61 protein-coding genes (1 of these 61 only partly in view) are annotated in these 53,967 nt (G+C 61.3%); 44 read left to right on the forward strand and 17 right to left on the reverse strand.

The annotated features are described in order from the left end of the window. The first annotated feature begins 135 nt into the window (after positions 1-135). Positions 136-1,677 carry a nitrogen regulation protein NR(I) gene (ntrC, locus tag B0B52_RS00800; RefSeq protein ID WP_077591708.1) on the forward strand — a complete coding sequence of 514 codons (1,542 nt, stop codon included), beginning with the start codon at positions 136-138 and terminating at the stop codon, positions 1,675-1,677. A 200-nt stretch (positions 1,678-1,877) separates the two neighbouring features. After that, positions 1,878-2,150 carry an HNH endonuclease gene (locus B0B52_RS00805; RefSeq protein ID WP_077591709.1) on the forward strand — a complete coding sequence of 91 codons (273 nt, stop codon included), beginning with the start codon at positions 1,878-1,880 and terminating at the stop codon, positions 2,148-2,150. 41 nt (positions 2,151-2,191) lie between these two features. Here the strand turns inward: B0B52_RS00805 and xth are convergent, their stop codons facing one another. The 4 genes from xth to B0B52_RS00825 all read right to left on the reverse strand — a co-directional run bounded on the left by xth (position 2,192) and on the right by B0B52_RS00825 (position 4,922). Continuing rightward, positions 2,192-2,974, reverse strand: coding sequence for an exodeoxyribonuclease III (xth, locus tag B0B52_RS00810; RefSeq protein ID WP_077591710.1), 783 nt, complete (start codon positions 2,972-2,974; stop codon positions 2,192-2,194). Further along, on the reverse strand, positions 2,971-3,468 hold the full coding sequence (locus tag B0B52_RS00815; RefSeq protein ID WP_077591711.1) for a dihydrofolate reductase: 498 nt from the start codon (positions 3,466-3,468) through the stop codon (positions 2,971-2,973). The genes xth and B0B52_RS00815 overlap by 4 nt, the downstream gene beginning before the upstream one ends. Beyond that, positions 3,465-3,869: a FosX/FosE/FosI family fosfomycin resistance hydrolase gene (fosX, locus tag B0B52_RS00820; protein ID WP_077591712.1), complete on the reverse strand. Its 405-nt coding sequence runs from the start codon at positions 3,867-3,869 to the stop codon at positions 3,465-3,467. The genes B0B52_RS00815 and fosX overlap by 4 nt, the downstream gene beginning before the upstream one ends. A gap of 222 nt (positions 3,870-4,091) precedes the next feature. Further along, positions 4,092-4,922, reverse strand: coding sequence for a thymidylate synthase (locus tag B0B52_RS00825; RefSeq protein WP_077591713.1), 831 nt, complete (start codon positions 4,920-4,922; stop codon positions 4,092-4,094). A gap of 327 nt (positions 4,923-5,249) precedes the next feature. On the opposite strand from B0B52_RS00825, the gene B0B52_RS00830 reads away from it, so the two are divergent. From B0B52_RS00830 to B0B52_RS00850, 5 genes are all read left to right on the forward strand, one after another. Further along, positions 5,250-5,717 carry a DUF3592 domain-containing protein gene (locus B0B52_RS00830; RefSeq protein ID WP_168173455.1) on the forward strand — a complete coding sequence of 156 codons (468 nt, stop codon included), beginning with the start codon at positions 5,250-5,252 and terminating at the stop codon, positions 5,715-5,717. A gap of 96 nt (positions 5,718-5,813) precedes the next feature. Beyond that, positions 5,814-6,203: a hypothetical protein gene (locus B0B52_RS00835; RefSeq protein ID WP_077591715.1), complete on the forward strand. Its 390-nt coding sequence runs from the start codon at positions 5,814-5,816 to the stop codon at positions 6,201-6,203. A 51-nt stretch (positions 6,204-6,254) separates the two neighbouring features. Then, positions 6,255-6,785, forward strand: coding sequence for a GNAT family N-acetyltransferase (locus B0B52_RS00840; protein WP_077591716.1), 531 nt, complete (start codon positions 6,255-6,257; stop codon positions 6,783-6,785). Between the two features lie 12 nt (positions 6,786-6,797). After that, a complete protein-coding gene (locus tag B0B52_RS00845) occupies positions 6,798-7,265 on the forward strand; it encodes a GNAT family N-acetyltransferase (protein WP_077591717.1) in 468 nt (155 codons plus the stop codon). 72 nt (positions 7,266-7,337) lie between these two features. Beyond that, complete coding sequence (locus B0B52_RS00850; RefSeq protein ID WP_077591718.1) at positions 7,338-8,075, forward strand: hypothetical protein; 738 nt, start codon at positions 7,338-7,340, stop codon at positions 8,073-8,075. A 42-nt stretch (positions 8,076-8,117) separates the two neighbouring features. Here B0B52_RS00850 and B0B52_RS00855 read toward each other — a convergent pair whose 3' ends face one another. Both B0B52_RS00855 and B0B52_RS00860 read right to left on the reverse strand, forming a co-directional pair. Continuing rightward, positions 8,118-9,530, reverse strand: coding sequence for an FAD-binding oxidoreductase (locus B0B52_RS00855; RefSeq protein WP_077591719.1), 1,413 nt, complete (start codon positions 9,528-9,530; stop codon positions 8,118-8,120). A gap of 5 nt (positions 9,531-9,535) precedes the next feature. After that, positions 9,536-9,904: a DUF2069 domain-containing protein gene (locus B0B52_RS00860; RefSeq protein WP_077591720.1), complete on the reverse strand. Its 369-nt coding sequence runs from the start codon at positions 9,902-9,904 to the stop codon at positions 9,536-9,538. Positions 9,905-9,931: 27 nt separating this feature from the next. On the opposite strand from B0B52_RS00860, the gene B0B52_RS00865 reads away from it, so the two are divergent. Beyond that, positions 9,932-11,146, forward strand: a complete 1,215-nt coding sequence (locus tag B0B52_RS00865; protein ID WP_077591721.1) for a YihY family inner membrane protein — start codon at positions 9,932-9,934, stop codon at positions 11,144-11,146. 7 nt (positions 11,147-11,153) lie between these two features. On the opposite strand, the gene B0B52_RS00870 is transcribed toward B0B52_RS00865, so the two are convergent. Further along, on the reverse strand, positions 11,154-12,092 hold the full coding sequence (locus B0B52_RS00870; RefSeq protein WP_077591722.1) for a LysR family transcriptional regulator: 939 nt from the start codon (positions 12,090-12,092) through the stop codon (positions 11,154-11,156). 225 nt (positions 12,093-12,317) lie between these two features. Between B0B52_RS00870 and B0B52_RS00875 the strand changes: the two genes are divergently transcribed. The 4 genes from B0B52_RS00875 to B0B52_RS00890 are packed head-to-tail and all read left to right on the forward strand — an operon-like array spanning position 12,318 to position 17,012. Then, positions 12,318-13,280: a porin gene (locus B0B52_RS00875; protein ID WP_254425594.1), complete on the forward strand. Its 963-nt coding sequence runs from the start codon at positions 12,318-12,320 to the stop codon at positions 13,278-13,280. Between the two features lie 13 nt (positions 13,281-13,293). Next, positions 13,294-14,250, forward strand: coding sequence for a tripartite tricarboxylate transporter substrate binding protein (locus B0B52_RS00880; protein WP_077591830.1), 957 nt, complete (start codon positions 13,294-13,296; stop codon positions 14,248-14,250). 19 nt (positions 14,251-14,269) lie between these two features. Further along, a complete protein-coding gene (locus B0B52_RS00885) occupies positions 14,270-16,135 on the forward strand; it encodes a CocE/NonD family hydrolase (protein WP_254425595.1) in 1,866 nt (621 codons plus the stop codon). 7 nt (positions 16,136-16,142) lie between these two features. Further along, complete coding sequence (locus B0B52_RS00890) at positions 16,143-17,012, forward strand: N-formylglutamate amidohydrolase (RefSeq protein ID WP_077591724.1); 870 nt, start codon at positions 16,143-16,145, stop codon at positions 17,010-17,012. 168 nt (positions 17,013-17,180) lie between these two features. On the opposite strand, the gene B0B52_RS00895 is transcribed toward B0B52_RS00890, so the two are convergent. Next, positions 17,181-17,522, reverse strand: a complete 342-nt coding sequence (locus B0B52_RS00895) for an Mpo1-like protein (RefSeq protein ID WP_077591725.1) — start codon at positions 17,520-17,522, stop codon at positions 17,181-17,183. 61 nt (positions 17,523-17,583) lie between these two features. On the opposite strand from B0B52_RS00895, the gene B0B52_RS00900 reads away from it, so the two are divergent. Next, positions 17,584-17,967, forward strand: coding sequence for a thioredoxin family protein (locus B0B52_RS00900; protein ID WP_077591831.1), 384 nt, complete (start codon positions 17,584-17,586; stop codon positions 17,965-17,967). Here the strand turns inward: B0B52_RS00900 and B0B52_RS00905 are convergent. Further along, positions 17,959-19,260: a cytochrome P450 gene (locus B0B52_RS00905; protein ID WP_077591726.1), complete on the reverse strand. Its 1,302-nt coding sequence runs from the start codon at positions 19,258-19,260 to the stop codon at positions 17,959-17,961. The genes B0B52_RS00900 and B0B52_RS00905 overlap by 9 nt on opposite strands. 127 nt (positions 19,261-19,387) lie before the next feature. Here B0B52_RS00905 and B0B52_RS21960 point away from each other — a divergent pair, with 127 nt between their 5' ends. After that, positions 19,388-19,972 (forward strand): hypothetical protein, encoded by a 585-nt coding sequence (locus B0B52_RS21960; RefSeq protein ID WP_139351770.1) that lies wholly within the window; start codon positions 19,388-19,390, stop codon positions 19,970-19,972. 32 nt (positions 19,973-20,004) lie between these two features. Next, the gene (locus tag B0B52_RS00910) at positions 20,005-20,508 is read left to right on the forward strand and encodes a hypothetical protein (protein ID WP_139351771.1); all 504 of its coding nucleotides are present in this window, start codon (positions 20,005-20,007) and stop codon (positions 20,506-20,508) included. A gap of 82 nt (positions 20,509-20,590) precedes the next feature. Here B0B52_RS00910 and B0B52_RS00915 read toward each other — a convergent pair whose 3' ends face one another. From B0B52_RS00915 to B0B52_RS00925, 3 genes are all read right to left on the reverse strand, one after another. Then, positions 20,591-20,917: a high-potential iron-sulfur protein gene (locus tag B0B52_RS00915; protein ID WP_077591728.1), complete on the reverse strand. Its 327-nt coding sequence runs from the start codon at positions 20,915-20,917 to the stop codon at positions 20,591-20,593. A gap of 135 nt (positions 20,918-21,052) precedes the next feature. Beyond that, positions 21,053-21,874: an alpha/beta fold hydrolase gene (locus B0B52_RS00920; protein WP_077591729.1), complete on the reverse strand. Its 822-nt coding sequence runs from the start codon at positions 21,872-21,874 to the stop codon at positions 21,053-21,055. 128 nt (positions 21,875-22,002) lie between these two features. Then, positions 22,003-23,298 carry an O-acetylhomoserine aminocarboxypropyltransferase gene (locus tag B0B52_RS00925; RefSeq protein WP_077591730.1) on the reverse strand — a complete coding sequence of 432 codons (1,296 nt, stop codon included), beginning with the start codon at positions 23,296-23,298 and terminating at the stop codon, positions 22,003-22,005. Between the two features lie 215 nt (positions 23,299-23,513). On the opposite strand from B0B52_RS00925, the gene B0B52_RS00930 reads away from it, so the two are divergent. Further along, entirely contained in the window at positions 23,514-23,978 is a 465-nt protein-coding gene (locus tag B0B52_RS00930) for a CBS domain-containing protein (protein ID WP_077591731.1), read from the forward strand. Positions 23,979-24,702: 724 nt separating this feature from the next. Here B0B52_RS00930 and B0B52_RS00940 read toward each other — a convergent pair. Next, the gene (locus tag B0B52_RS00940) at positions 24,703-25,923 is read right to left on the reverse strand and encodes a polyhydroxyalkanoate depolymerase (RefSeq protein WP_077591732.1); all 1,221 of its coding nucleotides are present in this window, start codon (positions 25,921-25,923) and stop codon (positions 24,703-24,705) included. A 137-nt stretch (positions 25,924-26,060) separates the two neighbouring features. On the opposite strand from B0B52_RS00940, the gene B0B52_RS00945 reads away from it, so the two are divergent. Further along, positions 26,061-26,717 carry a glutathione S-transferase gene (locus B0B52_RS00945; protein WP_077591733.1) on the forward strand — a complete coding sequence of 219 codons (657 nt, stop codon included), beginning with the start codon at positions 26,061-26,063 and terminating at the stop codon, positions 26,715-26,717. 132 nt (positions 26,718-26,849) lie between these two features. On the opposite strand, the gene B0B52_RS00950 is transcribed toward B0B52_RS00945, so the two are convergent. Continuing rightward, entirely contained in the window at positions 26,850-27,269 is a 420-nt protein-coding gene (locus B0B52_RS00950; RefSeq protein ID WP_077591734.1) for a cupin domain-containing protein, read from the reverse strand. 237 nt (positions 27,270-27,506) lie between these two features. Here B0B52_RS00950 and B0B52_RS00955 point away from each other — a divergent pair, with 237 nt between their 5' ends. The 6 genes from B0B52_RS00955 (at position 27,507) to B0B52_RS00975 (ending at position 31,895) form a co-directional block, all read left to right on the forward strand. Beyond that, a complete protein-coding gene (locus B0B52_RS00955) occupies positions 27,507-27,707 on the forward strand; it encodes a hypothetical protein (RefSeq protein ID WP_139351772.1) in 201 nt (66 codons plus the stop codon). 49 nt (positions 27,708-27,756) lie between these two features. Beyond that, complete coding sequence (locus B0B52_RS00960) at positions 27,757-28,170, forward strand: DUF1801 domain-containing protein (protein WP_077591736.1); 414 nt, start codon at positions 27,757-27,759, stop codon at positions 28,168-28,170. 129 nt (positions 28,171-28,299) lie between these two features. Next, on the forward strand, positions 28,300-29,046 hold the full coding sequence (locus B0B52_RS00965) for a hypothetical protein (RefSeq protein WP_077591737.1): 747 nt from the start codon (positions 28,300-28,302) through the stop codon (positions 29,044-29,046). Positions 29,047-29,061: 15 nt separating this feature from the next. Continuing rightward, the gene (locus tag B0B52_RS22390; protein ID WP_168173456.1) at positions 29,062-29,391 is read left to right on the forward strand and encodes a hypothetical protein; all 330 of its coding nucleotides are present in this window, start codon (positions 29,062-29,064) and stop codon (positions 29,389-29,391) included. A 183-nt stretch (positions 29,392-29,574) separates the two neighbouring features. Beyond that, the gene (gene aroC, locus B0B52_RS00970; RefSeq protein WP_077591738.1) at positions 29,575-30,669 is read left to right on the forward strand and encodes a chorismate synthase; all 1,095 of its coding nucleotides are present in this window, start codon (positions 29,575-29,577) and stop codon (positions 30,667-30,669) included. 14 nt (positions 30,670-30,683) lie between these two features. Continuing rightward, positions 30,684-31,895 (forward strand): MFS transporter, encoded by a 1,212-nt coding sequence (locus B0B52_RS00975; RefSeq protein WP_077591739.1) that lies wholly within the window; start codon positions 30,684-30,686, stop codon positions 31,893-31,895. An 80-nt stretch (positions 31,896-31,975) separates the two neighbouring features. On the opposite strand, the gene B0B52_RS00980 is transcribed toward B0B52_RS00975, so the two are convergent. After that, positions 31,976-32,857 carry a DMT family transporter gene (locus B0B52_RS00980; protein WP_077591740.1) on the reverse strand — a complete coding sequence of 294 codons (882 nt, stop codon included), beginning with the start codon at positions 32,855-32,857 and terminating at the stop codon, positions 31,976-31,978. Between the two features lie 75 nt (positions 32,858-32,932). Beyond that, positions 32,933-33,862, reverse strand: a complete 930-nt coding sequence (locus B0B52_RS00985) for a LysR family transcriptional regulator (protein ID WP_077591741.1) — start codon at positions 33,860-33,862, stop codon at positions 32,933-32,935. Between the two features lie 98 nt (positions 33,863-33,960). Between B0B52_RS00985 and B0B52_RS00990 the strand changes: the two genes are divergently transcribed. The 11 genes from B0B52_RS00990 (at position 33,961) to B0B52_RS01040 (ending at position 43,340) form a co-directional block, all read left to right on the forward strand. Then, the gene (locus B0B52_RS00990) at positions 33,961-34,887 is read left to right on the forward strand and encodes a ketopantoate reductase family protein (RefSeq protein WP_077591742.1); all 927 of its coding nucleotides are present in this window, start codon (positions 33,961-33,963) and stop codon (positions 34,885-34,887) included. A gap of 16 nt (positions 34,888-34,903) precedes the next feature. Next, positions 34,904-35,302, forward strand: a complete 399-nt coding sequence (locus B0B52_RS00995; protein ID WP_077591743.1) for a VOC family protein — start codon at positions 34,904-34,906, stop codon at positions 35,300-35,302. A gap of 28 nt (positions 35,303-35,330) precedes the next feature. Next, positions 35,331-35,804, forward strand: a complete 474-nt coding sequence (locus B0B52_RS01000; RefSeq protein WP_077591744.1) for a MaoC family dehydratase — start codon at positions 35,331-35,333, stop codon at positions 35,802-35,804. Next, on the forward strand, positions 35,801-37,030 hold the full coding sequence (locus B0B52_RS01005) for a CaiB/BaiF CoA-transferase family protein (RefSeq protein WP_077591745.1): 1,230 nt from the start codon (positions 35,801-35,803) through the stop codon (positions 37,028-37,030). Before B0B52_RS01000 ends, B0B52_RS01005 begins: the two co-directional genes overlap by 4 nt. Then, the gene (gene aroE / locus B0B52_RS01010) at positions 37,027-38,022 is read left to right on the forward strand and encodes a shikimate dehydrogenase (RefSeq protein ID WP_256387510.1); all 996 of its coding nucleotides are present in this window, start codon (positions 37,027-37,029) and stop codon (positions 38,020-38,022) included. Before B0B52_RS01005 ends, aroE begins: the two co-directional genes overlap by 4 nt. A 75-nt stretch (positions 38,023-38,097) precedes the next feature. After that, positions 38,098-38,784 carry a TetR/AcrR family transcriptional regulator gene (locus tag B0B52_RS01015; RefSeq protein WP_077591746.1) on the forward strand — a complete coding sequence of 229 codons (687 nt, stop codon included), beginning with the start codon at positions 38,098-38,100 and terminating at the stop codon, positions 38,782-38,784. Positions 38,785-38,921: 137 nt separating this feature from the next. Beyond that, a complete protein-coding gene (locus B0B52_RS01020) occupies positions 38,922-39,461 on the forward strand; it encodes a TRAP transporter small permease (protein WP_174575458.1) in 540 nt (179 codons plus the stop codon). 18 nt (positions 39,462-39,479) lie between these two features. Further along, entirely contained in the window at positions 39,480-40,760 is a 1,281-nt protein-coding gene (locus B0B52_RS01025; RefSeq protein WP_077591747.1) for a TRAP transporter large permease subunit, read from the forward strand. 141 nt (positions 40,761-40,901) lie between these two features. After that, positions 40,902-41,909, forward strand: a complete 1,008-nt coding sequence (locus B0B52_RS01030) for a TRAP transporter substrate-binding protein (protein ID WP_077591748.1) — start codon at positions 40,902-40,904, stop codon at positions 41,907-41,909. Positions 41,910-42,063: 154 nt separating this feature from the next. Continuing rightward, complete coding sequence (aroQ, locus tag B0B52_RS01035) at positions 42,064-42,510, forward strand: type II 3-dehydroquinate dehydratase (RefSeq protein ID WP_077591749.1); 447 nt, start codon at positions 42,064-42,066, stop codon at positions 42,508-42,510. Continuing rightward, positions 42,507-43,340 (forward strand): shikimate dehydrogenase, encoded by an 834-nt coding sequence (locus B0B52_RS01040; RefSeq protein ID WP_077591750.1) that lies wholly within the window; start codon positions 42,507-42,509, stop codon positions 43,338-43,340. The genes aroQ and B0B52_RS01040 overlap by 4 nt, the downstream gene beginning before the upstream one ends. A gap of 71 nt (positions 43,341-43,411) precedes the next feature. Here B0B52_RS01040 and B0B52_RS01045 read toward each other — a convergent pair whose 3' ends face one another. Beyond that, on the reverse strand, positions 43,412-44,203 hold the full coding sequence (locus B0B52_RS01045) for an IclR family transcriptional regulator C-terminal domain-containing protein (RefSeq protein ID WP_077591751.1): 792 nt from the start codon (positions 44,201-44,203) through the stop codon (positions 43,412-43,414). A 193-nt stretch (positions 44,204-44,396) separates the two neighbouring features. Here B0B52_RS01045 and B0B52_RS01050 point away from each other — a divergent pair, with 193 nt between their 5' ends. The 10 genes from B0B52_RS01050 to B0B52_RS01095 all read left to right on the forward strand — a co-directional run. Further along, complete coding sequence (locus B0B52_RS01050; RefSeq protein WP_077591752.1) at positions 44,397-45,350, forward strand: shikimate dehydrogenase; 954 nt, start codon at positions 44,397-44,399, stop codon at positions 45,348-45,350. Between the two features lie 26 nt (positions 45,351-45,376). Continuing rightward, entirely contained in the window at positions 45,377-46,597 is a 1,221-nt protein-coding gene (locus tag B0B52_RS01055; RefSeq protein ID WP_077591753.1) for an ABC transporter substrate-binding protein, read from the forward strand. 100 nt (positions 46,598-46,697) lie between these two features. Next, positions 46,698-47,573: a branched-chain amino acid ABC transporter permease gene (locus B0B52_RS01060; protein WP_077591754.1), complete on the forward strand. Its 876-nt coding sequence runs from the start codon at positions 46,698-46,700 to the stop codon at positions 47,571-47,573. After that, a complete protein-coding gene (locus tag B0B52_RS01065; RefSeq protein WP_077591755.1) occupies positions 47,570-48,577 on the forward strand; it encodes a branched-chain amino acid ABC transporter permease in 1,008 nt (335 codons plus the stop codon). The genes B0B52_RS01060 and B0B52_RS01065 overlap by 4 nt, the downstream gene beginning before the upstream one ends. Then, complete coding sequence (locus B0B52_RS01070) at positions 48,574-49,320, forward strand: ABC transporter ATP-binding protein (RefSeq protein ID WP_174575459.1); 747 nt, start codon at positions 48,574-48,576, stop codon at positions 49,318-49,320. Before B0B52_RS01065 ends, B0B52_RS01070 begins: the two co-directional genes overlap by 4 nt. 1 nt (position 49,321) lies before the next feature. Further along, a complete protein-coding gene (locus B0B52_RS01075) occupies positions 49,322-50,086 on the forward strand; it encodes an ABC transporter ATP-binding protein (protein ID WP_077591756.1) in 765 nt (254 codons plus the stop codon). Between the two features lie 24 nt (positions 50,087-50,110). Next, complete coding sequence (locus B0B52_RS01080) at positions 50,111-51,022, forward strand: 4-hydroxyphenylpyruvate dioxygenase (RefSeq protein ID WP_077591757.1); 912 nt, start codon at positions 50,111-50,113, stop codon at positions 51,020-51,022. A 5-nt stretch (positions 51,023-51,027) separates the two neighbouring features. Then, positions 51,028-51,921 carry a sugar phosphate isomerase/epimerase gene (locus tag B0B52_RS01085; RefSeq protein WP_077591758.1) on the forward strand — a complete coding sequence of 298 codons (894 nt, stop codon included), beginning with the start codon at positions 51,028-51,030 and terminating at the stop codon, positions 51,919-51,921. Between the two features lie 110 nt (positions 51,922-52,031). Further along, complete coding sequence (locus B0B52_RS01090; RefSeq protein WP_077591759.1) at positions 52,032-53,243, forward strand: lyase family protein; 1,212 nt, start codon at positions 52,032-52,034, stop codon at positions 53,241-53,243. Positions 53,244-53,286: 43 nt separating this feature from the next. Further along, a protein-coding gene (locus B0B52_RS01095; protein ID WP_077591760.1) for a Gfo/Idh/MocA family protein crosses the window boundary here: on the forward strand, positions 53,287-53,967 show its 5' portion. It continues 408 nt past the right edge of the window; the window shows 681 of its 1,089 coding nt (coding positions 1-681); the start codon lies at positions 53,287-53,289; its stop codon lies off the right edge, out of view.

Raw genomic sequence — 53,967 nt, forward strand, 5'->3', positions numbered from 1 at the left:
GCGCAAACCTTTGTTCAGCAGCACCATGGCTTGATTGAGTGCGAAAGCGTCCCGGGCCGCACGGATTTCAAGTTGCTGATACCTCTGCCTTGAAGTCTGTTTTTACAGATAACGGTCACACAAAGGGACAAGAACATGAAACCGATCTGGATTGTTGATGATGACCAGTCCATCCGGTTTGTACTGGAAAAAGCTTTGCTCCGCGAGGGCCTGCCGACGCGCAGCTTCACCAATCCGCGCGAAGTACTCAATGCTCTGGAAAACGCCACAGAAGAAGACGGCCCCCAGGTTCTCGTCAGCGACATTCGCATGCCCGGCGGCTCGGGCCTCGATTTGCTCGAAAAGGTCAAGGAAAAGCTGCCTGGCCTGCCGGTCATCATCATGACCGCCTTTTCCGACCTGGACAGTGCCGTTTCGGCTTTCCAGGGCGGTGCTTTTGAATACCTTCCCAAGCCTTTCGACTTGCCCAAGGCGGTCGAGCTGATTCGCCGCGCCGTCGAGGAAAGCCAGCGCGAAGAGGTGGACGAAGAGCGCATGGCGGCCACGCCCGAAATGCTGGGCCAGGCGCCCGCCATGCAGGACGTGTTCCGTGCCATCGGCCGTCTGAGCCAGAGCATGGTGACGGTGATGATCACCGGCGAGTCCGGCTCCGGCAAGGAGCTTGTCGCGCGCGCCCTGCACAAACACTCTCCCCGTGCCAACGGCCCTTTTGTGGCCATCAACACAGCGGCCATCCCCAAGGATCTGCTGGAGTCCGAGCTGTTCGGCCACGAGCGCGGTGCTTTCACCGGCGCGCAGACCATGCGCCGCGGCCGTTTCGAGCAGGCTGACGGCGGCACTCTGTTCCTTGACGAGATTGGCGACATGCCGTTTGATTTGCAGACGCGCCTGTTGCGTGTGTTGAGCGATGGAAATTTCTACCGCGTCGGCGGCCACAACGCCGTCAAAACCAATGTGCGCGTGATTGCCGCGACGCACCAGGACCTGGAGCAGCGCGTCAAGGAAGGCGGTTTCCGTGAGGATCTGTTTCACCGCCTCAACGTGATCCGCCTGCGCCTGCCGGCACTGCGCGAGCGGCGTGAAGACGTATTCATGTTGACGCGCCACTTCCTGCAGCAAAGCGCCAAGCAACTGGGCGTGGAGCCCAAGCGCATTTCCGACGCTGCGCTGCAGCAACTGAGTATCTTCGGTTTTCCCGGCAATGTGCGCCAGCTGGAGAACATCTGCCACTGGCTGACCGTCATGGCGCCGGCCCTCGTCATTGAGGCCAAAGATTTGCCACCCGAGGTGCTGGGCGCGGTACCTGAACCGGGGAAGACTCCGGTGCTGATCGAAGGTGGACTTACTCCGCGGCCACAAGCGCTGCCTGTAGAGGTGCCCCGTACCGCTCCGACCGATCAGTTGCATTCCGGCAGCGCTATTGCACCGACGCAGGCGCCCGCACTTCCTGTAATGGAGGGCGGCAGCACGTGGGAAAACGGGCTGGAAGCCGAAGCCATGGCTTTGCTGGCCACCGGCCGCAGCGACGTTTGGGATGTGCTGACGCGGCGTTTTGAGTCCAGGCTGATCCAGACCGCTTTGCTCAACACCCGGGGGCGGCGTATTGAAGCCGCGCAGAAACTCGGTATTGGCCGCAACACCATCACGCGAAAGATTCAGGAGCTTCATCTGGAGTAGACGAGCCCCCACGCTTGTCGCTTCGCGTACTGCGCTGCCCCCGAGGGGGCGCTGCGCCTGCGGCCCGGCGAAGCCGGTTCCGCGGCCCCTGCTTGAATGAAGATCCCGGGTGCTCGTTCACTGCGGGTGACCTCACGCTGGTACTGAGTGCGAATCTGGCCCGGGCGTTTGGACGGCCTACGGTGATTTAAAGTTCGAGCATGAGCCGTTTATCCCTGATCCGAGAAAAAATCTACAGAACTGTCGCACGGCAATTGCATGGCAAGGTGCCGTGCTGGGTGTGTGGCGAGCACGTGCTGCCGGCCGCCGCCACGCTGGAGCACATCCTGCCGCTGAGTGAAGGCGGCAACAGCCATGCAGAAAATCTGGCCATCAGCCATGAGGTGTGTAATGGCCAGCGTCACGCCAAGGGCGTCATCGCCGAGTCGACGGAGTCTCCAGGGCAGGTTGCTCCGCGTTTGATAGTGAAATAGGCCATTGGCCCTTTGTTTACGGATGCAAGCAGCTATATTATTTATAGCAAATTGAATTCTGCCCACACGGGTACGTGGTCACTGGGGCGCTCGTTTTTACGTGGCGCCTTGTCGATCACACAGCTGGTGACGCTGGATTTGAGCGCGTCGCTCACCAGAATGTAGTCAATGCGCAGACCGCGGTTGCGCCGGAAGGCGAACTCCCGGTAGTCCCACCACGAGTAGCTTTTCTCCGGCTGCTCAAACAGGCGGAATGCATCGTGCAGCCCCAGACTTAGCAGCGCCTTCAAATGCTCCCGCTCTTCGGTGGTGTGATGGATGGTCTCGCGCAGGCCTTCGGCGTCGTAAGTGTCGCGGTCGTCGGACGTGATGTTGAAGTCGCCAACCAACACCAGGTTCGGCTGTGCTGCCAGTTCCTCACGCAGCCAGTTGCGCAATCCGTCCAGCCATTTCATCTTGTAGTCGAACTTGTCGGTGCCCGGTGCCTGGCCATTAACGAAATAACCGTTGACCAGGCGCAGATCGCCTTTCGGCGTGTCTAGGGTGACGGCAATCACGCGGGACTGCTCGTCGGTGAACCCCACGATGTTTTTCACGATGTTGCGTGCCGGCGCGCGGCTAAGGATGGCGACACCGTTATAGGTCTTCTGACCAAAGACAGCGCTTTCGTAACCCGCCGCGGCCAGCGCGGCCAGCGGGAACTTGTCATCGCTGAGCTTGAGCTCCTGCAGGCACAGCGCATCAACAGGGTTGGCCGCCAGCCAGTCCAGTACCTGTGGCAGGCGCACGGCCAGGGAGTTGACATTCCAGGTGGCGATTTTCATGGGCGCTCCAGCGTGACAAAACTGAAGGGCAGGCCTTTGGTCGACACGTGCATGCTGCTGCGCGCGGTTTCGCGCCAGCTGTTGCCCAGCGTCGGGGCATAAGCGTCACCCTCAAAGTCCCGCGCAATTTCCGTGACTTCAATGCGGCGGGCCATCGGTTCGGCCTGCGCATAAATTTGCGCGCCGCCGATGACCCAGATGTCCGGGGTGGAACCCGCCCGTTGGAGGGCTTCTTCCAGGCTGCCAACGCGCGTCGCGCCGTCGGCTGCCCAGTCGTCCTGCCGCGTGATCACGATGTTGGTCCGGCCGGGCAGGGGGCGAAACTTTGGCGGCAACGAATCCCAGGTCTTGCGGCCCATGATGACTGGACAGCCATGGGTCAGTTGCTTGAAGTGCGCGAGGTCTTCCGGCACATGCCAGGGCATGGTGCCGTCCTTGCCGATGACGCCATTGGCGGCGCGAGCGAAGATCATGTTGATGTTGGGAGTAGTCATGCGCTGTAGTTCCTGAGCCGCTCTTCGAGCGTTCCTGTGTGCAATTCGAACAGGTGGTTGTCAAAATCATAAAAATACAGCGATTGCCCTTCACCAGGGACGCGCGGGCGAGCCTCCTTGACTTCAGCGCCTATGGCTCGCAGTCGGGCTTCAAAGTAGAGCAGCTCATCCGCCTCAACCTTCAATGCCAGATGTCGGTAGGTACGTTCAGTTGGCGGTTCGCCCTCCATGGCCGCCAGCCAGGTGTCGCCGAGCACAAAAAATTTCTCCCGTGCGAGGGAGAAATTTTTCGCCTTGCTGTCGTAGACCTCTTTTGCACCCAGGCCTTCGCACAAAAAAGTTGCCATGCGATCCAGGTCGCGCACGATGAAGGTGATGTGGCTGACGCCCTGCACAGGCATGGCTACACCTTCGCCTCACCAGCCAGGTAGTTTTCAAAAGTCAAAGGTGTCGGCGCCCAGCGGCATTGCGGCGTGTCGATCCCCGCTACGCGTGGGCCCTCGCCAAGCGCCTTCATACCGTCGCCTCCCGAACGAAGTAGTTTTCAAAAGCCGGAGGAGTCGGCTCCCGGCGGCATTGCGGCGTGTCGATCCCCGCTGCGCGTGGGCCCTCGCCAAGCGCCTTCATACCGCCACCGGCGCCTTGATCGCCGCATGGTGCTGGTAATCAAGAAACTCGAAGTCGTCGAACTCGTAATCAAAGATCGATGCAGGCTTGCGCTTGATTTTCAACGTCGGATAGGGGAAGGGTGCGCGGCTCAGTTGCAGCGCCACCTGTTCAGCGTGGTTGCTGTAGATGTGGCAGTCGCCGCCAGTCCAGATGAAGTCGCCAACGTCCAGGCCGCATTGCTGGGCCACCATGTGCGTCAGCAACGCGTAACTGGCAATATTGAACGGCACGCCAAGGAAAATATCAGCGCTGCGCTGGTAGAGCTGGCAACTGAGCTTGCCCTTGCCGCCTGCTTCAGCCGGTGGTGCTACATAAAACTGAAAAAACGCGTGGCAGGGCATCAAGGCCATCTTCGACAGATCAGCCACGTTCCAGGCGCTGACGATGATGCGGCGCGAGTCGGGGTTGGTCTTCAGGGTCTTGATGACGTCGGCGATCTGGTCGATGTGGCCGCCGTCCGGTGTGGGCCAGCTGCGCCACTGCACGCCATACACGGGCCCAAGGTCGCCGTCCTCGCGCGCCCATTCGTCCCAGATGGTGACGCCGCGTTCCTTCAGCCAGTTGTTGTCACTCGAACCCTGCAGAAACCACAGCAGCTCGTGCACGATGGACTTGAGGTGGACTTTCTTGGTTGTTACCAGCGGAAAGCCCTCGTTCAGGTCAAAGCGCATCTGGTAGCCGAACACGCTTTTGGTTCCGGTGCCGGTGCGGTCGGCCTTGAACACGCCGTGGCCGTCCACATGGCGCATGAAATCTTCGTACTGGGAGCGGATGGGATGGGTCATGGGAAAAAACCAGTCAGCTTGAACCGGGAGAAAACAATACGGAATGTGGCAAGGGCGTGATCAAGGTTTTAATTATGCCCGCAGCACCTGCCTCCCGGGATGGTGGGGTGATCCGAGGCCAGTGCGCCGTGTCGCGGCGGCGCATGAGGGCCGTTTATGATCACATTCATCTCTCAAACCGCCCGAAAGGCGTTGAGGGAGACCTCATTTTTTGTCATGAAAGTTACTCAAGATGAACGTTAATTGGTCGACTCGCGCAGATATGCGGCAGCACCATGTGGCCGCCTCGTTGCGCATGTTCCGCGCCGGTGGCCCTGGATGCTAAGCATGCAGGAAGTGTTGCTATCCATGCTGGTACTTGGCGCTTTCGCGCTGATTGCCTATGGGCTGCACCGGCTGCGGCGAATACGTGCCATCTCAAAGTGGCCCTCGGTCAAGGCCACCGTCGTCAGATCGATCCTTGAAAATTTAACCAGCAGTAACGAGGACGCCCCGCACTTGCGCCCGCGGCTGATGTACGAATATGCATTTCAGGGCAAGACTTTCAGCAGCAGCGTACTGGGGGTTTCTGACTCTGCGTTCGACTTTCATTCGGAGCGCGAGGCCGGGACGTTCATGGGGTCCGTAAGCCGCGGGGCTTCGGTAGATATCCTGGTCGACCTTGCGGCACCTTCTGCCGCGTTTATTGCACCTGGTGCCTCCCGCATGCGCCTGAACCATTACGCGACAGCCGTTGCGTCAGGCGTGTTGATTCTGATCGCGGGCGCTGGTGCTTGGTGGGTGATGCATGCCTGATCGACCAAAATCGGGGAAGATGCTCCGGCGGCAAGGCTTCGCGTGCCGGCTTGCGTTTTTCATTTGAAACCTTAATTTCATTTAACAGGAGAAACCATGAGCGTCGCGTTCTATGTAGTTCTGGACAAGGAAGATCCCGGGTTCGACACGTTTGTGAACGGCAAGGCCTTGGCGAAAGAAGCGCAGAAGCTGGAAGTCATTTCAAAAAAACTGGGTATCCCGACCTTTGAAGACTTTATAACCATGTCTGCCGACGACATTGAAGACATGCTTGGCGAGGAGGTGGACATACCCGGACAGGAGGAGAAGTGGTTCACTCCGGAGGAAGGGCTTGGCTTCATTCAAAAGCTTGCCGACCATATTCGCGTCAACCCCAGCTCAGTCACGAATTCAAAGGCTGTTCTTGAGGACTTGGGTGAGTACGAAGAAGTATTCACGAAGGCCAAGGGGGTTGGTGCCCGCTGGCATCTCAATCTCGACATATGAGCTTTAACAGAGTGGCCAACCAGGCGCCAGCGATAGCCTCCAGGACACCGTATGCGTATTGAACCAGTCTCTGAAACCCAGCATGAGTCGCTGATAGACCTGTTGTGCGAGCTGCACACCTACTACAACGAAGGTTCTGTGGTGTCTCGGGATATGGTGCGAGAACATCTGCTTGAGAACCTCTTGGCCGATAAGTCGCCCCATCGTTTGATTGTGGCTTCTGGAGACGATGCAGAGGTGCTTGGCTTGGCAGCCATCACGCTGGTTTATTCTCTTGTTGACTTTGCCGTGGACAAGCGCAAGCATTGCCAGCTGAAAGAGCTTTATGTGCGCCCCCTGGCGAGAAACCGGGGTGTGGGCAAAGCGCTCATGTCGTGGGTGGCCCGGTATGCCTATGAGAGTGGTTGCCGCCGCATCGACTGGCCCGTCAAGGCATCGAATGCGAGGGGGATTGCCTTCTACGAGAGTCTTGGTGCTGAGCGAATTGTCGAAAGACTCGGCTATAGGCTCTCCGAGCCAAATATGGGGCAACTTGCGTATGAGAACCTGGGCCTTGCAGGAGACGGTTACCTTCAGAGTTAGTTAGGCGTCACGATGATTTCTGACCTTGCAATTCGCTTTGCCACCTTGGCCGATGCAGCTGACATCGCGCACATGTCTCGCGATTCCATCGAGCAGGGTCTGCCCTGGCGCTGGACAGTTGGCCGGGTGAGCCGGACGATCAAGGATCCAAACACAAACGTAGTCGTCGTGGGTGAACCGGATGCCGTTGCCGCGTTCGGAATCATGTTCTACGCCGAGGATGATGCGCACTTGTTACTGCTTGCAGTGCGCAGCACCAGACAACGCCGCGGTATTGGAAGCGCGGTACTCCTTTGGCTGGAAGCTGCAGCGCGATCAGCGGGTGCCAAACGCATTCGCGTGGAGGCTCGAAGGGACAATGATGCCGCCCGAAGCTTCTACAACGAGCATGGCTATCACGAGCGCGTCATCAAAACTGCAATGTACAGCGGCATTGCAGACGGAATCTGCCTTGAGAAATGGTTGGGACGCGATGCCTGACGGGTTGCCCGGTCCGGGTACTCCGGGGCAGAATGCTGCTTTGTTTTGACGCCAGATTCGGGGGAGGAGCCTATGGGTTACTGGGTGAATACGACCTACATCCACCACGGAGACGTCAGCGCGGTTGCCAATGCGCTGGAAGCTGTCTGCCGCACCGAAGGCATGGAGCGAATACCTTCTCCTGTGCAGCGTGAGAGGGCCCTCGTCGAGCCGATGCAGTACGAACGTGCCCTGCACAACGATTTGTGGGGCGCTGCAATTTTCCCAGGGGCTCCGTCATGGACCGTCGTCCAGACAGCCCCCCTTGAGTTGCTGGCCGAACGCGCGGCGGGAGTTCCACGAATGCGTCTTGCCGAGCTCTGCCGCCGGCTCTCGGTATCTGCGTTTCAGCTGAACGTCTATGACAGCACAGGAGCGATTCTTGCGGAAGTGTCGGAGCGTGGTGAGGTTCTGATCTCTGGGTTCAACACGAGCAGCGACGCCGTCGACCCCTTTGAGTGGTACGAAGAACGGCTGAGCGAGGAATTTTTCGAGGCACAGTTCCGGCTCCATCCTTTTCAGGACCTGATTGCTGGCGCCATGTTGGGTGACGACGTGGCCGGCACCGTTGCCCGGCACTTTGGGGCGCAGAACTCTGCCTTTTGCGACAACCTCGTATCCGTCGATACGCTTGTCTGCCACAAGCCGTTCTCTGCGCCTGGCGGCGTGGCTTTGTACTTCAGGTGGCCGGGCCCCAGCCGGCAACGGTATTCATCGTGTGCGTCGTGGGCCGAATATCAGGCGGCGATCGGGGACGCGAAACATCCGTAGAGCCGGACCCGGGCCGCAGGTGCGCCATCTCAGGAGCTAAGGTTACATGCGCAACACACGCCCCGGGTTCATCAGATTCTCCGGGTCCAGCGCCTGCTTGATCGCGCGCATCATGCCCAGGGCTACAGGCGATTTGTGTTGTTCCAGTTTACCCACCTTGAGGCTGCCGACACCGTGTTCGGCGGAAATCGAGCCACCAAATTTCTGTACCGAGTCATAGACCAGGGCATTGACCCGTTCTTCCTGCTCACGCAGGAAGGCGGCGGGGTCGCCTTTGGCAGGCGCCTGCACGTTGTAGTGCAGGTTGCCGTCGCCCAGATGGCCGAAGTTGACGAGGCGCACGCCGGGAATGGCCTTGGTCAGCAGCAAGTTGGTCGCGCGCACAAATTCCGGAATCAGCGAGACCGGCACGGAGATGTCGTGCTTGATGTTCAGGCCTTCCTCGGCCTGGGCCAGCGGAATGCTTTCCCGCAGGTGCCAGAGCTGGCGGGCCTGCTGCAGGTTTTCCGCCACCACGGCGTCCGTGATACAGCCTTCTTCCATGGCCATTTCCAGCAGGCGTTCAAACTGCTCACGCGCATGGGTTTCAGACTCGTGGTCGGAGTTCTCCAGCAGCACGCAAAACGGCGTGTCTTCATGGAAGGGCACGCGTTGTTTGGGAAAATGTTTTGCAACCAGGCTCAGCGCGAACTGGCCCATGACTTCGAAACCTGTCAGGCCGGCACCCAGGTTGCGGTGCGCCAGCCCGAGCAGGGTGACGGCGTCTTCCATGGACGGCACGGCCGCCCACGCGGTCAGCTGCGCCGCGGGCATGGGGTAGAGCTTCATGGTGGCCGCGGTGATGATGCCCAGGGTTCCTTCGCTGCCGATGAAAAGATCGCGCAGGTCGTAGCCGGTATTGTCTTTGCGCAGGCCTGAAAGGCCTTCCCAGATGTCTCCCTGCGCCGTCACTACTTCCAGACCCAGGCACAAGTCACGCGCGTTGCCATAACGAACCACCTGCGTGCCGCCGGCGTTGCTGCCCAGGTTGCCACCTATCGTGCAACTACCTTCTGCAGCCAGGCTCAGCGGAAACAACAGGCCGGCTTTTTCAGCGGTTTCCTGCAGGGTCTGCAAAATGCAACCCGCCTCCACCGTCATGGTCAGGTTGGGCATGTCGAGCGCGCGCACCGCATTCATGCGTTGCAGGCTCAGCACCACCTGCCGGCCGGAATCGTCAGGGGTCGAGCCGCCGACCAGGCCGGTGTTGCCACCCTGCGGCACCAGGCTGATGCCCGCCGCCATGCAGGCTTTGACGACGGCCGCCACTTCGCCGGTATTGCCGGGGCGGACCACGGCCAGTGCCTTGCCGCGCGCGCGTTTGCGCCAGTCCAGCTCCCAGGCCGAGAGGTCACCTTCAGACAATACGTTGGCTGCGCCGACGACGGCGCGCAGGGCAGTGAGGATTTCGTTCATAAGCTTCAGGCGGGAAGGGGGGCTTTTTTAAGGCGGATGCGCACGTGCAGGGCGCAGGCGGTAAACAGCAGCAGGCATAGCGCCACTTCTGTCATGGCGAGGTAGTTGCCGGGCGGTTTGTCGCTCCACGCGCGGACTGCACCCTCGGTGAAATACAGCCACACCATCAGGCTTAGCCAGCGGTAGGTGTACATGCGGTTTTTCAGCAGGCCGGCCAACGGAAAGCACAGTGGCAATACCTTCAGGGCCAGCAGCGAGCCGCCGGGCCGAACCGGCGCGAGCCACATCTCCCAGGCCAGGCCGAGAATGATCAGGGCGCCCAGGCTGCCCACGGCGAGCCAGCGGGTGGCATCGATCTGCGTTGATTTGTTCATAAGTTTGTCGATGGCATGATACCGGGGATGAAATTCCAGCAGTCCCTACAGCAGTTATTGACGGATTTGTCGCATTTCCCCTGGCGCGACACCGCCATCACGCTGCGCCAGCGTTTCCGTGAAGACCATATGGGCCTGACGGCCAGTAGCCTGACCTTCACCACCAGCATTGCACTGGTGCCGTTTTTCACCGTGGCATTGGCTATTTTCACGGCTTTTCCGATGTTTTCCAAGTTGCAGGGCGCCTTGCAGGTCTGGCTGGTTAACAGCCTGATTCCCGACAACATCTCGCGCCAGGTGCTGGGCTACCTCACGCAGTTCGCCAAGCAAGCCAATAAGCTGGGTGTGGCCGGTCTGGCAGTGCTGCTGGTGACGGCGATTGCGCTGATCCTGACGATTGACCGAACGCTCAACGGCATCTGGCGCGTCAAAAAATCGCGGCCGCTCGCCCAGCGCGTGTTGATTTACTGGGCTGCCATCACGCTCGGCCCGCTGGTTTTGGGAGCCAGCCTGGCGCTCACCTCGTACGTGATTTCCGGCTCACGCGGCATGGTCGGCGTCATGCCGGGCAGCGTGCGCGTGTTGCTGGACGTGTTGCAGTTCTTCCTGCTGGCCGGTGGCATGGCGGCGCTTTACCACTATGTGCCCAACACCTTTGTCCGTTGGGCACATGCCTGGGTGGGCGGATTTTTCGTGGCGGCCGGCATTGAAGTGGCCAAAAAAGTTCTTGGCCTATATCTCAGCAGCGTACCGACTTATTCCCTCGTGTACGGCGCTTTTGCCACCTTGCCGATATTGCTGGTGTGGATCTACGTGGCCTGGGTCATTGTGTTGATGGGGGCGGTGATTGCGGCCTACCTGCCCAGCCTGCTGGCTGGTGTGGCGCGGCGCGGCAACAGCCACGGCTGGCAGTTCCAGCTGGCGGTGGAGCTGCTGCAGGAGCTGCACCGCGCGCGCAGCACCACACGTATTGGCATGGAGGGCTCAGAGCTGGCGCGTGCGCTGCAGGTGGACGTGCTGCAGCTGGAACCCGTGCTGGAAACACTGATGGCGCTGGACTGGATCGGCCAGCTGACCGACCCGGACGACGAGCACGAAGCACGCTACCTGTTGCTGGCCGACCCGGATGCCACAGCACTGGAGCCACTGATGGCGCAGCTGCTGCTGAGCCAGGACGCTTCAATGAAAAACTTATGGGAAAACGGCCGTTTTGAGGCGCTTCGCCTGCGCGACGTGATTTGACGGCAGCTTATGACGGCCGGCCGCCATCGATGCGGCGCGTGTAGTCTTCAGGCTTGGCGGCCGCCAGGATGGCATTGACGAGGAGCTGCGAGAACGCTTCGCTCAGAGCCGCCGCCGGTGAATTTTCAATGCTGGCGATACCCAGCTGGTAGCTGATGCGCGGACTGAACGGCCGGCTGGAAAATTCCTTGTCCTTGCAATAACTGGCCAGCAAGGCATTGACGATAGACACACCCATTCCTTGCGCCACGAAGCCGCAGGCCACGCTGACTGAATGGACTTCGATCGCAACGCGCGGCAGCACGCGAGCATGACGAAATGCCATGTCGATTTCGTGGCGGATAAGGCGCTGTCGGCCCAGCAGAATCAGCGAGACATCTTCGAGATCAAGAGGGGCGACGACATCGAGTTTTTCGAGAGGGTGGCCCTTGGGCATGATGCACACGGCGTCTGACTCCAGGCAGGCAATTGCCTGCAAGCCCGGCATCTCCATGGGAAGGCGCACCAAGCCGATATCGGCGTCGCGGCTCAGGATAGCCCGCTCGGTATCGGTATAGGAGCCGGACAGCACCTCCAGCACGACCTGGGGATGCTCGTGCATGAATTTCTTTGCGATTGCGGGCATGAGTTGCGAGGCCAGCGTGCTTGGCACGGCCACCTTCAGCAAGCGCCGCTTGAATCCACCTAGTCGCAGCTGCTCCGAATGGCGCCGGAAGCATTGGGCTGAATCGACCAGGCCATGCGCGTCCTGCAACAGGGCCTCGGCCTCGCGCGTCGGGACCAGTCTGCCTTTCTCCCGGATGAATAGCCGCAGGCCCAAGTCTTCCTCGAGCTGGCCGAGCAGACGGCTGATGGCCGACTGCGACAGCCCCAGGCGTTCGGCGGCACCGGTGGTAGAGCCACTGGCCATGATGGCTTGAAAAGCTTCCAGCTGTTTGAAGTTCATAACCAGTCAGGTGCGAGGTAAGTGCGTGAGACGGTGCCATCTTTGCAGGTCCGTCGTGACGCCGCAAGTGCCACGCAATTCGCATAGGGCAATGCGAAATCATCATACCGTTGTGGGTCGTCGAACCTCACAACACAATCCGCTCCACCAAATTTTTACAACCACGAGGAGTGAGATTCGATGAAGACATGTATGTATGCAGCTGCTGCAGTCGGAGGCAGCTTGATGGCTGCAGCGTTACCGCCCGCAAGCGCCCAGTCGACGCAAATCTATGGTCAGGTGCGCCTGACGGCCAACAGCATCAGCGGCGCCGGTGCGGTTAAGGAGTTGCGCGACAACGCCTCCCGGCTGGGCTTTCGCGGTACCGAGGATCTGGGCGGCGGCCTGGGTGCTTTCTTTGGCCTGGAGATGGGCATTAGCGCCGACGACGGCAGCGGTACGGATCCGCTTTATCGCAACAGCTACACGGGCCTTCGCGGCAGCTTTGGTGCCATTGCTCTCGGCCGGCTGGATTCATCCAACCCGACTGGCTCGCCGCTGTACTCGCAGGTCACTTCCATCGTCTCGTTTGCCGCCAACGACGCCGGCGCGACGGCGATCGGCACCACCATACTGAATGGGCGCAACCGGACGTCCAATTCGATCGGCTACATGAGCCCCAACTGGGGCGGCTTCGACGTTCGGGCACGCTATTACGTGCGCGGTGCGCCGGCGACTCCGAATGTGGAAAACGGCGCCAAGTCGCTGGACCTCGGTTTTAACTATGCCAATGGCCCTTTGCGTGCGGGCATCGGCTTCGCCAGGGATTCGCGTCCTGGAGGGCTGCTGGCCAACGAGTTTTCAGACAAATGGCAGGCTGGCGTGCGCTATGCCTTCGGCCCGGTTGCGCCCTATGTCTTGGTCGGCAAGGATTCGTACAAGAATACGGCGACCAGCCGCGGCGAGGTCGGCTATTGGATCGTCGGCGCGAAATACAGCCAGAATGCGCATTCAGTGGTGCTCAACTTCATGGAGCGCGACGTGCAGACGTCTCGCTCCGGCAAGCGCAAGCGTGAACAGCTTGCCTATGCCTATGCACTTTCCAAGCGCACTGAGCTGCAGGCTTTCATTGATCGTGACGGCGTGGATTCCAGCCGTCGCAACGTCGCAGTCCGGGCCATTGGCGTCGGCATGCGGCACGACTTCTAAAGGGGGCATGATCATGCGCAGTTTCAAACAAGTTCTGGCGGCCGTGCTGGCCGTTCTCATGGTTCAGGGCGCGCTGGCCGCTTACCCCGAAAAACCGATACGTGTGGTGGTACCGTTCCCGGCCGGCGCGGCGGCCGACAACGCCATGCGGGTGGTGGCACTCAAGCTCGGGGCCGAGCTGGGGCAGCCCGTGGTGATTGAAAACAAGGCGGCGGTGCCCGGCATTCAGGCGGCGGCTATGGCGCCGGCCGACGGCTACACTTTTTTGCTGGGTGCTGGCTCGGGCATGGTCACGGGGCCGTTGCTCAAGAGCAAGTTGCCCTACAACCCCACACGCGACTTCGTGCCCGTCGGCCGCATGCTGATCAATGTGCCGATTCTCACTGCCCACCCCTCGCTGGGCGTGCGATCGGTGAAGGAATTGGTTGCGTTGGCCAAGCAAAAACCCGGCCGTCTGGACTACAGCTCCAGCGGGTCGGGCAGCCCCGGCCATCTGTCTATGGAAATGTTCCAGGCCTTGACCGGCACGCACATGGTGCACATTCCGTACAAGGGTGGCGCGCCTGCGGTCAACGAATTGATGGGTGGCCATGTGCATCTGGGCATCAATGCCTTGTCCAGCGTGACGCTCCACGTCAAAAGTGGCAAGCTGGTGCCGCTGGCGGTGGCCAATGCCAAGCGAACGCGCACCTTGCCGGATGTGCCAACCATGGCCGAGGCCGGCGTTACGGGCTTCGAATATGACATCTGGTATGCGCTGTTCGCCCCGGCGCGTACGCCACCGGATATCGTTTCCAGGGTTAGCGCCGCGCTGCAACGCGTGTTGACCGATCAGGACGTGGTTCGGCAACTGACGGAGCAGGGCGCCGATGCTGCGCCCAGTAGCGCGCAGGAACTGGCCCGTTTCATCCAGGAAGACACGGCACGCTGGTCCAAGATCATCAAGGACCGTAACCTCAAAGTGGATTGACGGGTTGCAGATGATCTCTATGAACCTGGAAGAAAACCAACTCGAAATGGCGAATGTGGTGAAGACCACGACCATGGTCGCCATGCGCGACGGCGTACGTCTGGCCACCGACGTCTATTTGCCCGCGACGGGCGGACCGTTCCCTGTATTGCTGGAACGGACGCCCTACGGCAGAAACGCCGAGACGCGGCGTGAGCGAACAGCCGTCTATGACCAGCCAATGCGCCGCGGCGAAGTGGCAGAGCAGTTCGCGCGGTACGGCTACGCGGTGGTGGTGCAGGATTGCCGCGGCCGCTTCGATTCCGAAGGGCGCTTCACCAAGTACCTGGGCGAGGCGAACGACGGTGCCGACACTCTGGCCTGGCTCACCAGCCAGAGCTGGTGCAATGGGCGCGTGGGAACCTATGGCCTTTCCTATGCCGCCCACACCCAAACCGCACTGGCCAGCCAGCGGCCTGCTGGCTTGACCGCCATGTTCCTTGAGTGCGGTGGGTTTTCCAACGCCTACCGGGGCGGCATTCGGCACGGCGGCGCCTTTGAGCTCAAGCAAGCCACTTGGGCTTTCAAGAACGCGCAGTGTCTCGAGACGGATGCACACGACACTGCCACCATGCAGGCGCTTGCCGCCGAAGACATCGGGGCCTGGTTTGCGGCCCTGCCATGGCGGCGCGGGCATTCGCCGTTGAAGTGGGTGCCGGAATACGAGGACTATCTGTTCGAGCAGTGGGAACGCGGCACCTTTGATGATTATTGGCGCCAGCCCGAGTTGTATGCCGCTGGCCACTATGACGTGTTCGACGGCATCCCGGTCATGCTGATGTGCGGCTGGTGGGATCCCTACGCTCAGACCACCACCGACAACTATGTCGGCATTTCACGTCGCAAGAATGGTGTCGCGCGCATGGTGCTCGGGCCCTGGACGCACGGCGAACGCAGCGTCACCCATGCCGGCGATGTCGACTTTGGGCCGCAGGCTTGCCTCGATGGCGTGTTGGCCGCCAACTATGTACAAATGCGTCTGGCCTGGTTCGACCGTTGGCTGCAGGGGCAGGTGCAGGAGTCGGCGGCCGATCCGGTGGTGCGCTACTTCCGCATGGGTGGCGGTTCAGGTGGCCGAACGGCCGAGGGCCGGCTCGATCACGGTGGCGGCTGGCTCAGCGCCAGTGACTGGCCTGTGCCGGGTACGCGGTTCGTGCCCTGGTATTTGCACGGCGACGGCACACTGGCGGTGCGGCCTGCTGAGCAGGGCAGCGTGCTGGAGTATGAGTTCGATCCTTCCGACCCGGTGCCCACGATTGGCGGCTCCATCACCTCCGGCGAGCCGCTGATGACCGCCGGCGCCTACGACCAGCGCACCCACGAAAACATTTTCGGCGCAGGACTCCCCTACGGGCCGCTGTCGGAGCGCGATGACATCCTGGTGTTCCAGTCGCCACCGCTCGAGCAAGACCTCGAAGTCACGGGGCCGGTGGTGATCAAGCTGTGGATTTCCTCAAGCGCGCCGGACACCGACTTCACCGCCAAGCTCATCGACCTTTACCCACCCAGCGTCGACTACCCGGAAGGTTATGCGATGAACATCACGGATGGCATTCTGCGTTGCCGCTACCGGCGATCCTGGGAACACCCCGAGATGCTGACGCCCGGCGAAGTAGCTGAAATCACGATTGAGCCCATGCCTACGTCAAACCTGTTCAAGAAGGGCCACCGTATTCGCCTGGACATTTCAAGCAGCAATTTTCCGCGCTTCGACGTAAACCCGAACACCGGCGCGCCCGAGGGCGGCGGCAGCGAGCGCGTGAAGGCGCTCAACCGCGTGCATCTGGGCGGCGCCGAGGCTTCCCATATCCTCCTGCCGGTTGTGCCGGGGCGAGCTGGCCTCTGAACAAACCATGCAAGACAAGCCGTACCACTTAACCGCCGCTCACATGGCGGGCTGCTCGCCGCTGGTAGTGGACTCGCCGCACAGCTGGCTGGAATGGCCCGTCTCCACGCCGACCATCGCGCCCGCATCAGCGCTGCGCCGCACCTGTGATGCCTTTGTCGACGCAATCTGGGTGGAGGCAACCTGCGGGCGGGTACCCGTGCTGGCCGCGCGCTTTCATCGTGCCTGGATCGACGCCAACCGCGCGCGGGATGACATTGACCCGGCGTTGCTGGCGGGCCCCTGGCCGGACGCGCTGCGGCCGACCTTAAAGTCCGAACGCGGACAGGGCTTGGTCTGGCGCGATGCGCAGCCGGGCGTTCCTCTGTACGCGGCGTCGTTGGCACCGCAGGAAGTCCGTCGCCGCATCGAAGCACACCATGAGCCCTATCGCAAGGAGCTGGTTCGCCTGCATAAGGCTGCGCTGGAAAACCGTGGCTGGGTCTGCCATGTCAACGCGCATTCGATGAAAAGCGTGGGCAACGGCATGAACGACGACAACGGGCAACGTCGGCCCGATATCGTGCTCAGCGACCGGGATGGCACTAGCGCCGACCCTCGGCTGGTGCAGGCGCTGGCCGTTTCGTTGCGCGCACAGGGCCTGGGGGTGCAGATCAACTACCCCTATCCGGGAGGCGACATTCTGCGCGTCTTCGGCGACCCCGCGCGCGGCTGTCACAGCCTGCAGGTGGAGATAAATCGCAGCCTCTACATGGACGAAGTCAACGTCGCCCCGCACGCGGGGTATCCGCGGCTCGTCGAAGCGCTGCGGCATGCCGTGGACGAGCTGTCGGCGGATCTGGGGGGCGAACTGGGCCGCGCCTTGGGTCCTATTTAGGCAGCGACACACGGCGCGTGCAAGAAACCGCTAAAGCGCCCATGAGGTCGAACCGCTGTTGCCAGTCGCACCGAAAATTGCGTAAACCGTCCCTTAAGTGCGGAGGTGGAATTAAGGGAGAAGGGCATGGGCCAATCGGGAGGGCTTCGTGTCCTAGCGGCGCAGTCATCAAATCTTGACTTTGCCGCTCCAGATGTCTTTGTACATCGCCCAGTCGCCCATGAAGCTGTACAGCGGGCGCTTGAACGAAGCGGGCTTGTTTTTTTCAAAAACGAAGTGCCCAACCCAGGCAAAACCGTAACCACATAACAGGCCTGCCAGCAGCCACCAGGGGTTGCGCGTGACCACCAATGCGGCCAGACACAGCAGAGAAAGGCTGGAGCCTGCGAAGTGCAGGCGGCGGCAGGTGCGGTTGCTGTGCTCTGTCAGATAGAAGGGGTAAAACTCGGCAAAGCTCTTGAAGGCCTTGGCGTCTGCCGCAAGCGGCGCGGTGGGGGTGGTGCTGTCCATGGGGGTGTCTCCGGAAGTCCTTGTGCAGGCCATCATAGCCACGCGGCCGCACAATTGCACCATGCCTGATTCCTCCCTGTCCCAGCCCTCCGGGCCTGCTGCCCGGCGCTGGGTGGCCTGCCTGTGCGCCGACTGGTGCGGCACCTGCCGGGATTACCGGCCTGTGTTCGACCAGATGGCTGCGGAGCACCCGGGTATGCCTTTCCTCTGGCTGGACATTGAAGACCAAGCCGCACTGGTGGGTGATCTCGACATCGAAACTTTCCCCACCCTGCTGGTTGCCGACGGTGCCGCACTGCGCTTCGCCGGCCCGATGCTGCCGCATGCGGGCACGCTGGCGCGTCTGCTGGATTCGCTTGAGGCCAAAGGAACTGCCATCCCCGTGGCCGATGCGGCCCTGGGAGCCTTGGTGCAGGCGTTGTACCGGCAGCTCAGTTCAGCGTGAACTGGTGCTGAAGGGTGCTTTCAAAAATCCCCTGAAGCGGGCCCGGCCGCCGCGTGTGGGTGCGGCCGTGAGCCGGTAGTCCGGGAAACGCTGCAGGAAACGGCCGATGGCGATGCGGCCCTCCAGCCGCGCCAGGCTCAGGCCGGCGCACTGGTGGATGCCGAAACCGAAAGCGAGGTGGCGGTTTTCCTGGCGCGCCAGGTCCAGCTGCTCGGGGTGGGCAAACTGCGCCGGGTCGCGGTTGGCCGCACCTATGCACAGGGTCAGCAGCGCACCTTCGGGCAGGTCCACGCCGCCGACGGTGCAGGCCTTGAGAGCGCGCCGGTTGCCCAGCTGGTTGGACGACTCAAAACGCAGAAATTCGTCGATTTCCATAGGCAAATCGGCCGTTGGCCCTTGTAGGCCGGGCGCAGACAGCTTCACTTTTGATAGCAAATGCTGCTTCGCCGCCGGCCACTCCTGCAGCGCCACCAGCGCGTTGCCGATCAGGTTGGTGGTGGTCTCGTGGCCGGCGTTGAGGATGAACACACAGTTTTGCAGCAGTTCGGTTTCGCTGAGTTTTTCGCCCGCATCCTCGCCCTGGATCAACCGCGTCAGCACGTCGTGCTCCGGATCACCGGGATGCCTGCGGCGTTCGGTGACCAGCGTTGTCAGATAAGCGGTGAACTCGCTGACGCTGCGGTTGCCCAGCGCTTCCTGCTCCGCCGTGAGCTTGGGCTCCAGCGCGCCGAGGATGGCCAGCGACCATTCGCGCAGCGGTCCGCGGTCAGCATGCGGCACGCCCAGCAGGTTGCCGATGATCTCCACCGGAATCGCCGAGGCAAAGTCTTCAATCAGGTCGCCACCGCCCTTGGCCTCCATGGCGTCCAGCAGGCCGTCCACCAGCGTGATGAGGCCCGGCTCCATGTCGGCAATCGCCCGGCGTGTCAGCGCGCCCATGATCAGCTTGCGCACCCGCGTGTGCAGCGGCGGATCGTTGAACACCAGGCTGGTCGTGTGGTGCTCCAGAAGCGGCGCGCCGGCGCCGTACTTGGGCGTGAACTCCACTTTCTTGTCCGAGCTGAAGGTCTGCGCGTCGCGGTACACCGCCACCAGGTCGGCGTAGCGGGTCAGGAAATAGGAGCCATCGGGCATGCGCCGCACTGGCTCGGTTTCGCGCAGCCGGGCGTAGACGGGGTAGGGGTTGGCGTAGAAGTCCGGGGGCAGGGCGCGCAGATCGAGGCTGGCGGCGATGTCCGCGGCCCGCTGCCCGGACAGCAGTGGTGTGATCTCGAATGGGACCGGATGGGGCATACGTGAATTCTGGCACGATGCTTTTTTGCTAGGAGAACATTGATCCGCGATGTTGAGAGCGAATACTCTCCGCTTATAGTTGCGCTTGCCATCTCAAAAGAAACTAAAAAGCCCTCGGGAGGGGTATATGAAGAACATACTTTCCATTCTTGCAGCCGCAGCTATTTCTGGGTGTGCATCGGGTCCACTGGATGTTCCCGGAACTTTTCTTCCTCCGCAACATTACCAGGCATTGGCGTCCGCACCGCTGTGTTGCAAGTCATATGGCGACATTCATTACGCTCCTTTGCAGCGCGGGAGGACAAGCGATGCACTGGTTTTGCCAACATCACCAGTGTTTGAGTTCGACGGCAGGCGCAGTTTTTTTGCGGCTTTTGAATTGGCGGGTGGAGTAAACCGGATATTGACGGTCACCACCGAACCGGTGAATCTGACGTGGAATCCGGTCGGCCATGTGATGGTGCCTTCAGTGCTGTTTCTTGATCCTGACCACAAAAAAATTGAGCTTGTGCAACCGCAGTATGCAGTCCAGGCGAAAGAGCCTGGAGCACGGGCACTCTTGACCGTTCCGAATGGCGCCCGGTATGCGGTATTGCTAAGCGGCACCGGCACTTCAGGTATTTCATGGCCTGATAGCGACCAGCGGTCTGGACAGCTTTTTATCAGGAGTGGGCCGACAGGAAAAATCGGTGTATTGCTGTTGGGGGGATGAAATTGGCGGAACTACGGAAAGGAGAGGGAAAAATGATTAATGCTATGAAGATTGTTGGTGGACTTTTGCTTGGGCTGTCTCTGCACGGTTGTGCAACTTATAAGCCGGTTCCCGAGGGCTACACAGGACCGGTGGCGGTCGTGGCGGACTCCGGTACGCCGGGTGATGGAAGAAAATCAGTGATTTTTGCCATGATGGATGTGGACGGCCAAGCCATTTCCACCAGCTTTGGTGCTTCGGCGAGCGCGAGCTACGGCCAAGGTGCCTCGCTGACGACCCGGTTTATTGCCCGTCCTGTTCCGGCCAAGCCCATGAAGGTCAGGTTGAAGGGGTCACACATCACAGGCGCACCTATCCATGCCATGGCCAGCCAGATTGCGGGCACTTTTTTCTCGGTGGAGGGCGTGGTGGACTTCACCCCCGTAGCCGGCGGAAGCTACGTTGTTAAAGGCGAGCTGAAGAAGGGGGCGTCTTCGGTTTGGATCGAAGACCGCGCAACCGGCTTGCCCGTCACTGAAAAAATCGTCGAGAAATAAGCGGAGCCGCTGCTGGCTGAGCCACTCGCTCAGGTCCGCAGAAAATCCCGCAGCACGCGATATGCGCAGGCGGTGGACAGCGTCAGGCGGCTTTCTTCGCCCAGGCGCTGCACCAGCCCTTGGCCGCGACCTGCTTGCCGGCGAACAGGGGGCAAGCTGCTGCCGCGTCGGTCGTCTTGCCTTGGTACAGCGCGCAGTTGGCGCAGTTCTGCCCGGCGGCGTACTTGGGGTATTTCTTGGTGTCGGTCTTGCTGCCGTCGGCCTTGTAGCCCAGGGCAACGGCGTTGGCGTCGGTGTCCTTGACCATGGGCGCCGCTGCCGTCTGGGACAGCGCCAGACTGCTGGCAGTCAGCGCTCCGCTGGCGGTAAGGGCGTGGATCACAAAGGTGCGGCGTGTGGTAGGTGTCATGGCAATCGTGGATGTAGTTGTATGTAAGGCTTTGCCACTGTACCGGCCGGTCACCACCGGAACTTGATGGTAATCAACAGATGAGCGCATTCTCCGGACGTCCCCGACGCGCGGCGCCGCGCTTTGCCCTTCATGTCACGGATTTTTCAGAAAATCCCGCATCGCAAACAGTGTTTCTTCGGGCGCCTCGGTCATCTGGTGGTGGCCGACCGGGACGCTGACCAGCTGCACGGTTTTGCCGCTGGCCTGCGCTTTGGCTATCAGCGGCTGTGCCGCTTTGGCCTGCGTCATCTGGTCCTGTGCGCCCAGCACAAAGAGAACAGGGCAGGTGATCTGCGCGATGGCGTTGTCGCCGTTGGCATAACTGTCGCAAGCCTTGAAGCCGCGGTGGAACACGTTGGCTTTGGTGTTGCTGGCCAGCACGCGCCGGCCCAGGGCCATGCTGGCGCCATAGACCCAGGTGCCCGGGCCCAGCGCCGAGGGCGGCGCGGCCAGGGTGCTGCGAGAAAACACATTGACCATGGTCAGGGCCTTCAGGGGTTCGTTCAGGGCGGCGTCAAGCAACACCTGCGAGACCTTCATCGGGTAAGCGGTGCCGACCAGCACGAGGTGGCTCACGCGCTCTTTCAACCGGGATGCGGCTTCCAGCGCAATCAGTGAACCCCAGCTGTGGCCAACCAGGGCCGCGCGCTGGACGCCGGCTGCATCCAGCAGCGCAATCACGAATTCCGCGGCTTCTTCCACGCTGGCGGGCGCTTCGCCCCCGCTTTTGCAGTGGCCCGGCAAGTCCACCGCGAGCACGTTCCAGCCATGGTTGGCGAGGTAGCGGCTTTGCAAAGCCCAGACACTGTGGTCGTTGATCACGCCGTGGATGAAAACCACGCTAGGTTTGGCGGCGTCAAAAGGTTTGCCGCCGGTGTAGCAATAGGTGTTGTGGCCGTTGACTTGCAAATACATTTTTGTTTCCTGTCCCTGTGTGGGTGTCTCTATGGCTGTCATCCCGAACTCGATCCGGGATCCATGGCTACGCTCTCACTCAGTGCGGCATGGATTGCGGGTCAGGCCCGCAATGACAAGCTTGATGTTCATGCCTTTTCAGCCGCCTTCAGCGCCCGCTTCAGGTCGTCGATCAAATCGTCCGGGTCTTCCAGGCCGATGGACAGGCGGATGGTGCCCTGCGTGATGCCGGCGCCCGCCAGCGCTTCGTCGGTCATGCGGAAGTGCGTAGTGCTGGCCGGGTGAATCACCAGGCTGCGGCAGTCGCCGACGTTGGCCAGGTGGCTGAACACCTTGAGGGTTTCGATGAAGGCCTTGCCCTGCTCGCGGTTGCCCTTGATATCGAAGCTGAAGACCGAACCGGCGCCGCGCGGCAGCAGTTTTTTGGCCAGCGCGTGGCTGGGGTGGCTTTCCAGCATCGGGTGGCCGACGCGCGAGACCATCGGGTGGCTGGCCAGGAAGGCCACCACTTTTTCGGTGTTGGACATGTGCCGCGCCATGCGCAGGGGCAGGGTTTCAATGCCCTGCAGGATCAACCAGGCGGTGTGCGGGCTCATGCAGGCGCCGAAGTCGCGCAGGCCTTCCCGGCGGGCGCACAGCAAAAAGGCGCCGACGGTGCTTTCTTCGCTGAACACCATGTTGTGAAAGCCGTCATAGGCCTCGGTCAGCTCGGCGAACTTGCCGGACTTTTCCCAGTCGAAGCTGCCGCCGTCAACCACAATGCCGCCAATGACGGTGCCATGGCCGCTTAAAAACTTGGTGGCCGAGTGGTAGACCAGGTCGGCGCCGTGGTCGAAGGGCTTGACCAGCCAGGGCGAAGTCAGCGTCGAGTCCACCAGCAGCGGCACGCCGGCTTCATGTGCGATGGCGGAGACGGCGGGCATGTCCAACACGTCCAGCCCGGGGTTGCCCACGGTTTCGCCGAAAAAGAGCTTGGTGTTGGGCCGTACCGCTGCGCGCCACCCGTCAATGTCGCCGGGCTTGACGAAAGTCGTCTCAATGCCGAAGCGACGCATGGTGTAGTGCAGCAGGTTCTGGCTGCCGCCGTACAGCGCGGTCGAGGCGACGATGTGCGAGCCCGCACCCATCAGCGTGGCAATGCTCAGGTGCAGCGCCGCCTGACCGCTGGCCGTGGCAATCGCGCCTATGCCGCCTTCCAGCGCGGCCACGCGCTGTTCCAGCACCGCGTTGGTCGGGTTGCTGATGCGCGAATAGACATGGCCGGCGCGCTCCAGATTGAACAGGCTGGCGGCGTGGTCGCTGGACTCGAAGACAAACGAGGTCGTCAGGTGGATGGGCACGGCGCGCGCGCCGGTGGCCGGGTCGGGCGCGGCACCGGCATGCAGGGCCAGTGTGTCAAAGCCCGGGTCAGAGTAACCAGACATGGTGTCTCCAGGAAAATTGGGGGGAGCGGCATTCACACTGAAACAAATCGAGGTGGCCTGCCAGCGGATTGTGGGCTATATTTGAACTGAATTTCCCTCGGGGACGTACCGGGAGAATACCCAGACATGAGACAGAAAATTCAGGACACGCGACATGGTTTGGAGTGGTCGACGCCCAAGCAGTCCCGAAACCAATTGAAATACAGGAGATCACCATGAAAGTACTCGACATCCTGCGCGTCAAAGGCAACACGCTTTTTACCGTACAGCCCAATGAACCCCTGTCCAAGGCGACACAAATCATGGCGGAGAAAGACATCGGGTCCCTCGTCGTCATGGAGCACGGTGATTTGGTGGGCATGCTGACTTTCCGGGAAGTGATTCTGTGCCTCGTCAAAAACGGCGGCGAAATTGGCACCACGCTGGTACGCACAGCCATGGACGACGCGCCACTGACCTGCACGCCAGACACCGAGATCGACGAAGTACGCCGGATGATGCTGGGCCGCCATGCGCGCTACATGCCCGTGCTCAACAAGAAAGTCCTCGAAGGTGTGATCTCGTTTTATGACGTCGCCAAGGCCGTAGTCGATGGCCAGAACTTCGAGAACAAGATGCTCAAGGCCTACATTCGCGACTGGCCTTCTGAAGAAGACGAGACGCCAGAGACCAAGCTCTGAAGGTCGGTAGAGTTTCTTCCCGAGGCTGATTCGGGGGTCTCTTTCTTTCAACTGTGCGTGGTGTGCCAGCTGGCCGGGGGTAGCCCGGCGGCTACTCACTTTCTTTTGCGTCGCCAAAAGAAAGTAAGCAAAGAAAAGGCGACCCCGCTGCCCGCGTCCCTCCGCTTTGCTGCGGACAACCTGCGGTGCTCGGTCCAGCCGGGGCCGGGCTCGAACTCGCTACGCTCAGACAATCGCCCGTCCTTATCCGGCTGGACCTCCGCTCCTCGGCGCAGTCAGAAGGGGTGGGGAGCGGAAACGGGCTCGGGCTCCGGCAGGACGCGCTTCGCGCGTCCTGCCTCCCCGCATTCGCATCCGAACCCCCCACCCGTCGGGCTGGGCCGAGGAGCGCAGGCAAAAGCGGATCAGGGCTCGCGATTGTCTGAGCCGAAGGCGAGTTCGAGCGAGACCCCGCTTTTGGCGAGCACCGGAGGTTGCCCGTAGCGAAGCGCAGGGACCCAGACCATCGGGTCGCCTTTCTTTTCCTTAGGTTTCTTTGGCGAAGCAAAGAAAAGTAAGTCGCCCGCCGGGGCGAGTCCCGGCTTGCTGGATGACCCACAGCCGCACAAGCGTGCACAGGCTTCGACAAGCTCAGCCCGAACGGTGCAGCAATCAAAAATGCTACAAATTCAATAGCTGACTATGCCCGAACACAAAGGGCTGGAGAGCGATCTTCTTCAGAGATTCACCCCATGCTGGCGTGAATCATCTCCCGAACGCGCGGATAGATCTGCTGGTTCCACCTGCGTCCACTGAACACCCCATAGTGCCCTACACCCGTCTGCACATGGTGAGTTTTCATGAAGGGCCGGATGCCGCTGCACAGGTCTTGCGCCGCCACTGTCTGGCCGACAGAGCAGATGTCGTCGCGCTCGCCCTCGACCGTCATCAGCGCGGTACGGCGAATCGCGGCGGGGTTGACGATGCGGCCGCGGTAGCTGAGCTTGCCGACGGCCAGGTCATAGGTCTGGAATACTTTCTCAACCGTCTCCAGGTAGAACTCGGCCGGCAGGTCGTTCACGGCCAGGTACTCGTCGTAAAACACGCGGATCACGTTGGCCTTGTCGATGTCGCCGTCCACCAGGTGCTGGTACATGTCCTTGAACGACTTCTTGTGGCGGTCCAGATTCATGCTCAGGAAGGCGCTGAGCTGCACGAAGCCGGGGTAGACGCGGCGCATGTAGCCGGTGTGGGGCAACGGCACGTGGCTGATCAGGTTTTTCTCGAACCACTCGATGGGCTTGCTGGTGGCGAGCGTGTTGACAGCCGTGGGGTTGACGCGGCAGTCGACCGGGCCGGCCATCAGTGTCAGGCTGCGCGGCTGGGCCGGGTCGTCGTCTTCCGCCATGATGGCTGCGGCGGCCAGCGCAGCCACGCAGGGTTGGCAAACCGCCACCACGTGGGTGCCGGGGCCGATGGCCTGGGTGAAGCGAATCATGTGGTCGATGTAATCGTCCAGTCCGAAGGGGCCATGCCGTAGCGCCACGTCGCGCGCGTTGTGCCAATCGGTGATATAGACGTCGTGGTCCTGCAGCAGGGTGCGCGCGGTTTCTCGCAGCAGGGTGGCAAAGTGGCCGGACAGCGGCGCCACCAGCAGCACCGGTGGCTGGTGCGGCCGGTCGGGGGCTTCCTCTTTTCTGAAATGCAGCAAGGTGCCAAAAGGCATGGCCAGTACCGCTTCCTCCGTCACCGCCAGCTCACGCTCGCCGACCTTGACGCGGGTGATGCCGTAGGCCGGCCGCGAATGGGTCACCCGAAGACGTGAAAACACCTCCATCGACGCGGAAAACTTGCGCAGCAGGCTGCCTTCGGTTTGGCCCAGCCAGAGGGCGGCGCTGCTGCCCTGGGCCAGCAGGCGCAAGGGCGACATCAGGTCGGACTGGAGCTGGTAGGCCTGGTAAAGCATGGGTGTCCTGGCTTGAAGCGGGCTTGTGGCCCTATGAACCTCTTGCAGGCAAGTTACGGGCCAGTCGCCGGTTTGCCAATCAGCTGGCACAGGCCTTGCGAAGACCGGTCACCCCGTTTCCCTTGAGGAGCAGCGCCATGGCCAAAGCCGTTTTAACGATCAGCAGTAAAAACTACGGTGCCTGGGCGCTGCGCGGCTGGTTGATGGCAAAACTCGCAGATCTCGAGTTCACGGAGAAAGTGATTTCCCCGGACGATCCGGCAATGAAGGCGGAAATGCTGCTGCTCGCGCCCTCGATGCTGGTGCCTTCGCTGCAGCACAACGGCGTCAAGGTCTGGGACACGCTCGCCATTGCCGAATACATCAACGAAATCAAGCCCAAAGCAGGCCTTTTGCCGGCAGACGTGAAAGCCCGTGCGCATTGCCGCGCCATCTGCGGCGAAATGCATTCTGGCTTTTCGTCCATGCGTTCCTCTCTGCCGATGAACCTCAAGGCCCACTTTCCCAACTTCAAGATCTGGTCGCGCGCGCAGGCCGACATCAACCGGGTGGTGGACATCTGGAGGGAGTGCCTGGCCACCTACGGCGGCCCCTACCTGTTCGGCAAGCAGCCCTGCGTGGCCGACGCGATGTACGCGCCCGTCGTCACGCGCTTCCTGAGCTACGACGTGGCCCTGGACAAGGGGTGCAGCGCCTACTGCAAACGCATCATGGAACTGCCTGCCATGAAAGAGTGGGTGGCCGCGGCGAAGAAGGAACCTGAGGACATTGACGAGCTCGAAGCGGAGTTTTGAACACCCCCGTCCAGGCTCACTGCGTGTAGCCTGTTCCCCCCTTTCAGGGGGCGGCGCCTGCGGCCCGGCAAAGCCGGTTCCGCGGCCCCTGCTGGAGGGGGCCTTACGTCGCGAGCGACCGTGGGGCTCTATTCACCACGGCGTCGGAGGCGGAATCTCACAGACAGGTTCAACGTCAATCGACGTGAAGTCGGCGGGCGAAACAATCTCCAGGTATTCCATGTCGGGCGAGTAGTCGAACAGGAAGTGGCGTATGCCCGGACGCTGGTGCACCACGTCGCCGGCCTCGACCAGGGTTTCCTTGTCTTCGTACATGAACCGCGCCCAGCCCTTGACCATGATGACGATCTGGAAATCTGCCTCATGCCGGTGCCAGCCCGTGCCTGTTTCTGGTGCCATGTTCGCCTTGACCAGGTGCGCAATCACTTTTCCGTGCGTAGCCTCGGCGATGCCCAGGTCGCGGTAGAGAAAAAAATCGCGCAAACCGCCAGAGACAAACTCGGTGTCGCCGGGCTTGACGTGCGAGAACTGGGTGGTGGTGCGGTCCAGCATGGGGTGCTCCTTCTTTCGGTCGGTGCATCAATGGAAATGGTGCGCCGCAACAAGCAGGAAGCGTTCCAAGTAAGACAGCAGACTGCGTGCGATCCGCTGTGGATAGGGAGTCATGGTTAGCTATACAGGCCCATGGGAAGAGATGGGGAAGGGGAGAGCGAGCCCTTCGCTAAGATGAGGCCTCACATCGAACCTTTAGCCATCTTCAACACTTCTCTCAAACCACACGGTTCGTTTATGGAATCTCCCAGACTCAGAGTCGGTCAACCGATCACGCCCGAGCAGTTCGACGAGCTCACTGACGAGCAGCTGGCCCGGCTTGTTCCCAAGGCGTACCGCGAGTTCTTTCCAGGCAAAGACTTCTGCGCTGATGGGTACTTTTATCTCCACGATGGAACAGCATGGAGTTTTTACCGCGGTGATTTTCTTGATGAGTAGCACTTACTCGTTGCTCACAAAACCCGTGCACATCTCGGAGCGCTGACAAATGCCCATGAAGAAGTCGGTACCTGCGGAGAGCCCCGACGCCTACCTTGCCTCGCTCAGCGGCTGGCGGCAGCGTTATGTGCAGGCCTTGCGTTCAACAGTCGTCGGTACTGCGCCGTTGCAGGAAGTCATCAAGTGGGGCCATCTGGTGTATTTCTCGAACGGGCCGGTTCTTCTTATTCGCGCAGAAGAAGAGCGCGTGCTCTTTGGCTTCTGGCGAGGCAAGCGCCTGCGCGGCATCGAGCCTCGCCTGAAGCCCGGTGGCAAGTACGAGATGGCGACGCTGGAGCTTGTGGAGGAAACGCCGCTGGAACGTGCGACGGTGGTTGCCTTGATCATGGAGGCCGTTGCTCTCAATGCCTCCCATGGTGATCCCACAAGCCTCACCTCTTCGAGCATCAACAATGCGGACTGAATGTCGTCTGCCGTAACATCTCCAACCGGCCTTGAGCAACCTACGGGAAGCAACGAAAGCCGCAGACTGCAGTTTTGAACCAACGGTGCTTGATTATTTACGCCACACATGAATTAACGGACCAAAAAGATGTTCAAAAAGATTTTTTCAAAAATATCCGGTGACACGCCAAAGGAGAAGATTGACGAGCAGTTGAGCCCTGGAACAGCAGCCTTGATACGTACCATTCGCGAGAAGAGCAAGGAAGATCCACTGCTGGGTGCGAAGTTGGGCTCCAAAGAAATCTTTCAGCGACTGCTGAACGGGATGAAAAGTGAGAAAGGTGTTCACATTGAATCTCTACTGTGTGCCTTGGGCGCTCTAGCGGGGTACGCATGCCAGGCAAATCTTCGTGCCCAGGCGCAGCTCAAGGGATTGCCCGAAACAGCGGCTTTTCAAATCGTGAATACGACGAATGGCAAGCAGTATTTTTTTGGTGATCCGCTTAATAACGCTGTTGCGGGTTCGCAATATTCCGTTTGGGGGCTGGCTGGAGGAGCGGCGCAACACGCGGGTGCCAAAGAGTTTCCCGATATCAACGAACTTTTCTCGCATGCAGCGTCAACAGTGGGTGGTGACCAATTTGGCATTCCCCGGATTCCGGAAAATCACAAAGCTGGAGACACTCCCATCAACTACCTGAAGGCGCTTTGGCCTGCGATGCTTCCAACGGTCAAGCTCTTTTGCCCAACGCCCGTTGACTGGCCAATTCTCTATAGTCTTGCGATTCAGGAAGCCATTGATACGGCGAAAAATGTTATCGATCCGGCACTTGCGTTCAAGATAGTCATGGAGAGCGCCATACCCATGTCCAAGGTTGATCTGGCGAACCCATAAAGTCCGGTTCGCATCATGAAGAACTTGATTGTTGTTCTTTTCGCGATTTTTCCAACATTCGTTGGTGCAGCGGATTTGTCAGGGACCTGGGTTTCCTGCGACCCCAGAGCACCCTGGAGCTATGCGGTTTTGTCAGTCGATCGTGAGGGAAGTGCGTATCGATGGCTGGCTGAATGGGGCTCGCCGTACTCTGCGAGCGGGACTGCTGTCCAGCTGGGAAGCGCACTTGTGCTGCGCGGCTGCAGCTCCTACCGGGGTGACCTCAGGGACGGTTGTGATCGTGATAATCCTCCCGTCTTTGATACGCTAAAAAAAAAGATCTCAAGCGTTATCGAAACTTTTTGACGCAAGCTGATCTGCGCCGTGCAAGGTGGGTGAGGGTGATTGGCGGGGGTGACGCCTGGGAGAAGCTCGCAAAAAATTGCGAGGACCTCATTTTGAGGAAACAAGACGCCCAAACGCCCTGAGGCGAGATCCTGATTTCGGCGTGAGCGCGGCCGCTGCAAAACCATCTGGGATAATCCCCACATGAGCGGCAACACCTTCGGCACCCTATTCGCAGTCACCAACTTCGGTGAATCCCACGGCCCGGCCATTGGCTGTGTGATTGACGGCTGTCCGCCGGGTATGGAACTGAGCGAGGCTGACATCCAGGGCGACCTGGACCGGCGCCGGCCTGGCACCAGCCGGCATGTGACTCAGCGCAACGAGCCGGACGCGGTCGAGATTCTCTCCGGCGTGTACGAAGGCAAAACCACTGGCACGCCGATTTGCCTGCTGATCAAGAACACCGACCAGCGCAGCAAGGACTACGGCAACATCCTGGACACCTTCCGCCCCGGCCATGCCGATTACAGCTATTTGCAGAAGTACGGCATTCGCGATCCGCGCGGTGGCGGCAGGGCGTCGGCCCGTTTGACGGCGCCCATGGTGGCGGCCGGTGCGGTGGCCAAGAAGTGGCTGCTTCAAAAATACGGCACCACCTTCCGCGGCTGCATGGCGCAGATTGGCGACATCTCCATTCCTTTCGAGGCCTGGGAGCATGTGCCGAATAACCCGTTTTTTGCGCCGGTGGCCGATGTGGCCAAGCTGGAAGCCTATATGGACGAGCTGCGCAAGGCGGGCGACTCCTGCGGCGCGCGCATTCGCGTCACCGCCAGCGGCATGCCTGTCGGCCTGGGCGAGCCGCTGTTTGACAAGCTGGATGCCGATATTGCGTTCGCCATGATGGGCATCAACGCGGTCAAGGGTGTGGAAATTGGCGCCGGGTTTGCCAGCGTCACGCAGCGCGGCACCACACACGGCGATTCGCTTTCGCCTGCGGGCTTCAAGTCGAACAACGCCGGCGGCGTGCTGGGCGGCATCAGCACCGGGCAAGACCTGGACGTGTCGATTGCCATCAAGCCGACCAGTTCCATCATCACGCCGCGCGAATCGATTGACATGGCGGGCCAACCCACTTCGGTCGTCACCAAGGGCCGGCATGACCCGTGTGTGGGCATACGCGCCACGCCGATTGCCGAGGCCATGCTGGCACTGGTGGTGATGGAGCATGCCTTGCGCCAGCGCGCGCAGTGCGGCGATGTGGTCTCGCCCATGAAGGCGATCAAGGGCTCGGCGTGAGCAAACCCTGAACCATGTCTGAAGGACCTCCGGCGGCCGGGCGCCGCCAGCTGGTGCCGTTTGCGGCCTTGTCGGCCAGCTATTTCGCCCATATCGGGTTTTTCAATCCTTACCTGCCGCTTTGGCTTCAGGATTTGGGCTTCAGCATTCTGGCGATCAGCCTGCTGACCTCGGTGCAGGCGGCGACACGCCTGTTTGCGCCCTACGGCTGGGGTGCCTTGAGTGACCACACCGGCGAGCGCGTCAAGCTGCTGCGTTATGGCGCAACAGTGGCGCTGGTTGCGTCACTGGGCTTGTGGATGGATTTTGATTCCAGCTACGGTGTGTGGTGGCTCACCGCGGTGCTGCTGGTCATGTTCACGCACACCAGTTCGATGATGCCGATGAGCGAGGCCGCCATGGCGCACCTGATCAGCCAGGGCGGCGCGTTTGACGCACGGCGTTATGGCCGCGTGCGCCTGTGGGGCTCGCTGGGTTTTCTTTTCACGGTGTTTGCTGCCGGCGGGTGGTTTGAATATTTCGGCATGAAACACTTTCCGGCCTGGACTTTTTTGTCGCTGTTAGCGGTGACGGTCAGTGTCTGGCTATTGCCCGACCTGAAGGAAGCGGTCAGTACGCACGGGCAGAAGATCCCGGTGTGGCCCATCATGCGGCAGCGTGCGGTGATCTGGTTTTTTGCCTCGGCGTTTTTCCATGTGCTGGCCCACATCGGCATCTACGTGTTCTTTTCGCTTTATCTTGATTCCATCGGCTACAGCAAGACCATGATCGGCGTGTTGTGGGCGTTCTCGGTGATTGTGGAGATCGGCTGGTTCTACACCCAAGGCCGCTGGTTGCCCAAGCTGAGCCTGACGGCCTGGCTGATCGTGTGTGCAGCCGCCATGGCGCTGCGCATGGGCATCACGGCCGTGTGGCCCGGCGTGCTGGTGCTGCTGCTGTTTGCGCAGGCATTGCATGCGCTGACTTTTGCCACACACCACACCGTCTGCATCGCGCTCCTGTCGCACCATTTCCCCGGCCGGCTGCGTGGCCGCGGTCAAGCGCTTTATGTGGTGGTGGCTTACGGCTTGCCGGGCGTACTGGGCGGCCTGGCCGGCGGACTGCTGAGTTCGGCTTTCGGGCTGGTCAGCGTGTACTGGGCTTGCACTGCCGTTAGCCTGATGGCCACAGCCTGTGCTTTCGGCGCATGGCGGCTGCAGCGCCGGCTGGAAGCCGCCGCAGCCTGAAAACCGCAAATCTTCAAGCATTTTATGCCTCTAGCCCTTGTAATACGGGCGCAAGCAGCTACCGATTTCATAGCGGATGGTCAAGCGTCCCGGGCGGTCTTGAAGGGGTTGAAGCCGGTGATCAGCGCCGTCGCGGTCAGCACCAGCACGCAGCCCGGTGCCATGCCCCAGGTGATGGGCTCACCGAGAAACATGCCGCCCCAGGCCACGCCGAAGAGCGGAATCATGAAGGCTGCCGAGGTGGCGGCGCTGGCGGGAATCTCGCGCATCAGTCGCATGCTGATCCAGTACATCAGGCCCGAGGTGAACATGCCCAGCACCGCCACCGCAATCATGGCGCCGTGGGTGTAGTGGGCCGAGGGCAGGGCAGCGCCTGCGGGCAGCAGCAAAATCAGCGCCGCCGCCACATGCACCACGGCCGAGGCGGGCAGCGGGTGGTGGGCCATGGTGGCGCGCTTCATCAGAATGGAGCCGAAACCGTAGCCGGCGGCCGCGCCAATACACGCCAGGGCGGCCAGCACCACGCGCGGTGTGACGGCCACCGGGCCCAGCTGCACCAGCAGGGCCACGCCGGCAAAACCCACGGCGCAACCCAGCAGGCGGCGCGGGGTCAACCGCTCCTCGCGCGCCAGGGCGGCGCCCAGCACGCCGAACAGTGGCGCGGTGGCGTTGAGTACGGCCGAATAACCGGCCGGAATCACCAGCGCAGCCCAGTTGAACAGCACAAAAGGCGCCACCACGGTCAAGACGCTGAGCAGCGCCAGCCGCGGCCAGGCCTCGCGTGGCGGCCAATGTTCGCGCAGGGCGCGCATGAGCAGGGTCAGCACCACGGCGGCCAGCAGGCAGCGCACACCGGCCATCAGCCATGGGCCGAAAACCGGGCTGGCGATGCGCAGCAACGGAAAGGATCCGCCCCAGAGAGCGGACAGGGCGATGAGCTGGAGGAAGTGTCGGGTGTGCATGTGGAGTGGTGCGCTGCAACGATTGTGCGGGATTCGCAGTTGAAGTTGCGCAAGAGCAGGGCCGATGTCAGTCAGTCAGGGATGGCTGGCATTTTTCATGAATAACTCGGCGCAGACGCCGCGCATCCAGCGGCAGGCAGAGTCATGCTGGTAGCGGGCATGCCAGTACTGTTTGACGGTGAAACCAGGAATTGGCAAGGGGCAAGGCAGCACGCGCAGGCCGGCGGTGCGCGCGAGAGTCTCGCCGATGTGGCGGGGCAGGGTGGCCACCAGGTCGGTGGTCGACAAAATCGCCGACAGGCCCAAAAACCCCGGTAGCTCCAGCAACACGCGGCGTGTGATGTGTTGAGAGGCCAGGGCATTGTCCAGAAGCTGGTGTCCTGTGCCCGAGCTGATGGCAATGTGCGCTTCGGCCTGGTAAACGCCAAGGTTCCAATCGGTAGCCAGGTCGCTGTTTATCCTCGGATGCCGCGCATTGGTCAGGCAAATCCAGTCCTGGGCGTACAGCGTCTGCTGGTAAAAGCCGGTGTCCAGCCAGGGCAGGTAACCAATGGCCAGATCTGCATCTCCAGCCTGGAGTGCCTGCGCCAGCTCAGCGTCAATACGACCGGCTTCGAGGGCCACACCGGGTGCCACCGCCCGCACATGCGAAAGCAGTCGGGGCAGCAGAGTGATGTGGCTTGCATCCGTCATGCAAATCCTGAACCGCCGCTGCGCCGTGGACGGATCAAACGCGGCGCCGGATTCGCTCAGCCGCTGCAGGCCTGTCAGTACCTCGCGCACCGTCGCTATCAGCGCATCGGTGCGCGGTGTGGGCAGCATTCCCTCAGCAGTGCGCACAAAGAGCGGGTCGTTCAACTGTTTGCGCAGGCGCGCCAGCCAGATGCTGACCGTGGGCTGGCTTTGCCCCAGCGCTTCTGCTGAGCGCGTCACGCTTCGGGTGGCGTAGAGCTGGTCCAGCAGGCGCAGCAGCTTGACGTCCAGAGGAGCGAGATCTTTATCCATACCTTTATTGTGATACGCAATGATGTGTATTGCACTCATTGCATAGACGGCATGTAGGGCTTTATCCAAAATTCGGCCATCAACCATAGGGGTCTGCAGTGAAGATTTGTGTTCTGGGCGCCGGCGCATTGGGCTGTGCCATAGGCGGGGTACTGACGGAGGCCGGCCACGAGGTATGGCTTGTCAACCGCAATGCCGCGCAGGTGGACGCGATGAACAGCCGGGGCCTGGTTCTGCGCGATGCGGGCGTGGACCGGACCGTCAAGGTACGCGCCACCACCACGGCGCAAAACGTCGGGGTGGTGGACCTGGTGATTGTGCTGGTCAAGTCCTTTCACACCCGCCAGGCCATGGAAGCGGCGGCTTCTTTGCTGGACCGTGATACTGCCGTGCTGTCCTTGCAAAACGGACTCGGGCACGAGGACATTCTGGCCGACATCGTGGGCCGCGAGCGCGTGCTGGCGGGCAAGACTTACGCGGGGGGCACACAGCTGGCACCAGGCCATGTGATCGTTGGCACCCGAAGCCGGCCGACTCAAATCGGCGAGCTCGATGGAAGCCGCACCGACCGCGTGCAACGCATCGCCGAAGCTTTCAGTGCAGCCGGCCTGGACACCACCGTGAGCGACAACATCATGGGCACCATCTGGGACAAGCTGCTGGTCAACGTGGCGACGGGCGCGCTCAGCGGTATCACGCGCCTGCCCTACGGCAAGCTGTACCAGGTGCCAGAGCTGGAGGCTTGCGCCATTGCCGCAGTGGCCGAAGCCATGGCGGTGGCAAAAGCCTGCGGCATCACACTGACTTCGACCGAGCCGCGTCAGCCCTGGATCAACGCCGCCGAGGGCCTGCCAGCGGAGTTCAAGGCGTCGATGTTGCAAAGCCTGGAAAAAGGCTCCATCACCGAGATCGATTTTGTCAACGGGGCGGTGGTGCGCCAGGGCGCGAAATGGGGCGTACCCACGCCCGTCAACCAGGCGCTGGTGGCCGGCATCAAGGGTATCGAGCTGAGCCTCGCTCGCTGAAAGGAATCAACAAGTCATGGCTTCTTCCAATCAATCGTATGTTGAGCACGTCGCGGTACGCGTCAGGGACATCCGCTGGCATATCAACTTTTTTCACGAGGTGCTGGGCATGGATGTGCGCGAGATTGATGGCCCCACCGACGCACCGCTGCAGTACTGGGCCCTGGGCGGCATGCAGCTTGTGAGCACGCCTGACTTCAATGCGCCGCCCTCCAACGATGCGGGCTGGCTCGCTCACCTCGGCATCATGGTGCAAGACCTTGAAGCGGCTCTGACCGAGGCAAAAAAATGGGACGTCAAGGTATTGCCCCAAGGCCGCAACTGGCTGCAATTGCCTGATGGCCTGGCCATTGAGTTGATCCAGGCCAGCGGCAACAGCGTTGCTCAGGTGCTCGCGGTGAACCCGCGCGGCTGATTCGCCAAACGTTTTCAAAGGACACGACATGCCCAAACCAGACATCAGCTTCACCACTCCCGAAAAGTACTGGGACGACGCGCGCATTGGCGACGCATGCACCAGCCCGACCTACACCGTCACCGCCGAGCGCATTGATGCCTATGCCGAACTCACGGGGGACTTCACGCCTGTGCATGTGGACGAGGCCTATGCCAATGCTTCGCATTTTGGCTGCCGTGTGGCCCACGGGCTGATGGGCCAGTCGGTGGCCGACGGCCTGAAAACCCAGAGCGAGTACCGGTTTTTGCCCGGCATGTCGCTGGGCTGGACCTGGGATTTTTTGTTGCCCATCAAGATCAACGATGTGCTGCACGTGAAGTTTCGTGTCGGGACGCTGCGCCCCTCCAGAAGCAAGCCGGGCTGGGGCATTGTGGTGATGCCTGCCGAGCTGATCAACCAGCATGGGCAAGTTGTGCAAAAGGGCGAGCACCGCCTGATGATTCCCCGGAGGCCCGCATGAGCCAGTCTCCACCGCTTGCAGGTATCCGGGTCATCGACTACAGCCATTTTCTTGCCGGCCCGCACATGTCGCGCTGCCTGAGCGCCATGGGCGCGGAGGTCATCAAGGTTGAGCGGCCCATGGCGGGTGATGCCGGTCGGGCCAGCCCGACCATCGTTCAAGGGCAGAGCGGCTACTTCATGCAGCAAAACATGGGCAAGCAGGGCCTGTGCATCAACCTGCGCGACCCGCGTGGCCTGGACATGATGCACAAGCTCACCGACAGCGCCGACGTGTTTGTCGAGAACTACCGTCCGGGTGCCCTGAACAAACTGGGCCTGGGATATGAAGAGCTTTCCCGGCGCAACCCCAAACTTGTTTATTGTTCGGTCTCGGCATACGGGCATACCGGACCCGACTCGGCACGGCCAGGTTTTGGCCTGATTGCCGAAGCCAAAAGCGGCGCCATGTCGCTGATCGGCGTGCCGGGCGAGCCGCCGCCGCTGTTTCGCATGCCGATTGCCGACATGTATGCGGGCATGCACGGCGTGTCGGCCATTTGCGCCGCGCTGTTCGGGCGCGTCACCAGTGGCCGCGGGCAGCACATAGACATTGCGCTGTACGACTGCATGGTCTCCATGCACGACTTTGCCGCCCAGAGTTATTTGATGAGCGGCGGCCAGGAGATGCCGAAGCAGACCGGGCATGACCTGCCGCAGAGCACGGTATATGGCGTTTTCGCGGCGAAGGATGGCTACCTGGTGATTGCCGCGCAGATGACCGATACCTGGAAGAGCCTTGCCAGGTTGATTGGCGGTGAGGCTTATGCGTCAGACGCCCGCTTGCACGGCCAGGCCGGACGCAATGCGAGCCGTGAATCCATTTTGGCCAAGGTCAGTGCCTGGACAATGGCGCAGGCGTCGGTGCAGGCATGTTGCGCTGCGCTCGACGCGGCGGGTGTTCCAGCCGCGCCGGTGCAGACCATTGACCAGGTGTTGAGCGACCCACAAACCCTGGCGCGCGGCATGGTGGTGGAGCAGGACCACCCGCTCCTTGGCAAGATCAAGCTACCCAATCTGCCCTTTCGTTTCTCCGAATGCGATACCTCGCCCAGCGGCCCGGCACCGATGCTGGGCCAGCACAACCGCCAGATTGCCGCGAGCGTGGGATTCAGCTCTGGCGAGATTGATGCCATGGAGCTGGACGGTGTGCTGTATTCGGAGACAGCCGCGGAGTTGCAGTCATGACGGTTGACGCAGCGCCAGGCCGCCCCAAGCAAGGCACGGCCCCCTCGGGGGGCAGCGCAGTACGCGAAGCGACAAGCGTGGGGGCTACATCTGACGCAGCGCCGGGCTGCCCCAAGCAAGGCACGGCCCCCTCGGGGGGCAGCGCAGTACGCGAAGCGACAAGCGTGGGGGCTACATCTGTTTTTGCTGTTATTGGCAACCCGATTGGCTTCAGCAAATCGCCGTTGATCCATGGCATGTTCGCGCAGGCCACGGGCCAGGACATGGTGTACACCGCCATCGAAGGACCGCTGGGTGGTTTCGCCGGCACCGTTGATGCTTTCCGCGCTGCTGGCGGCAAGGGCCTGAACATCACAGCGCCGTTCAAGCTCGATGCCTTTGCCTATGCCACGGAGCGCTCCGAACGGGCGCAGCTTGCGGGTGCGGCCAACGCCATGAAATTTGAAGGCGAACGCGTGCTGGCGGAAAACTTCGACGGTCTTGGCCTGGTGCGCGATGTGACACACAACCTGGGCTGTCTGCTCAAGGGCCGGCGCGTGTTGCTGCTGGGTGCCGGCGGCGCTGCCCGCGGTGCGCTGCTGCCTTTTCTGGCGGAGGAGCCGGCAGAACTGGTGATTGCCAACCGCAGTATGGAGAAAGCGCATGAGCTGGCGGCTATAGGGGCACGGCACGGGAACGTGCGTGGCTGCGCCTACATGGAGCTGCTGGGCCAGGCCTTTGATGTGGTTTTCAACGCCACCTCCGCCAGCTTGCGTGGCGAGTTGCCGCCTGTGCCTGCCACGGTATTTGCGCCGGAGGGCCTGGCCTACGAGCTGGCGTATGGCAAAGGCCTCACACCTTTTCTCCGCCTGGCACAAAACGCCGGGGCGCAACGCCTGGCTGACGGCGTGGGCATGCTGGCCGAGCAGGCTGCCGAGGCTTTTGCCTGGTGGCGCGGCGTGCGGCCTGACACCCGCGCCGTGATCGACAAGCTAACGGTGCCCTTGGTCTAGTACTGCAAGCCATGGCACATTTTTTTCCTGCCGGAGCACTCACCGTGTGCCACTCTTGGCGCCTATACTGCCGAAATGAACCAGTCAGTACATTCCCGGCGCGAGGCAAAACCCGTAAGCAAGGCAGTGTCGGGGAAAGCAACCACCCGCACCAACGATCCGGTCCGGACCATGGCCGGGATTTTGGAGATGGCGACCACGGAATTCGCCAGCAAGGGGCTGAGCGGTGCCCGCATCGACGAGATTGCAGCGGCCACGCGCACCAGCAAGCGCATGATTTACTACTACTTCGGCAGCAAGGAGGGCTTGTACATCGCGGTGCTCGAGGAGGCCTATCGCCGCATGCGCCGCATCGAAGGCGAGCTGCATCTGGAAGACCTGCCGCCGGAAGAAGCTCTGCGCCGCCTGGTCGGTTTTACCTTCGACCATCACTACGGCAACCCCGACTTCGTCCGGCTGGTGATGTCCGAGAACATGGAGCGCGGCGTTTATCTGGCGCAAAGCAAAAGCATCCAGGAGCTCAACGTGCCCGCCATCCAGGCCATTCGCAACCTGTACGACCGCGGCGTGGCTTCCGGGGTGTTTCGCCCGGGGCTGGATCCCATCGACATTCACGCATCAATTTCTGCGCTGACCTTCTTCAACGTGTCCAACCAGCACACCTTTGGCCTGATCTTCAAGCTCGATGCGAACTCGCCGCAGGCCCTCGCTGCCCGCAGGGACAGCGTTATCGAGATGTTTGTGCGTTTCGTTCGCGCCTGAGGCTGCCACCGCCGCTCGTTTCGCCAGATATAGCCGCATTCGATAGCGGCCTAGGGTATTTACTGATTTGTAGAAACTAACTAGTTCGTACATTATGGATTCAAGGCGCCATTAGTAGCGCCAGCAGGAGACAAACCGTGATCCAGAAATTGATAGACAAGTACTGCCAGTTCCTGTCGTTGCTCATGGCCGCCAGCCTGGCCGTGATGGTGGTGCTGGTCTTCACCAACGTGGTGCTGCGATACGCCTTCAACTCCGGCATCTCGGTGTCTGAAGAGCTGTCGCGCTGGCTTTTTGTGTGGCTGACTTTTCTGGGCGCTATCGTGGCTCTCAACGAACGCGCCCATCTGGGCACCGACACACTGGTGGCTCGCCTGCCGGTGCTTGGCAAGAAGATCTGCCTGGGACTGGGGCATGTGTGCATGCTGTTTATCTGCTGGCTGCTTTTCAAGGGAACGCTGGACCAGGTGAAGATCAACTGGGACTCCACCAGCGCGGCAATGGAAGTGTCCATGGCCCTGTTTTATGGCTGCGGCCTGGTGTTTGCCGTTTCCGGCGCAGTGATTCTGCTCAGGGATCTTTGGCGGCTTCTAACCGGGCAGCTGGCCGACAGTGAATTGGTCGGCATTCGCGAATCGGAAGACGTGCCGCACGCTTCCTCAACACCTGTGCGCTAAACCGCAGGAGCACTTCGCATGACCATCGCCATCTTCCTCGGTTCCCTGCTTGCCGCCATGGCGCTGGGCATTCCCATTGCTTTTTCCCTGCTGCTGTGCGGCGCTGCACTGATGTGGCACCTCAACATGTTCGATGCGCAAATTCTCGCGCAGAACGTCATCAACGGCGCTGACAGTTTTCCGCTCCTCGCCGTGCCGTTTTTCATGCTGGCAGGGGAAGTCATGAACGCGGGCGGCCTGTCGCGCCGCATCGTCAATTTCGCCTTGACGCTTGTAGGCCACGTCAAGGGTGGCCTGGGTTATGTCGCCATCGTAGCGGCGGTGATGATGGCTGCGTTGTCCGGCTCGGCCGTGGCCGATGCGGCAGCGCTGTCGGCGCTGCTGCTGCCCATGATGGTGGCAGCGGGCCACGACAAGGCGCGCTCCGCCGGCCTGCTGGCCTCGGCCAGCATCATCGCGCCCATCATTCCGCCCAGCATCGGCTTCGTGATCTTCGGGGTGGCCGCGAACGTGTCGATCTCCAAGCTGTTTATGGCCGGCATCGCTCCCGGCATCATGCTCGCCGCAGCGCTGTGGGCCACCTGGTGGTACGTTGCACGCAAGGAAAACGTGGCCGTGCCGCAGCGCAAATCCCGCGCCGAAGTCGTCGCCGCATTCAGGGACGCCACCTTTGCGCTGGTGCTGCCGGTGATCGTGGTGGTCGGTCTGAAGTTCGGCGTGTTCACGCCCACCGAAGCGGCGGTGGTTGCGGCGGTGTATGCGCTGCTGATCTCGACGGTGGTCTACAAGGAACTCAAGCTCAGCCAGCTGTACGGCCTGTTCCTGGCCGCAGCCAAGACCACCGCGGTGATCATGTTCCTGGTGGCGGCGGCCATGGTGTCGGCCTGGCTGATCACGGTGGCACAGTTGCCGGCGCAGGTGGTGACGCTGCTGCAGCCACTGCTGGACAGCCCCAAGCTGTTGATGATGGCCATCATGGTGCTGGTGATGGTGGTGGGCACGGCGATGGACATGACTCCGACCATCCTCATCCTGACACCGGTGCTGATGCCTATCGTCAAGGCCGCCGGTATCGACCCGGTTTACTTCGGCGTGCTGTTCATCATCAACAACGCCATCGGCCTGATCACACCGCCGGTGGGCACGGTGCTCAACACCGTTGCCGGCGTGGGCAAGGTCAGCATGGACGAAGTCACCCGGGGCGTCTGGCCCTTCATGGTGGCCCAGTTTTCGATCATGTTCCTGATGGTGCTGTTTCCGCAGATTGTCATGGTGCCGGCCCGCTGGTTTTACGGCTGAACATGTTCTCCCAAGCCCGTTGCTTCATGTATCGGAGAGCCCGGCACCGGGCGTGATTTCCATGGTGCAGGGCGTGTCTGGTACGCCGTGCCCTGCACCTTCACCTTTTGCGTACTTTGAGTTTTTCCCAAGGAGACAACAATGAAACGTCTGATGATCAAAACCCTGGTGGCGGCTGCCGCTTTGGCGACCTTCGGCCTGGCCGCGGCACAGGACATCAAGGAGCACACGATCAAGTTTGCCCACCAGAACCCCAAGGGCCATCCCATCGTGATGGGCATGGAGAAGTTTGCCGAGATTGTTGCCGCCAAGTCGGGCGGCAAGATCAAGGTCAACCTGTTCCCGGGCGGCGTGCTGGGTGGCGATGCCCCTAACGTGTCGGGGCTGCAGGGCGGCACCATTGAAATGGTGGTTCTCAACTCCGGCATCATGGCCAGCCAGGTCAAGGAGTTCGCGATTTACGACTTCCCCTTCCTGTTCGCCAATGCGAAGGAAGCCGATGCCGTGGTGGACGGCCCCTTCGGCAAGAAGCTGCATGACAAGCTGCAGGAAAAAGGCATTGTGGGTCTGGCTTACTGGGAGCTTGGTTTTCGCAACATGACCAACAGCAAGCGCGCTATCAACAAGGTGGAAGACCTGGCCGGCCTGAAGATCCGCGTCATCCCCAACCCCATCAACCTGGACTGGGTCAAGGCACTGGATGCCAATCCCACGCCCATGGCTTTCCCCGAGGTGTACGCCGCCCTGGAATCGAAAGCACTGGACGGACAGGAAAACCCGCTGAGCACCATCCTGGCCAACAAGTTTCCCGAAGTCCAGAAACACCTGACCCTGACCAACCACGTGTACAACCCGCAGTCGGTCATCGTCAGCAAGAAGTTCTGGGACACGCTGACCAACGACGAGAAAAAACTGCTGGGCGACGCCGCCATCGAAGCCGGCAAATACCAGCGCCAGACCTCACGCGACGCCGCCGGCGCCACGCTCGAGGCACTCAAGAAGGCCGGCATGCAGGTCACCGAACTTCCGCCCGCTGAAACGGCCAAGCTGCGCGAGAAGATGAAACCGGTGATTGCCAAGTACTCCGCCGGTGTGGGCGAGTCCACAGTTAATGAAATGATGGCCGAGCTGGCCAAGGCACGCAAGTAAGCGGAGTATTCATCCCGGCGCGCGCCGGGATGATCGGTTCACTACGCCCTGTCTACGCCTGTCACCAAGGACCAAGGTGATGGGCAAGGCAGCCAGGACGGGTCGTCCTGTCTGCCGGCTGGCCGCTGGGTGATTAAACAATGAAAGACATCTCATGAAAATACTCATGTTGCACGGTATCAACCACAACATGTTCGGCAAGCGTGATCCGGCGCAGTACGGCACGATCACGCTGGAGCAGATCAATACCCGACTGCAGGCTCTGGGCAGGGAACTCGGCACCGAAGTGGAAAATTTCCAGACCAACAGTGAAAGCGAGATGTGTGAGCGCATCCACCAAGGCTTCACTGACGGGGTCGATGCCGTGTTGATCAACGCCGGCGCCTGGACCCACTACAGCTACGGCATCCGCGATGCGCTGGCCATCCTGACCTGTCCCGTCGTTGAAGTGCACATGTCCAACATCCACGCCAGGGAGGCGTTCCGCCATGTGTCTGTTTTTGCCGAAATCGTCAAAGGCCAGATATGCGGCTTTGGCGTGGAGAGCTATCTGCTGGCACTGCGCGCAGGTGTTTCGGCCGCACAGGTGGCGTCAAAATGATCAATGGCCATACCGGGCTGATCGCCCACATAGGGTACCCGACGCACGCCTTCAAGGCGCCCATGATTTACAACCCCTGGTTTGAAAAATCAGGCGTCAATGTCGTGGTTGTGCCCATGGCGTGCGAAGCCAAGGACTATCCCGACTTTTTGCGCTCGGTTTTTCGGCTGAGTAACATCCGCGGCGCACTGATTACCATGCCGCACAAGGTCAGCACCATTGCGCTGGTCGACGAAGTGCTGCCCGCCGCGGCCATTGCCGGCGCCTGCAACGCCGTGCGCCTGGGGCCCGCAGGCCAGTTGCAGGGCGACATGTTCGATGGCGAAGGTTTTGTGCGCGGCGTGGTGCGCAAGGGCCTGACGCTGGAGGGCGCAAGCGCTCTGGTGGTGGGCTGCGGAGGCGTGGGCTCTGCCATTGCTGCATCACTGGCGGCTGCGCATGTCGCGGCCCTGAGCTTGTTTGATGTGGATGAAGCATCGGCAGAGGCGCTCGCCGGGCGCTTGCGTCGCCACTATCCGGCGTTGAAGGTCGGCACCGGCTCGCGCGATCCTGCGGGTTTTGACCTGGTGGTCAACGGCACCCCTCTGGGCATGAACGAAGGCGATGCCATGCCCATGGATGTTTCACGCATTGCGCCATCGACGTTTGTTGGCGAGGTAGTGATGAAAAGCGAGATGACGGCTTTTCTTGCCGCTGCCACAGCGCGCGGCTGCCGCGTGCAGGTGGGCTCGGACATGCTGTTCGAGCAGATTCCGGCCTACCTGGAATTTTTTGGCTTCGGCACGGCCACACCCGAGCAGCTACGCTCGGTTGCACGTCTGAGTTATTGAAATCGGCCACCAGCCCAGCAGGAACGGGCGTGGATAGCTGTCAAATAAATAGCGCATCCAGCGCGGCGCCGTCAGATCAGGTTGCGCATTGCCTGTGCGGTTTCCCTAAGCACCGACAGCACTCGGGCAACAGCCTCTTCGCTGGATTCGTGGCTCATCGGCATGGTCACGCTCAGGGCGCCTACCGCCTCACCATGCCGGTCGCGCAGCGGTACGGCAATGCCGCGGTAGTTGAGTTCGAGCTGCTGCTCGGAGATGGCCCAGCCCTGGGCCCGCACGCGCGCCAGCTCAATGCGCAGGCGCTCCTTGCTGGAAATGGTGAAGGAGGTGTAGGCCTTGAGTTCGTGGGTGCCCAGCCAGTTTTCCAGCCAGCCGGGCTCGCGCAGCGACAGCATCAGCAGGCCGGCGGCCGTGACTTGGGCCTGTACCCGCGAGCCGAGGACGTAGCCGGTGTTCATGGCGCGGTTGGAGCCGTTGCGTGCAATGTAGACGATGTCGTCGCCGTCCATCACGCTGACATAAGCGCTTTCCTGAGTGCCGGCGGTCACCCTTTGCAGGAAGGGCTGCACGATGCGTGGCAGCCGTGCCGACTCCAGGTAAGACTGCCCCAGCCGGAGCACGCGCGGTGTCAGCCAGAACAGCTTGCCGTCGCTGGCGACGTAACCCAGGTGTTCCAGTGTCAGCAGATAGCGCCGCGTCGCGGTGCGTGTCATGCCGCAGCGCGCACCGGCCTGGCTGGCAGTCAGGCGCGGGTTGGCATCGTCAAAACACTCAATGACGGACAGGCCTTTTTCAAGACCAGCGATCCAGTCCCGTTTGTCGAGAGCGGGTGCGGAAGGAGCGTGCGCAGCAGGAGTCGGCATGGGCTCAAGTATTCAAGCAGAGGTGCGTGGGCTATACGGGGTGAAACCCTTGTTTTGATCGATGATCGATCAATTATGGTCGATGATCGATCAACTATCGAATAAACCGACTTTCAAATCCCATTCTTCAATACTAAAGTTCATCGAAATTGAATTAATTGATTGATTATCGAACGTTTAACCCTTTGACGACATGCTTTCCACCATTAACGGCACCACCGATGTTTATTTGATCCCCGGCGATCCGGTGGAGCAGGTGCGGGCGCCGGAAGTATTCAACCTGATCTTCAGAACTCTGGGCATCAATGCCGTGTTGGTGCCTGTGCATGTCACGGCCGGGGATATCGAGGCTTTTGTTCGCACCGCCTTTCTCGCCAAAAACATCAAGGGCATGTTTTTCGCCATTCCACACAAGTCGCTGGTCATGGGCCTGCTGTCGAAATGCAATGACTATGGCCGTGTGGCCGGCGCCGTCAACGGCATCCGCCGCAACAGCCAGGGTGAGCTCGAGGGCGGTCTGTTTGACGGCAAGGGTTTTGTCTTGTCGCTGGATTATTTTGGTGTGGCCTACGCCGGCAAGCGGGTATTGATCCTGGGCGCCGGCGGCGGTGCCTCGGCGATTGCCGCTTCGCTGGCCATTGCGGGCGACAGCGCGCCGGCAGAAATAGCGCTCTACGACCCAGTGCCGGGCAAAGCGCAACAGGTGGCTTTGCGCATCATGGCCGAAGCGCCGGACGGCGCCCTGGTTGCTGCCGTGGGCAGCAGCGACCCGGCCCCTTTTGACCTGGTGATCAATGCCTCTCCCTTGGGCCTGCGTGCCACCGACCCCTTGCCCTGCGATGTGTCGCGTTTGGCGCCCCACGCCGCCGTGCTGGATATTCTGATGAAAAACCAGCCAACGCCTCTGCTTCGCGCCGTCCGCGCGCGCCGGCTGGTGGCACAACCCGGCTTTGAAATGCTGATCCAGCAGGCGCCGGACTATCTTGATTTTTTCGGTTATGCCGAGGCAGCGCAAGCCGTGCGCGAGGACGCCACATTTATCCGCGAGTACCTCTATCCCGCCGAGATGGCGGGCGAGATCAGGCGCGGTGCCAATAAGCCTGTTTCAGTCCCAGGAGTCGGGGATTCACGACTCGCATTGCATTGACTTTTAAACCCCTAGAGGAGACAACCATGAAGAAACGATTCGCTCTCAAATTAATAGCTACTTGTGCGCTCGCACTGGGGGCTAGCACCGGTTTTTCACAAGACGTGATCAAGATCGCCAACATTGTTGAGCTCTCCGGCGGCGGCGCCACTGCCGGCACCAACTTCAAGAACGGTGTCGAGCTTGCGGTCAGGGAGATCAATGCTGCAGGTGGCGTCCTGGGCAAGCAGTTCCGAACCACCACGGCAGACACCCAGAGCAATCCCGGTGTTGCCAAGGGCCTGACGCAAAAAGCCATTGATGACGATGCTTTTGCCATTTTCGGACCGGTGTTCTCCGGCTCCATCATGGTGAGCATGGCCGAGTCGCGCCGCGCCGAAGTGCCCAATTTCACCGGCGGCGAGGCGGCCAGCATCACGATGCAAGGCAACCCCTATGTCTTTCGCACCAGCTTCACCCAGGCCACCGCCATGCCCAAGGTGGCGCGCTACATGACCGACCAGGCCAAGCTCAAAAGCGTTGCGGTCATTTATGTCAACAACGATTTCGGCAAGGGCGGTATGGACATGATCAGGAAGGCATTGGCTGACTCACCGACCAAGATCCTGGCGGAGATTTCAACCGAGCCCAGCCAGGTCGACTTTTCGGCTGCCGTGCTGCGCGCCAAGCAGAGCGATGCCGACGCGGTGTTTGCCTATACCAATGAAGAAGAGTCGGCGCGCCTGCTGCGCGAGTTGCGCAAACAAGGCTGGAAAAAACCCATCATCGGCGAGACCACGCTGACCGGACAGAAAGTCATTGAGCTGGCCGGTGAGGCAGCCAATGGCGCCATTGCTCACGTGGGGCTCACCGTGGATGCGCCGATACCGGCTGTACGGGCTTTCCGCGCCAAGTTTGAAAAAGAATACAAATACATCTCCGACCATAACGGCATGAAAGGCTATTCGGGCGTGTACATGCTCAAGGCCGCCATTGAAAAAGCCGGCAAGCTCGACCGTAAGGCTGTGGCCGTGGCCATGAAGGGCCTGAAAGTCAACACCGACAAATACCCCGGCGCCCTGATGTACACCGAGTTCGACAACAAGGGTGACCTGGACCGCATGAGCTTCATCGTCGAGGTCAAAAACGGCAAGCAGGAAGTGGTCGACATGGTGCCGCCGCTCGGTGTGGCAACGCGTGATGTGGTCAAAGCTGCGCTGCCGCAGACCGCCGCAAAACCTGCCGCGAAACCAGCTGCAAAAAAATAATCCGGCGTGCTGGCTGGTCCCTGCGGGCCGGCCAGCGGTGGCGAGGCGACAAAGGTCCTCTCGCTGCAAAAAATCGACGGTAGCCTGAACGGACCTTCCCATGACAGACTTTCTCCAACTCTTTTTCTCAGGCCTGGCCACTGGCAGCATTTATGCGCTGGCGGCCCTTGGCTTTACCTTGCTGTGGCAAGCCTCAGGCACCATCAATTTCGCCCAGGGCGAATTTGTCATGCTGCCGGCCTTCATGCTGCTCGGCTTCATCTCGCTGGGTGCGCCCATGCTGGTGAGCTTTGTGCTTACCGTGCTGCTGGCGGTGCTGCTGCTGGGCTGGGTTTTCAAGCGCGGCGTGGTGGATCCTCTTTTCAAGTTCGGCATGATGCCCATCGTCGTGGCAACCATCGGCTTGTCGATTGCCATGCGTAACGGCGTGCGCGCCGGCTACAGCGCCGAGGCCCATCCTTTCCCCAGCCTGTTTGCCGACAAGCTGTTCGATATTGCGGGCGTCACGGTGACGCTGCAGGACGTGGGCACTTTTGGCCTGGCTCTGGTGATTGTCATGGCGACGCAGGCTTTTCTGGCCAAAACCGTCACCGGCCGTGCCATGCAGGCGGTGGCGCAAAACACCGAAAGCGCCTCGGTGCTCGGCATCAATGTGCCGCGCATGATTTTGTATACCTTTGCCATCAATGCCGTGCTGGCGGTGGCCGCGGCTCTGCTGGTCACGCCCACCTACCTCGCCAAATTTGACATGGGCGAGGGGCTGGGTACCAAGGCTTTTTTTGCCGCCATCATCGGCGGCTTCAACAACTCGCGCGGCGCCCTGTTGGGCGGGCTGATTGTGGGCGTGTGTGAAAACCTCGCGGCCGCCTATTTGTCGCCGGCCTACAAGGACGCCGTCGCCCTCATCATCTTCATGGTCGTGATTCTATTCAAACCGCAAGGCCTGCTGGGCAAAAAAGAGGAGCGCAAGGTATGAAGCTCCTGAACCACAAAACCGCGCTGGCCGTGGCCCTGTTGGGCGCCTTGCTGGTGTTCGTTGTGCCGCAGTATCTGAAAAACTATGGCATTTACCTGCTGACCTACTGGCTGATTTTCATCATCGCCATCATGGGTCTGAACCTGACCATTGGCTATGCCGGTCAAAAATCACTAGGCCATGCCGCCTTCTTTGGCATAGGCGCCTACACCGTGGCCATCATGATGAAGGCGGGAATGAGCTTCTGGCTGGGTTTGCCGACGGCTGCGCTGATCTGCTTTGCGGTGGGTTTGGCCCTGGGTTTCCCGGCACTGCGGGTGCAGGCTATTTACCTGGCTTTTGCCACGCTCGGGTTCAACACCGCCGTCTGGCTGGTGATGCGCAACGAAGAGTGGCTCACCGGCGGCACCTTCGGCATCAACAATATTGCGCGGCCCGTGCTTTTTGGTTATTCGCTGGAAGGCAACCGTCCCTACTATTACTTTGTGCTGGCGGTCACACTCGTTTTGTCGGCCTTGCTGTGGGGCCTGCTGCGATCGCCCTGGGGCAAAGCCTTCAAGGCCTTGCGCGACAACCCGATCCGGGCCGAAAGCCTGGGGGTGGACATCCGCAACTACACGCTGCTGAGCTTTGCCATCGGCGCGGCCTACGCCGGCGTCGCCGGTGCGCTGTTCGCCTCGCTGGTGCAGTTCATCGAGCCCGGGCCCTTTACCGTGGCGGCTTCTATCATGATGTATTTGATGGTGGTGGTCGGCGGCGCCGGCTATTTCCTCGGACCCGTCATTGGCGCCGGGGTGGGTGTGGTGTTGCCGGAATGGCTGCGCGACGTGCCTCTGGTTTCCAACTGGTATCTGCCGATGTTCGGCACAGCCGTCGTGCTGCTCATGGTCTGGCTGCCCGACGGGCTGCTCAGCATTCCCGACCGCATCCGCGCCAAACGCGCTGCGCGGTTGGCTTCGGCAGCGCGTGCAGCGGCCGCCAGCAAGGTCGGAGGTGGATCATGATGGCCCCCGTACTCAAGGTCACCGGCCTCAAGAAAGCTTACGGCGCCATCCAGGCGGTAGGCGGGGTTTCCTTTGAAGTCATGCCGGGCGAAATCTTTGGCGTGATCGGGCCCAACGGCTCCGGCAAAACCACCATGTTCAACAGCGTCCTGGGGCAAATCAGCCCCGACGCGGGTTCGATTGAACTCAACGGCAAGAACATCACCGGCCTGTCGCCGCTGGAGTTGAGCCGCCGCGGTGTGGGCCGTACCTTCCAGACGCTGCAGGTGTTTGGCAAGATGACGGTGCGCGACAACCTGATCGTGGCCGCACAGGAGCACACCGGCTCCATGTTTGGCCGCATGTTTGCGCCGCCGGACTCCGGCCTGGGCGAGAAGGCCGATGCGCTGATCGACCAGTTCCGCATTCGTCACGTGGCGGATAGTCTGGCCGGCACGCTGAGCTACGGCCAGCAAAAACTGGTCGACATTGCCATGGCCTTCATGGCCGAGCCGGACCTGGTGCTGCTCGACGAACCCTGCGCGGGGGTCAACCCCAGCTTGGTAGGCGGCATCTCGACACTGCTCAAGGACTTGAATCGCACCCACAGGGGCTCGTTCGTGGTGATTGAGCACAACATGGACTTTGTGATGGACCTGTGCCACCGCATCATGGTCATGGTGGAAGGGCGGGTTCTGGCCATTGGCACACCGGCCGAAATTCGCGCCAACAAAGAGGTCTTAGACGCCTATTTAGGGAATTGACATGGCCAACGACATTTGTATTGAATTCGACGACGTGGTGGCCGGCTACAAGGACTTCATGATCCTGAACAACCTGTCCTTCCAGGTCAGGCGCGGCTCCATCACCTTGCTGCTGGGCCCCAACGGCGCTGGCAAGTCCACGGTGCTCAAAACACTGTTCGGCCTGCTCAAGCCGCGGCAAGGTCGCGTGCTGCTGGAGGGTGAAGACATCAGCGGCGCTACACAGAAAGCACTGCTGGCCAAGGGCATCGCCTTCGTTCCCCAAGGCCGCAACCTGTTTGGCCAACTCACGGTGTTTCAAAACCTGGAGCTGGGCGGCATCACCCTCGGAACCAAGACCACCCACGAACGCATCCCCGAAGTGCTGGAGTTTTTCCCCCGGGTGAAGGAACGCATTCACTCGCAGGCTTCGGCCCTCTCGGGCGGTGAGCAGAAGCAACTGGAAATCGGCCGCGCCTTGCTCATGCGCCCCAAGGTGTTACTGATCGACGAGCCTTCGATTGGCCTGTCGCCCCTGGTGGTGCAGGACGTTTTCAAGCTGCTGCAAAAACTGGCCTCCCAGGGGACCACGGTGCTGATGGTGGAGCAAAACGTCAAAAGCGCGCTGAAAATTTCTGATGACGCGATTGCGTTGGAGGCTGGCCAGTTGGTGCTGCACAAGCCCGCTGCCGAATTGCTGGCCGATCCCAATATCGAGCGGCTTTTCCTGGGCGGCGGCCATGTGCCTGGCGCTGTTCAGGCATTGCCTGTGGCGACTGCATCCTGATTTTTGCAAGCACCGGAGACAGCCATGAACACCCCAAACCAGACAAGCACCGTCGATCGGGAGTCCATCACCCCGGCCACCAACCCGCTCGGGCTGGACGGCATCGAATTCATCGAATACAGCACCACGCGGCCGCAGGCGCTGGGCCAGGTGCTGGAGATGATGGGCTTTCGCCCGATCGCCCGGCACCGGTCGCGCGAGGTGCTGCTGTACCGGCAGGGTGCCATCAATGTGATTGTCAACGCCCATCTCCCGGCCGCGCCTGACGCCGGCGCCGCAGCGTCGGAAGGCAAACCCGTGCTGGCTGCTGTGGCGCTGCGCGTGCGGGATGCCGCGGCCGCCTATCGCCGTGCGCTGGACCGCGGCGCCTGGGCCGTGCCTTCGCGCGTGGAGGTGATGGAGCTCAACATTCCGGCCATCCATGGCGTTGGAACCAGTCGCATTTATTTTGTTGATCGCCACGACAAGTTTTCCATCTACGACGTGGATTTCGTGCCGATCCCTGGCGTGGACCCGCAGCCGCCGGCCATCGCTGGCCTGCATTTTTTCGGCGTTGTGCAATACATCGGCAATGACCGCACGGAAGACTGGACGGAGTTTTACCGCGAGCTGCTCGGCTTCAGCGAACTACCGCCCGAGCAGCGCTTTGGCATCCTGCCCAAGGGGCGAATCCTGCAAAGCCCGTGCCCGCCGGCCTCGCGCTTTTACATCCAGTTGATCGAGCCTGAAGCCGGCGTGCTGGACGTGGAGGACGACGAAGCCCTGCAGCGCGTTGGCCTGGGCACGGCGGATGTGCTGGCGACGGTGGCTGAGCTTGGCAAGCGGGGTGTGGAGTTTGTTGAGTCACGCAGCGTGCATACCGAAGACCGCGGCGCGCTCACCAAAACCTGGCTGGGCGGTGTGAGCTTCGAGCTGGTGCACGACGAGCGCGGGTGAACAGCATGAGCCACTACAGCGGAAACATCGACGATTTCGGGATGGACACCATCTCGCTGGCCGGGCCGCTCGAAGCCAAGTTGCAGGCTGTGCGCGACGCAGGTTTTACCCAGATCATGCTGGCCGCCAGGGATCTGGTGGGCCACCCCGACGGGCTGGAGGCGGCCGTGGCGGCGGTGCGTGCCAGCGGGCTGCGCGTCACGGGCTTTCAGGTGCTGCGCGATTTCGAAGGTCTGTCCGGCCACCTGCATGACTACAAGGTGGACATCGCCAAGTCCATGCTGGAGATGTGCCACCTGCTCGGTTGCCGGCTGCTGCTGATCTGCTCGTCCACCTCGGTGCATGCCACCGGCGAGACGCAGGCGCTGGTTCGCGACCTGCGCAAGCTCGCCATGCTGGCCATTCCGATGAACATCCGCATCGCCTACGAAGCGCTGTCCTGGGGGCGCACTGTCAATGAATTTCCTCAGGCCTGGGACATCATCAGCCAGGCCGACATGCCTAACCTCGGCCTGGGTTTTGATTCCTTCCACATGTTTGCGACCAATACATCGCTGGACGAGATCGAGCTGCTGGACCCCGAAAAAATATTCCTGGTGCAACTGGCCGACTTCATGTGGACCGAGATCAAGTCGGTGGAAGAACGCATTGCCACCGCCCGGCATTTCCGTGTGTTCCCCGGCGAAGGCGTGCACAGCGAAGCCCTTGCTGCGCTGGTGACGCGTCTGCACAGCCTGGGCTACAGAGGCGACTACAGCTTCGAGGTGTTCAACGACGACTACCAGCAGCTGCCACTGCCCACCGTGGCCCAGCGAGCCTGGCGCTCGGCCTTGTGGCTGGGCGAGGACGTGCTGCGCCGCTCCGTGCCCTTGCCCAACCAGATACGGCTAAAAAGATGAGGGCCCCCACGCTTGTCACTTCGTGTACTGCGCTGCCCCCCGCGGGGGCGCATTTTTCCTTGGGACGGCCCGGCGGAAAAACTTCCCTGCCATCCTGAGAAACGCGCCGTATGAGCAGCATTTTTGAAGGTCCCTTGACGACGCCCGAAGTCCTGGAAGTTTTCAGTGAACGCAACTTCCTGGGCGCGATGCTTCGTTTCGAAGCCTCACTGGCCCGTGCACAGGCCAGTGTGGGACTGATTCCGGAGGCCGCCGCCCAGTCCATTGCGGGCACCTGCAAGGTTGAACTGTTCGACGTGGCGAAAATTGTGCGTGAAAGCGGCCGCGCGGGCAGCATCACCGTTGCGCTCGTTAAAAACCTCAGGGAAACCGTTGGCCTGTTCAACAAGGAAGCCGCCGGTTTTGTTCACTTCGGCGCTACCTCGCAGGATGTGATTGATACCGCACTGGCTCTCGTCACGCGCAGGGCTGTCGGCCTGATTGAAACCGATGTTCACAAGGCCTTGGTGGCGCTGCTGGCGCTGGCCCGGCGCCATGCCGCCGATCCCATGTTGGCACGCATGCTGATGCAGCCGGCATCGGTCACCAGTTTCGGCCTGAAGTGCGCCGGTTGGGCCGCGCCGTTGCTGCGCAGCCTGCAGCGCCTGCAGACGGCTGCAGGCAATGCCCTTAGCGTGCAGCTGGGCGGCTCGGTCGGAACGTTTGCTCGGATGCAAGGCAAGGGCCCGCAGGTTCTCGCCCTGATGGCCGCCGATCTGCAACTGAGAGCTCCGCCTTTTGCCTGGAACGTCCAGCGTGACGAATGGGTGGCCCTTGGCTGTGAACTCGGTTTGCTTGTGGGGAGCTTTGGAAAGATTGCCAAGGACATTGCGCTGATGAGCCAATACGAAGTGGCCGAGGTGAACGAATCGCCGGAGCTCGGACGCAGCGCTGCGGCCTGTATGGTGGCATTGGCTGCCGCGCAGCGGGCACCGCAACGTGTGGCGGCCTTGCTGAGCGCGATGCCGCAGGAGCACGAGCAGGCGCTGGGCAACTGGCAGGCCGAGCTGGCCGAATGGCCGGGGCTGTTGATGTCGGCGCACGGGGCTGCCCGCGCCATGGCACTGGCTTTGCCAAACTTGCAGGTGAATGTGCCACGCATGCACGCCAACCTGGATGCCGTGCGCGTTGGGGCGTCGCCGGAAGACGCTGCTCAGTGGTTCAGCCCCGCACTGGCCCGGGATGCCGCAATGCTGGCACATACGCAGATCCAGCTTCTCTCCGACGCCTTGCCAGAACTGACTGAAGCGGGCAAAAATTCCCCAGCTAAAGCGGCTCTGTGAACATGCGCTGCGCCGGGTTTGAAAGTTCTATTTCTGGAACGACATGAACATGACCTTTGCGGACGGTCCGGTGGTCCGGCTTGCCGTAGCAGGTGCCGGCCAGATTGGCCGACGCCATATCGAGTTGATCCAGGCCAGCGCGCGCACCTGCCTGTCGGCTGTGGTGGACCCCATGCCCGCCTCAGTGGCCTTGGCCGGCAGCCTGGGTGTGCCGCACTTTCCCAGCCTTGACGCACTGTTTGCGCAGCAGGCGTTTCCCCGGCCCGCCGGCGTGGTTCTGGCCACACCCAACCATCTGCATGTACCGGATTCGTTGCTGTGTGTTGAACAGGGGATGCCGGCGCTCATCGAAAAGCCGGTGGCCGATACGGTGGCGGCCGGCCGCCAACTGGCCGAGGCGCTGGCAAAGAAGCCGGTGCCCATGCTGGTCGGGCACCACCGCCGCCACAGCAGCACGCTGCTGCGGGCCCGGGAAGTTGTCAGCTCGGGTCGGCTGGGCCGCCTCGTGACGGTGATGGGAAGTGCCCAGTTTTATAAACCCGACAGCTATTTCGAGCAGGGTGCCTGGCGCAAAGAAGCCGGGGGTGGTCCTGTTCTCATCAATCTGATCCATGAAATGGACAACCTGCGTTATTTGTGCGGCGAGCTCGAGGCAGTGCATGCCATGGCGTCGAGTGCGGTGCGGGGTTTTGCCGTCGAGGACACGGCGGTCATCAATATGAAA

The sequence above is a fragment of the Polaromonas sp. A23 genome, from assembly GCF_002001015.1.
GTDB lineage: Bacteria > Pseudomonadota > Gammaproteobacteria > Burkholderiales > Burkholderiaceae_C > Polaromonas.

Coding starts and splice junctions, on each gene's coding strand:
- ntrC (WP_077591708.1), top strand. CDS start 136: ATGAAACCGATCTGGATTGTTGATGATGACCAGTCCATCCGGTTTGTA.
- B0B52_RS00805 (WP_077591709.1), top strand. CDS start 1,878: ATGAGCCGTTTATCCCTGATCCGAGAAAAAATCTACAGAACTGTCGCA.
- xth (WP_077591710.1), bottom strand. CDS start 2,974: ATGAAAATCGCCACCTGGAATGTCAACTCCCTGGCCGTGCGCCTGCCA.
- B0B52_RS00815 (WP_077591711.1), bottom strand. CDS start 3,468: ATGACTACTCCCAACATCAACATGATCTTCGCTCGCGCCGCCAATGGC.
- fosX (WP_077591712.1), bottom strand. CDS start 3,869: ATGCCTGTGCAGGGCGTCAGCCACATCACCTTCATCGTGCGCGACCTG.
- B0B52_RS00825 (WP_077591713.1), bottom strand. CDS start 4,922: ATGACCCATCCCATCCGCTCCCAGTACGAAGATTTCATGCGCCATGTG.
- B0B52_RS00830 (WP_168173455.1), top strand. CDS start 5,250: ATGCAGGAAGTGTTGCTATCCATGCTGGTACTTGGCGCTTTCGCGCTG.
- B0B52_RS00835 (WP_077591715.1), top strand. CDS start 5,814: ATGAGCGTCGCGTTCTATGTAGTTCTGGACAAGGAAGATCCCGGGTTC.
- B0B52_RS00840 (WP_077591716.1), top strand. CDS start 6,255: ATGCGTATTGAACCAGTCTCTGAAACCCAGCATGAGTCGCTGATAGAC.
- B0B52_RS00845 (WP_077591717.1), top strand. CDS start 6,798: ATGATTTCTGACCTTGCAATTCGCTTTGCCACCTTGGCCGATGCAGCT.
- B0B52_RS00850 (WP_077591718.1), top strand. CDS start 7,338: ATGGGTTACTGGGTGAATACGACCTACATCCACCACGGAGACGTCAGC.
- B0B52_RS00855 (WP_077591719.1), bottom strand. CDS start 9,530: ATGAACGAAATCCTCACTGCCCTGCGCGCCGTCGTCGGCGCAGCCAAC.
- B0B52_RS00860 (WP_077591720.1), bottom strand. CDS start 9,904: ATGAACAAATCAACGCAGATCGATGCCACCCGCTGGCTCGCCGTGGGC.
- B0B52_RS00865 (WP_077591721.1), top strand. CDS start 9,932: ATGAAATTCCAGCAGTCCCTACAGCAGTTATTGACGGATTTGTCGCAT.
- B0B52_RS00870 (WP_077591722.1), bottom strand. CDS start 12,092: ATGAACTTCAAACAGCTGGAAGCTTTTCAAGCCATCATGGCCAGTGGC.
- B0B52_RS00875 (WP_254425594.1), top strand. CDS start 12,318: ATGGCTGCAGCGTTACCGCCCGCAAGCGCCCAGTCGACGCAAATCTAT.
- B0B52_RS00880 (WP_077591830.1), top strand. CDS start 13,294: ATGCGCAGTTTCAAACAAGTTCTGGCGGCCGTGCTGGCCGTTCTCATG.
- B0B52_RS00885 (WP_254425595.1), top strand. CDS start 14,270: ATGAACCTGGAAGAAAACCAACTCGAAATGGCGAATGTGGTGAAGACC.
- B0B52_RS00890 (WP_077591724.1), top strand. CDS start 16,143: ATGCAAGACAAGCCGTACCACTTAACCGCCGCTCACATGGCGGGCTGC.
- B0B52_RS00895 (WP_077591725.1), bottom strand. CDS start 17,522: ATGGACAGCACCACCCCCACCGCGCCGCTTGCGGCAGACGCCAAGGCC.
- B0B52_RS00900 (WP_077591831.1), top strand. CDS start 17,584: ATGCCTGATTCCTCCCTGTCCCAGCCCTCCGGGCCTGCTGCCCGGCGC.
- B0B52_RS00905 (WP_077591726.1), bottom strand. CDS start 19,260: ATGCCCCATCCGGTCCCATTCGAGATCACACCACTGCTGTCCGGGCAG.
- B0B52_RS21960 (WP_139351770.1), top strand. CDS start 19,388: ATGAAGAACATACTTTCCATTCTTGCAGCCGCAGCTATTTCTGGGTGT.
- B0B52_RS00910 (WP_139351771.1), top strand. CDS start 20,005: ATGATTAATGCTATGAAGATTGTTGGTGGACTTTTGCTTGGGCTGTCT.
- B0B52_RS00915 (WP_077591728.1), bottom strand. CDS start 20,917: ATGACACCTACCACACGCCGCACCTTTGTGATCCACGCCCTTACCGCC.
- B0B52_RS00920 (WP_077591729.1), bottom strand. CDS start 21,874: ATGTATTTGCAAGTCAACGGCCACAACACCTATTGCTACACCGGCGGC.
- B0B52_RS00925 (WP_077591730.1), bottom strand. CDS start 23,298: ATGTCTGGTTACTCTGACCCGGGCTTTGACACACTGGCCCTGCATGCC.
- B0B52_RS00930 (WP_077591731.1), top strand. CDS start 23,514: ATGAAAGTACTCGACATCCTGCGCGTCAAAGGCAACACGCTTTTTACC.
- B0B52_RS00940 (WP_077591732.1), bottom strand. CDS start 25,923: ATGCTTTACCAGGCCTACCAGCTCCAGTCCGACCTGATGTCGCCCTTG.
- B0B52_RS00945 (WP_077591733.1), top strand. CDS start 26,061: ATGGCCAAAGCCGTTTTAACGATCAGCAGTAAAAACTACGGTGCCTGG.
- B0B52_RS00950 (WP_077591734.1), bottom strand. CDS start 27,269: ATGCTGGACCGCACCACCACCCAGTTCTCGCACGTCAAGCCCGGCGAC.
- B0B52_RS00955 (WP_139351772.1), top strand. CDS start 27,507: ATGGAATCTCCCAGACTCAGAGTCGGTCAACCGATCACGCCCGAGCAG.
- B0B52_RS00960 (WP_077591736.1), top strand. CDS start 27,757: ATGCCCATGAAGAAGTCGGTACCTGCGGAGAGCCCCGACGCCTACCTT.
- B0B52_RS00965 (WP_077591737.1), top strand. CDS start 28,300: ATGTTCAAAAAGATTTTTTCAAAAATATCCGGTGACACGCCAAAGGAG.
- B0B52_RS22390 (WP_168173456.1), top strand. CDS start 29,062: ATGAAGAACTTGATTGTTGTTCTTTTCGCGATTTTTCCAACATTCGTT.
- aroC (WP_077591738.1), top strand. CDS start 29,575: ATGAGCGGCAACACCTTCGGCACCCTATTCGCAGTCACCAACTTCGGT.
- B0B52_RS00975 (WP_077591739.1), top strand. CDS start 30,684: ATGTCTGAAGGACCTCCGGCGGCCGGGCGCCGCCAGCTGGTGCCGTTT.
- B0B52_RS00980 (WP_077591740.1), bottom strand. CDS start 32,857: ATGCACACCCGACACTTCCTCCAGCTCATCGCCCTGTCCGCTCTCTGG.
- B0B52_RS00985 (WP_077591741.1), bottom strand. CDS start 33,862: ATGGATAAAGATCTCGCTCCTCTGGACGTCAAGCTGCTGCGCCTGCTG.
- B0B52_RS00995 (WP_077591743.1), top strand. CDS start 34,904: ATGGCTTCTTCCAATCAATCGTATGTTGAGCACGTCGCGGTACGCGTC.
- B0B52_RS01000 (WP_077591744.1), top strand. CDS start 35,331: ATGCCCAAACCAGACATCAGCTTCACCACTCCCGAAAAGTACTGGGAC.
- B0B52_RS01005 (WP_077591745.1), top strand. CDS start 35,801: ATGAGCCAGTCTCCACCGCTTGCAGGTATCCGGGTCATCGACTACAGC.
- aroE (WP_256387510.1), top strand. CDS start 37,027: ATGACGGTTGACGCAGCGCCAGGCCGCCCCAAGCAAGGCACGGCCCCC.
- B0B52_RS01015 (WP_077591746.1), top strand. CDS start 38,098: ATGAACCAGTCAGTACATTCCCGGCGCGAGGCAAAACCCGTAAGCAAG.
- B0B52_RS01025 (WP_077591747.1), top strand. CDS start 39,480: ATGACCATCGCCATCTTCCTCGGTTCCCTGCTTGCCGCCATGGCGCTG.
- B0B52_RS01030 (WP_077591748.1), top strand. CDS start 40,902: ATGAAACGTCTGATGATCAAAACCCTGGTGGCGGCTGCCGCTTTGGCG.
- aroQ (WP_077591749.1), top strand. CDS start 42,064: ATGAAAATACTCATGTTGCACGGTATCAACCACAACATGTTCGGCAAG.
- B0B52_RS01040 (WP_077591750.1), top strand. CDS start 42,507: ATGATCAATGGCCATACCGGGCTGATCGCCCACATAGGGTACCCGACG.
- B0B52_RS01045 (WP_077591751.1), bottom strand. CDS start 44,203: ATGCCGACTCCTGCTGCGCACGCTCCTTCCGCACCCGCTCTCGACAAA.
- B0B52_RS01050 (WP_077591752.1), top strand. CDS start 44,397: ATGCTTTCCACCATTAACGGCACCACCGATGTTTATTTGATCCCCGGC.
- B0B52_RS01055 (WP_077591753.1), top strand. CDS start 45,377: ATGAAGAAACGATTCGCTCTCAAATTAATAGCTACTTGTGCGCTCGCA.
- B0B52_RS01060 (WP_077591754.1), top strand. CDS start 46,698: ATGACAGACTTTCTCCAACTCTTTTTCTCAGGCCTGGCCACTGGCAGC.
- B0B52_RS01065 (WP_077591755.1), top strand. CDS start 47,570: ATGAAGCTCCTGAACCACAAAACCGCGCTGGCCGTGGCCCTGTTGGGC.
- B0B52_RS01070 (WP_174575459.1), top strand. CDS start 48,574: ATGATGGCCCCCGTACTCAAGGTCACCGGCCTCAAGAAAGCTTACGGC.
- B0B52_RS01075 (WP_077591756.1), top strand. CDS start 49,322: ATGGCCAACGACATTTGTATTGAATTCGACGACGTGGTGGCCGGCTAC.
- B0B52_RS01080 (WP_077591757.1), top strand. CDS start 50,111: ATGAACACCCCAAACCAGACAAGCACCGTCGATCGGGAGTCCATCACC.
- B0B52_RS01085 (WP_077591758.1), top strand. CDS start 51,028: ATGAGCCACTACAGCGGAAACATCGACGATTTCGGGATGGACACCATC.
- B0B52_RS01090 (WP_077591759.1), top strand. CDS start 52,032: ATGAGCAGCATTTTTGAAGGTCCCTTGACGACGCCCGAAGTCCTGGAA.